Source organism: Corynebacterium nasorum, from assembly GCF_032821635.1.
Classification (GTDB): domain Bacteria; phylum Actinomycetota; class Actinomycetes; order Mycobacteriales; family Mycobacteriaceae; genus Corynebacterium; species Corynebacterium kefirresidentii.
In genome coordinates, this window is record NZ_JAVBIE010000012.1 from 1 (window position 1) to 56475 (window position 56475).

Consider the following 56475-nt stretch of genomic DNA (forward strand, 5'->3'; position numbering starts at 1 on the left):
CCAGGCTAACTGCCTCGCCTGCCACCACGCGCTCAACAGCAGCATCCTTAACATCCTTCGGAGTCCAACGCGTCACAACTACCTCCCGGTCGAAGTGGCGCATTCACCCCTTGACAGCACGCGTTACGCCCCCGCTCATAGGCGCCTATGTGGAAGGCCGCGATGGGGTGTGCCGCTGGCCGGGGTGCTACCGCCCTGCGGAAAGCTGCCAGAAAGACCACCGCATTGACCATGCTCGGGGAGGGAAAACTGCAGGGAGCAATTTGGCTTCACTATGCCAGCACCACCATAACGTCAAGACTGACGGCGGTGCTTTTTATATCATGGATCCGCACACTGGGGACATTGTGTGGCTGTTTGATGATGGGCGCTGGGAATATGACGAGCCCCAAGGACCGCTAGCACCCAAGAACAAGAACTGGGCGCTAACGGTGGGCCAAGCTATCGCCGCCCGACGGGCAGCGGCGAAGGAAAGGAATGAAAGCTAGACGGATCGGGCTCGGGAGATTACCTCGGGAAGATGAGCCAACACGTAATCGACATCTTCTTCCGAAGTAAGCCGGCCTAGCGTAAAGCGCAAGGAACCGATTCCTTCAGCCTCGCTTACTCCCATCGCTTCCAGAACGTGAGACATGCGGTTTACACCTGCGCTACAGGCGCTGCCGGTTGAGGCCTCAATCTGCAGGGAATCTAGCAGCATGATGAGGCTATCGCCATCTGCACCAGGGAAAGAGACGTGCAAGTGAGAAGGCAAACACGGTTCAGTGGAATTGATGACTGCATTGTCAATGGTGGCGAGAATTCCATCGCGGAGCTTATTGCGAAGCGCGGAAATCCGCTCACCTTGAGTAGAAATTTCCGCGACGGATTCCTCCAAAGCCGCAGCTAGACCGGAAGCACCAGCGACGTCGACAGTTCCAGGACGAATTCCGCGCTCCTGCCCACCGCCATAGGCAATGGGTTGGGGTGAGGGACTCCGCTTGGCTAGAAGTAGGCCAATGCCGCGGGGACCGCCGAACTTGTGGGCGCTAGCTGCAAGGCTGGTGATCCCTAGGTGGGAAAAGTCGATGGGAACCTTTCCTACCGCTTGCACGGCATCAACGTGTACCGGTGTACCCACTGCGCTGGCTCGGGCGGCAATATCTTCGATGGGTTGAATGGCGCCGGTTTCGTTATTGGCCCACATGCAGGTAGCGACGTCGGCAAGCGTGTCTAGAGCCGACAGGTCTGCTATGTGTCCGGAGCGATCGACAGGAAGAATCTCGACGGTAGCACCCGAATTGTGCAGCTTAGCCACGGTATCGCGCACGGCGGGATGCTCAATATCGGTGGAAACTATGCGGTTTGTTTTACCGGCCGCATAAAGTCCCTGAATGGCGATATTGTCTGCCTCTGTGCCAGAAGAAGTGAAAATCACCTCGATTGGCTCGCAGCCGAGGAGTGAAGCAACCTTCTCGCGGGCATCATCGAGCACAGACCGAGCCTTGCGGCCGGAACCATACTGCGCGCCGGAGTTCAGGGAGCCAGCCGCAGCTACCCACGCGTCAATCGCGCTCTGGCGCATCGGCTGGGTAGCAGCGTAGTCAAAATAATGCGGCATTACTGACGTGCCTTCAGTTCCTCGGTCAAGGCTGGGGCGATTTCATGGAGGTCGCCCACAACGCCAAGGTCAGCGATCTGGAAAAATGGCTCATCCTGGTCCTGGTTGACCACCACAATAGTGCCAGAGGTCTGCATGCCGGAGGTGTGTTGGATAGCGCCGGAGATGCCCAAACCGATGTAGAGCTCAGGCGAAACGGTAACGCCAGTCTGGCCGATCTGATAAGCAGCGTCATAGAAGCCTTCGTCTACCGCATCGCGGGTAGCGCCGACTGCGGCGCCGAGGGCGTCGGCAAGCGGCTCGACAACATCACCGAATTCATCACCCACGCCCCGGCCGCCAGCGACGACCACCTTGGCTTCGGTAATTTCCGGACGTGCAGATTTCTGGGCAGGGGTAAAGGAAGTTACCTTGACATCTTTGCCAGTAGCGGCCGGCAACGGCATCGGGGCTGGTTGCGCTTCCACCTGCTGTGGTGCGGCCTCTACCGCGCCTGGGCGCAGCGTATAGATCGGGCACTGGCCGGTAGCGGTAGAGGTAGTCTCATAGGAGCCACCAAAAATGGTCATCTGGGCGGAACCATCAGCGGCGATGCCGCTGACATTGACCAGTGCGCCGGAAGCGAGGCGGGCAGCTAGGCGGCCGGCAATCTCGTTATTGGCGGGAGTTGCGGCCAGCACGATAGGTGCGGGGTTCGCGGCGCCGAGAGCATGCAAGGCATCGACTTCTGGAATCAGGAGGCGCTGGTCATAGTCTTCGGCCGTTGCTTGGACCACCTGCGCGGCGCCAAGGGCGGCAAGGTCAGCATCGAACTTATCTGCCTGCTTGCCGACGACCACTGCAGACACCGTACCCAATTCGCGCGCGGCCGTAATCAGTTCTCCGGTAACGGGAAGGACTTTTTCCGCATCGTGCTCAACTAATACGTAAACGTGAGACATATCGACTCCTAAATCAAGTTCTTTGCGGCTAGGAAGTCAGCGATCTTCTTCGCTGCGTCTTGCGGGTTGGGCTCAGAAATAACCTCGCCAGCGGTGCGCGGTGAGCGCTTTTCGGCGGCCGAAACGGAGGTAGTGGGCGCAATTGCCTCAATTCCCAAATCAGCTAAGGAGAAAGTAGTGATTTCCGCCTTCTTAGCGGCCATCAATCCCTTGAAGTTAGGGAAGCGCGGCTTGTCGCTCTTATCGTTCACAGAAACAATTGCAGGCAGCGGCGCTTCTAGTTCCCAGGTGCCACGCGCATCATCTCGCGTGCCACGCAGCGTGCCGCCCGCCAGCTCTACCTTGTGCAGCCCGGTAAGGGCAGGCAGCTGGCGGTATTCGGCGAGCAATCCAGTAAGTAGGCCGGTCGAGGCATCGGAGGCCTCGGTGCCAGCGGTGATCAATTGGACGTCGTCAAGCTTGTTCAGCGCAGCGTTGAGAGTCCATGCGGTCGACAGCGCATCCGCTCCCGCCAGCGAATCATCGGAGACAAGCACCGCGTCATCGGCACCCATAGCCAGTGCCTTGCGCAATGCTTCGTCTGCCTGGGTCGGCCCCATGGTCAGCGCTACTACCTTATAACCCGCATCCGGGTTGTCGTCGCGCAGGCGCAGGGCTTGTTCCACGGAATACTCATTAACCTCATCAATGACGTTATCCACGGAGGTGCGATCCAGGGTGTGGTCATCTTCCAAAGACTTGGTAGACCACGTATCCGGCACGTGTTTGACCAGAGCCACGATAGTTGGCATTGGGCACTCACCTTTCCGATATATTTATGTTGCGTAATTATCCTCGGACGATGATACTCGGGGTTTGCACAGCAAGGCGATTCCTTGTGCGCCAATTCGCGTAATGATTACCGCAAAAGGCTTCTTCCCCTTGAGCTTCATCTTCTTCCGCAGCTGGTCAGGGTCCACTTCTACCCCGCGCACGAGGATTTCCAAGCTCCCCGCGTCATAGGATTTAAGTACGGATTTTAATCTCTTTAGGGGTACTTTTTCTATGAATGGAAATCCCGAGGCTCCCTCCGGAATCCTCTCCCCTGTCAGGTACGCGATGCGCTCATCGATTTGGTGCAGCCCTTCCCGTGCCGCGTAATGCCGCACCAAGCCGGAGCGCACAATGGCACCGTCCGGGTCAATGAGGTAGCTACCAATCTCTCCGGCCTCGGGCAGGTTTGTTTCTTTATCATCGAGGACGTCTAGCTTGTGTCCACGAATCATTACTGCCCTTCGGCCGGTTCCTAGGCCTGGGGTATAAAGGCAGGCTTCTTTTACTCCGCCGTCGACGCTTGCGACGGTAACAAGGCCGTTCCATTCGCTGAAATCAAGGCCGGGTGCACACTTAATGGCCAATTCCTTGCCACGGTGCTTGTCGACGACCTCTGGAAGCGGTGGCACGAGATCCTCCGGCCGGGTGATTCTTCTACCTCCGGCGCGACGGGCGGGATCTGCAAGGAGGACATCGGCAGTCGTTGTAGTGGTGAGCGCATCAGCGCGAAAGATCTTGGTCGAAGAAAGATTGTGCCTCGCCATTCTCACGCGCGACTCGTCCAAGTCTGAGCCAAAGTAGTCGAGCGGAGAATTTAGACCTTCCGTACCGATGGAGCAGGTGATGTCGTGGACGCTGCCCACCCCCTGCTCTGCAAGAAACTCCGCCCGGTATGCCGCAACCTCGACGGGGGTAGCTTGTTGGGCTGAGTCGGCGTCCATCAGCCAATCACTGGGAAGCTTGCCCGAACTACGTGCGGTCACCAGTTCCATGACTGCGCGTCCATAGTCGCCGAACTTCTCTTTCAAGACTTCGGTGTCTTTAAGCCGAGAAGCCTTGGTCAAGGCGAGATCGAGGTGAGCAATTTCCTCGTGGTGCTCAATCAAGAAGCTGACTTCTGCGGGGGTATAACTCATATGCGGTCTAAAGGGGTGGTGGAAAAGAATTCGCGGTAACGAGGGTCCTCGCGCGGATCCCCGATAACAGGGCGCAGGTCAGAAAAGGACGCATCATCGAGGACTTCTTGAACCGAGGAGTATCTGCTCAGCCTCTGCATCTGCGCCCAAGTAGGAATGACTAGGCGCACCAGCCCGGCGCGCCAGCCGTCCAGGATGAGCTGGGGAGAAAACCATCCGGCATCGTCCGCCTCGTCGGTATCCCCATCGGGTTCTTGGCCAGAGGGCAGCACCCCGACGAAAAAGAAGGTGTCGAACCAGTGGCTTTTTCCCTTTCCTACCCACCGTGCCCAGGGAAGGAGCATATCGGCGTCGACACGCATGCCGTTATTGCTGAGGAATTCGGTAAAGGAAATGGTGTGGCTCTCGAGTAGTTTTCGCTCCTTGTGATACCGCCGTGCATTGGAGACAATTCCGTCTTCGCGGATGGCAAAGAGGGTGCCGGCTTCCTCAAAGAGCTCCCGGGCAGCGGCGAATACTAGCGCGTGGGCTTTGTACTTTGTTACGCCCATCCGTCGGGCCATGGAGATGACGGATTTTCCGGCCCATAGTTCGCCCGAGTCCCAGGAACGCGGCGGAAAGTCGCGTGGGTCTACGCCGCCGCCGGGAAAGACCGAATGCCCCGGGTAATTGTGCATGGTGTGCACGCGCTCTTGTACCCACACTTCAAGACCGTCGGTGCCGTCCCGTAGAAGCAGGACGGTTGCCGCCAAGCGCCCACCGTTAAAGCCGGTGGTATCACTGGCGTCAACGGCATCGATACGGTCATGAAAAGGGTTGGTCATAGAGAAGCTCGGCGGGCGAAGTATCGCTGTCCAATGCGGTCCACCTGAATGGGCTGGTGGAAGGCGCGAGTCAGGTTTTCTGAGGTGAGGACTGAATTAATCAGACCTTTTGCCACTACCTTACCCTCATCCAGCAGCATGGCGTGGGTAAATCCGTATGGGATCTCCTCCACGTGGTGGGTGATCATGATGATGGCTGGGGCATCTGGATCCATGGCTAGATCGCCGAGGTATCCCACCAGGTCTTCGCGGCCTCCCAGGTCCATTCCGGCGGAAGGCTCGTCTAGGATGAGCAGCTCTGGGTTAGTCATGAGTGCGCGGGCGAGGACGACGCGCTTCTTTTCGCCCTCTGATAATGTTCCCCAGGTGCGCTCTTTCAGGTGGGTTGCACCTACCTGGGCCAAAATCTCATCAGCGCGGGAGAAGTCCATGTCCTGATATTCCTCCCGCCAGCGGCCCAGCACTGCATAGCCTGCGGAGACGACGAGATCGTCCACGCGCTCATTTTCGGGGATTCGCGATTGCACTGCAGCGGAGGAGATGCCGATGAGCGCGCGCAGATCGCGCATATCAGTTTTGCCGATCTGCTCCCCCATCAAAAAGGCGGTGCCCTTTGAAGGGAATTCTTCGGCCGCGGCCATGCGCACTAGCGAGGTCTTACCCGCGCCATTGGGGCCAATAATTACCCAGCGCTCATCGAGTTCCACCTGCCAGTCCACAGGACCAACGAGGGTCTTGCCGCCGCGGCGCAACTCGACGCCGCGAAAATCTACGAGCCAATCTTGATCTGTAGGAGTTACGTCGTTCACGCCCTCCATTGTGACTGATTTATTCTTTGCCCGGTGAAATTGACACAGCTGCATTAGTCTTATGGGCATGACTACTCGCCTTGGTATTGACGATGTCCGCCCGCTTATCTCCGCCGGTTCTGTAGCTTCTAAAGCCGTTGTGGGCGAGGTAATTCCCGTCACCGCACTGGTCTGGCGCGAAGGCCACGACGCGGTCTCAGCCACTTTGTCTGCCTGGGCGGCGCGGTCCACGGCTACGTCCTCTGTCACCATGCAGGTAGACCCCAAAGACCAAGATCGAGTGCACGGCGTCTTTACCCCAGGTACCCAAGGCACCTGGTACTTCCGCGTCGATGCCTGGTCCGATCCCATTGCTACGTGGAAGAACGCGGTTACTAAAAAGATGGCGGCTGGGCAATCCGCTGCCGAGTTGGCCAATGACCTCCAGCATGGTGCGGATCTATTTTCTCGGGCGGCCTTGCAAACCCCCTCGGATATTGTGGCGCCCCTCTTTGCTGCTGCACGGGACTTGGAGGATGAGTCTTTGGACGTCGATAAGCGCGTGCAGGTGGCGCTCTCGGACGAGGCCGCAGACATCCTGCACTCCCATCCCCTGCGTGATCTCCTAGTAGAAGGCGCCATTCACGAGGTCTACGTGGAGCGCCCGGCCGCGCTTTATAACTCGTGGTATGAGCTCTTCCCCCGTTCCACGGGTGACTGGGACAAAGAGGGAAATCCTGTGCACGGCACCTTCGACACTACTGCCCAAGCACTAGAGCGCGTGGCCGATATGGGCTTCGATACGGTGTATTTTCCCCCCATTCATCCCATTGGCAAGGTGCATCGGAAGGGAAAAAATAACTCGGTCGTTGCTGAGCCCGGTGATGTGGGAAGTCCGTGGGCCATCCAGGACCACTCCACCACCCACCCCGAATTGGGCACAATAGAAGACTTCAAGAAGCTGGTCTCTCGCGCCCAGGAACTTGGCCTGGAAGTAGCGCTTGATTTCGCGCTGCAGGCATCGCCCGATCACCCGTGGGCCACCAGCCACCCAGAATTTTTCACTGTCCTTCCAGATGGCACCATCGCCTACGCTGAGAACCCACCGAAGAAGTATCAGGATATCTATCCACTCAACTTCGATAACGCGCAGGATGCCATCTATCACGAAATCTATGAAACGCTCATGATTTGGGTCGAAGCCGGAGTGAGCACTTTCCGCGTAGATAACCCACACACCAAGCCCGCCAACTTCTGGGATTGGCTGATTACCCGCGTACACGCCACCCACCCAGACGTCATCTTCTTGGCAGAGGCCTTTACCCGCGCCCCTCGCCTTTTCGGGCTAGCAAAAGCAGGGTTTTCCCAGTCCTATACCTACTTCACTTGGCAGACCACGAAGCATGAGCTCACCCAATTTGGCCAGATGCACGTAGAGCAGGCGGATATTTGCCGGCCTAATCTTTTTGTCAATACCCCGGATATCCTGCATGAATCTTTACAAACCGGGGGGCGCGCCATGTTCGCCATACGCGCTGTCCTCGCTGCCACCATGTCTCCGCTATGGGGCGTGTACTCCGGTTTTGAGCTCTATGAGCACACCCCGGTAGCCCCAGGGTCCGAGGAATACCTCGACTCGGAGAAGTACGAACTGCGGCCACGCGACTTTGCTGCTGCGGTTGCGTCAGGAGACTCTTTAGAGTCCTATATCCGGCTGCTCAATCAGATTCGCCGCGATAACCCCGCATTACAACAACTGCGTACCCTCCGCTTCCATGACACCGACAATGACGCCATCATTGCCTATTCCAAGGCCGATCCAGCCACCGGCAATGTGGTTCTCGTCGTGGTCAACCTGGATCCGCGCAATGCGCAAGAAGCGACCGTTACGGTAGATATGCGCGCTATCGGCCGCCATCCCGGCGAGTCCTATTCCGTCCAAGACACGATTACCGGCTCTGCCTATCACTGGTCCGAGCGCAATTTTGTGCGCTTAGAGCCGCTTCGCGACGTCGCCCATGTCTTCGTCCTTCCCCCTGCCGACCATGCCCTTCAGGAGCAGCTCACCTGGCGCGAGGTCACCGACTATCGCCCGTAAACATTTGTCCACCGGAACGCACCCAATCTAGGTACCCTGATTATATGAACATCCCGGCCGCTGACCTCGCTCGTCTCAATGACTGCCGCCACCATGACCCACACGGATTCTACGGCTGGCATGAAGGTACCGTCCGTACCCGCCAGCCTGGCGCCACCGCGGTACAACTTCATACCCCCACACAATCCTTGTCTATGAATTTGGTGGGCGACGATATCTGGGAAGCGGAAGTAGGCGAGAACTGCGACTACCGCCTCGAAATCTCCTACCCCGGCGCCCCTACCCGCACCGTGGCAGACGGATATCATTTCCTGCCCACCATCGGCTCTCTAGATCTGCACCTTATCGGCGAAGGTCGCCACGAGCGCCTTTGGGATCTCCTCGGCGCCAACCTACGCTCTTATGACACAGAGATGGGCCCCGTAAGCGGTGTGTCCTTTGCCGTATGGGCCCCCAATGCCCAAGGTGTTGCCGTCGTGGGCGATTTCTGCGGCTGGAATCCTACCCAGTACCCCATGCGTTCGCTCGGTTCTACCGGCGTATGGGAGGTCTTTGTCCCAGGCATCGGTGCTGGCGAGCACTATAAGTTCGCCATCTTTAGCCAGGAAGGCCGCCAAGACAAGGCCGACCCATTGGCCAAGCGCACCACCTGTCCGCCGGAAACGGACTCGATCGTGGATTCCACCAGCTTCGGCTGGTCTGATTCCGCGTGGATGGACAAGCGCACCGGCAACCTCGATGTCCCGATGAGCATCTATGAGGTCCACGTTGGCTCGTGGAAGGTCGGGGCGAATTATAACCGACTTCGCGAGGAGCTCATCCCTTATCTCAAGGAGCATGGTTTTACCCACGTCGAGCTCTTGCCCGTGGCCGAGCACCCCTTCGGCGGCTCTTGGGGCTACCAAGTCTCTGGCTATTACTCGCCTTCAGCGCGGTGGGGCTCGCCGGATGAGTTCCGCGCATTAGTCAATGCACTGCACGAAAACGGCATCGGGGTCATCGTGGACTGGGTGCCAGCCCACTTCCCCAAAGATGACTGGGCCTTAGGCCGCTTCGATGGTCAAGCGCTTTATGAGCACCCCGATCCCCGCCGCGGCGAGCAAGCCGACTGGGGTACCTATGTTTTTGACTTTGGCCGCAATGAGGTGCGCAATTTCCTCGTAGCCAACGCCCTGTATTGGGCTGAAGAATTCCACATTGACGGCCTGCGCGTAGACGCCGTCGCTTCCATGCTTTACCTGGACTACTCCCGCGATGAATGGCTACCCAATCAGTTTGGCGGGCGCGAGAATTTAGAAGCCGTCCAATTCCTGCAGGAAACCAACGCCACCCTCAACCGCACCCATCCTGGCGTACTCACCATCGCCGAGGAATCCACCTCCTGGCCGGGCGTTACCGCTCCTACTTCCGAGAACGGGCTGGGCTTTTCCCTGAAGTGGAATATGGGATGGATGAATGACACCCTGGAGTACTTCAAGCACGAGCCCATCCACCGCTCCTATCACCATGGCGAGCTCACCTTCTCCATGGTGTATGCCTATTCTGAGCGCTACGTGTTGCCGTTTAGCCACGACGAAGTAGTCCACGGCAAGGGTTCACTGTGGCAGCGCATGCCTGGCGACGACTGGAATAAGGCCGCCGGATTGCGCGCTTTGTATGGCTACATGTTCTCCCACCCTGGCAAGAATCTGCTCTTCATGGGCCAGGAATTTGGACAAACCACCGAGTGGTCCGAGGAGCATTCCGTGGATTGGGGCAACCTCGATGGTTGGGGCAATGAGTGGCACCGGGGCATTAAGCGCCTCGTGCGCGATATCAACCTCATTTACCGCGACACCCCAGCTTTGTGGAGCCAGGATTTTAGCCAAGACGGCTTCCAATGGGTCAAGGCCGATGACTCGAACAATAACGTGCTGGGTTACGTCCGCTATGGCGCGGACGGGTCTGCCTTGCTCGCTGTGTGCAACCTGTCGGGTTCTTCCATTCCCAACTACGGCCTCTGGGTTCCACGTGATGGTGCTTGGAAAATGGTACTTAACACCGATGATGCCGTTTATGAGGGCGCTGGGAACCCGCTTCCTCAGCATATTCACGTGGCGGATAATTCCGCCACGCTTCACCTACCGGCCAACTCGGTGCAGTGGTACGTACTGGAGCAATAAAACGCCTATCGCTGCGTGCGTAGGAACTCCACCACGCGCGCTTCGATATCATCGCGAAGCGCATCCATGCGCTCTTCACCTTCCAGACCACGCAACGAGGGATCCTCGATGGCCCACCTCTGCGCTGGCCCGTCATATTCCGCATCACCTACCACGATGACGTGGTCGACAGCGGCAGCAAGGTGGGGATCCACTAGAGCAGGAGTACCAGTCATTTCTGCCCCCACCTTCGCGAGGGAAGCTTTGGCCTCTTGATTGATGCCCTGCTGGATATGTTCCGGGGAAGTTTGCACCCCAGCCGAGTAAATATCCCACTCAGGCGCATGCTTGGCGGCAAGCGCCGCAGCCATCTGCGACTTGCCGCGATTTGTATTGCACAGGAAAAGCACTGAAGTCATGCTTTCCCATCCTACCCAAGCTAGTACAGGGCACTCGCCAGCTTGGTGCGAGCTTCCATCACGCGCGGGTCATTGCCCTCAAAGAGCCCGAAGAGCTCCAGCAAGCGCTCGCGCACGCGAGCTTTCTCATCACCGGCCGTTGCCTTCATCGTCTCGATGAGGCGATCAAAGGCCTTTTCTGGGGCGCCGGCAACCACTTCGGCGTCGGCAGCACGCATCTGCTTATCGACGTCCCCCTTGTCCCCTTCCGCAGCCGCAATCGGATCCTCGGTCTGGTTGGCAGGATCAAGGCGCTTGAGCAGTACGGTTGTATCGCGGGCCTGCTTAATCTGCACGTTTTCGGGCTCAGCCTCCAAGATGGAGTTATAGACCTTAAGAGCACCATCAAAATCGCCAGCATTTAAGAAGCCCTCTGCTTCTTGGAGGCGCGGATCCTCTTCTTCCTCTTGGGTCTGGGGCTCTCCCGCATCGCTCTGTAGGCCCTTCAACTGTGGGCCAACATTCTGCACCAAGGCATCTACCCATTGTTTTAGCGCATCTAGTGGTTGTGCACCCTCGAAATTCGTCAGCGGCTGCCCAGCGCCCAGGGCCACCACAGTGGGGAGGTTCTTCACGCCAAAGGCCTGCGCAACCTGTGGGGTAGTATCTGCATCCACGTAGGCAACTAGGAAACTGCGGTTTCCTTGCGCGGCCAACCCCTGTAGGTCGGTCTTTAGCTGCTCCGACTGCGTGGAACGGGCGGTGCCAATGAGAACAATCACCGGAACTTCCGTAGAACGGCGCACCACGTCCTGGTCGAAGTTAGCTTCCGTCACAGTGAAGAAGGGTTGGATCCCGCCAGCAGTGGTCTGCGGAGATTCCTGTGCCTTCTGCCGTGCCTCGGCCCGCGCCTTTACTTGGCTGAGGTCGAGCGCGCCTCCTACATAAGCATTATTTGCTGAAGTCATCTAGTCCTCCTTTGCAAGGCGGCGGTTAACCGCATCTACCTTGTCAGTCAGTTGATTGGTTACGCCCTCGCGAATATCAGCCTTGACCACCAAAGATGTGCGCGGGGATACCGCACGCACCGCGTCAGTGGCCTTCTTAATAGTTCCAAAGACCTCGTCCCACTCGCCTTCAAGCAGGGTGAACATGGCATTGGTCTCGTTAGGAAGGCCGGATTCGCGGACTACGCGCACGGCCTCAGCGACGGCGTCAGCCATTTCTTGGGAATCATTATTAACTACTGCAGGGGCTACAGAGAATGCAACAATCATGCCCGCTAGTCTACCTACGCTCCCAGCAGTGGCGGTGCCAGTGCCGACGATCATCGCCCTGGCGGCCCACGTCGCGCGGCCACGCCACGATATGAGCCACCCCGGGAGGAATATTTTGATTACACCCTGGGCACACATAGTACTTTTGGGCACGCGCAGAACCGATATGCCGCATAACATAGGGTTCACCGTGCGTCCAGCTAGGCCCCTCGACCGTCTGCGAGCCGAGAAAAGTCGACCCATCTTTAGGCAAGGATCGAAGCTCGAGCGGTTTGCGTCTATTCCGCCGTGGCATTAGAACAATCGCAATTCGTTCGACTCAAGTCCGCGGAGTTCCTGATAGTCCAGTACGACGCACCGAATGCCTCGGTCCTCTGCTAGCGTGCGGGCCTGCGGTTTGATTTCCTGGGCCGCGAATACACCAGATACTGGGGCCAGAAGCTCATCACGGTTAAGCAACTCCAGATACCTCGTCAGCTGCTCCACGCCATCAATCCCACCACGGCGCTTCACCTCGATGGCAACATTTTTGTTGTTTTCATCTTTCGCCATAATGTCTACCGGGCCTATCGCCGTTGGGTATTCGCGGCGTACCAGCGTATAGCTATCGCCCAAGGTATCGATCTGGTCTGCCAAAAGCTCTTGCAAGTGAGCCTCCACGCCGTCTTTGACTAGGCCTGGGTCTTCACCCATGTCATAGGAGATTTCCTCATGGATCTCAGCAATTGTAATGCGCAACTGCTCGCCTTTAGGATTTTCCACCAGCCACAAAACCTCGCCGGTATCGTCACCGTCTAGGTCCTCAATGGCGGATTCTTTTAACGTGCACGGAGGGGTCATCCAATTAAGCGGCTTATACGCGCGGTCATCAGCATGCACGGATACAGAGCCGTCAGCCTTGACGATGAGTAGACGGTCTGCCATGGGAAGGTGGGCATCCAAACGGCCCACGTAATCTACGGAGCATCGGGCGATTACTAAACGCATGCCCTCTACCCTAGCGGGTAACCTTATCGCTTGGATTGACGGGTAGCGCGCTGGCGAAGTTGCCGGAAGTCGAAGCGCTGCTGACGTTTGGATGGTGCGGCCTCTACCCACGCCCCGAAGGCCATAATGCCGTGGGCATCAGATGCCAACTCATATTCCCGGCCCTTGACCCGAAAGCGCACAACCTCGGTGGCGGCAGACATAAAAGAAGCCTCGGCATCATCGAGCGAGCGGGTGCTTACTACTTCGATGTCGAGGCGGTTGATACGCAGATCGCAGCGCGGAGAAACGGAGCGGAGCTTGAAATACTCCACAAATTCGCCTTCATAACGCAGCGAACCATGGCGCCAAGAAAGGGAATTTCTAGCGGGTACTCGGCGTAGCAAGACGGCAGTGCCGCGGGCACGCACGGTAAAAAAGCGAAGCGCAGCCAGAAAAATAACCAGCAATAGGGCCACGCCAAGGGCCCACAGAAGCACTGTAACCACCGTTGAATTCATGGGCCTTCACGCCATCCTCGCTTTGTGGAGAAACTGATTCTTGAATTGTAGCGCTTGGCAGGACCTATACGCCAATAAGAAAAGGCAAAGAAAACGCAAAAAGGCGCCCCGGTTTAAACCGGGGCGCCTTTAGAGAGCAGGAAGGGCGGCTATTGCTGCCCTCTCCTATCAATCCAAGGTACTAAGCCTTGGCGCGGCGGACAGCACGCTGTGCGGCCTCGCCACGGGACTTGGCGAGCTCGTGCTCAGAAGCAAAGTCCTTCTGAGCCTTCTCCTCATCCACCTCATCGGACCAGATGGCCCAATCAGCGAGGACGGTGATCTTGTCCTGGGTAACGGAGAGGAAACCACCCTGCACGGCGGCGACGCGGCGCTCGCCGTCCACTGGGTGGATGGTCACCACGCCATTATCGATCAACTGACCGATCATTGGCTCGTGACCGGGAAGCACGCCGATCTCACCCTCGGTGGTCTCAGCCGTGACCATGGAGGCCTGTCCAGACCACAGCAGGCGCTCGACGGAAACCAATTCGGCGGTGATGTCAGCCATGTGCCTCTCCCTACTTCTCGTTCAACTTCTTGTATGCAGCCTCGACGTCGTCAAGGCCGCCCAAGCCGTTGAAAGCCTGCTCTGGGTAGTGGTCAAACTCGCCATCGCAGATGCGCTCGAAGGCGTCGATGGTCTCGGACAGCGGTACGTAGGAGCCCGGCAGGCCGGTGAACTTCTGCGCAACGAAGAAGTTCTGGCCCAAGAAGCGCTCGATACGACGGGCACGCTGAACGGTGACCTTGTCTTCCTCAGACAGCTCGTCCATACCAAGGATGGCGATGATGTCCTGGAGTTCCTTGTTCTTCTGCAGAATACCGATGACGCGCTGTGCAACCTCGTAGTGCTTCTCGCCGACGATACCTGGCTCGAGAATACGAGAGGTAGAAGTCAGCGGGTTCACTGCCGGGTAAATACCCTTGGAGGCAATAGCACGGTCCAGCTCGGTGGTGGCGTCCAAGTGAGCGAACGTCGTAGCCGGAGCCGGGTCGGTGTAGTCATCGGCAGGAACGTAAACGGCCTGCAGGGACGTAATGGAACGGCCCTTGGTCGAGGTAATGCGCTCCTGCAAAACACCCATCTCATCAGCCAAGGTCGGCTGGTAGCCCACGGCGGAAGGCATACGACCCAGCAGGGTCGAAACCTCAGAGCCGGCCTGGGTGAAACGGAAGATGTTGTCAATGAACAGCAGCACGTCCTGGTTCTGCACATCGCGGAAGTACTCCGCCATGGTCAGGCCGGACAGAGCCACACGCATACGGACTCCTGGCGGCTCATCCATCTGGCCGAAGACAAGGGCGGTATCTTGCAGCACGCCCATTTCTTCCATTTCCAGGAAGAGGTCGGTGCCCTCACGGGTACGCTCGCCGACGCCGGCGAAGACGGAGGTACCGGAGAACTCGCGGGCGATACGGGTAATCATCTCCTGAATCAGAACGGTCTTACCCACACCTGCACCGCCGAACAGGCCGATCTTGCCGCCCTTGACGTACGGGGTCAGCAGGTCGATGACCTTAATGCCGGTCTCCAGAATCTCGGTCTTACCCTCGAGCTGGTCGAACGCTGGCGGCTCGCGGTGGATTCCCCACTGCTCGCCATCGCGGCCGAGACCCGGCTCATCGAGGCAATCACCGAGGGCGTTGAAGACGTGGCCCTTGACGACGTCGCCGACCGGCACGGAAATTGGCTTTCCGGAGTCGATGACCTCGGCACCGCGGACGAGGCCGTCGGTCGGTGCCATAGACACGGTACGGACAAGGTTGTCACCGAGGTGCTGAGCGACCTCGAGGGTGACGGTCTTTGCAACAGCTTCGAGCTTGATGTCGACGTGCAGTGCGTTGTACAGGGCCGGCAGTGCCTCACGTGGGAACTCCACGTCCACAACCGGACCGATGACGCGCACGACACGACCGGCGACTGCCGAAGACTGTGCATTCTGCTCTTGCAGAGCTGTAGTCATAATCTAGTCACTTTCTGCGCTGTCAGATAGCGCGCCAGCGCCACCGACGATCTCTGAAATTTCCTGGGTAATCTGTGCCTGACGGGCCTGGTTAGCCACGCGGGAGAGGTCTTCGACCATCTCGGTTGCGTTGTCAGTAGCAGACTTCATAGCTGTACGGCGTGCAGCGGACTCGGAGGCAGAAGCCTCCAAGAACATAGCAAACAGGATACGCGAGACGTACTGCGGAAGCAGAGCTTCCATCAGCGTATCTGCGTCCGGCTCGAATTCGAATCCGGCGGCAACATCCTCCGCAGATTCGGCGTCGGACAGAGCGGAGTCACCGAGGTGGTACTCCTCATCCTGAATAACCGGCTCAACTGGCAACAGCTGCTGTGCGCGCGCAGTCTGGGTCAACATGGACTCAAACTCGGTGTAGACAACGTGTACCTGGTCAAAGCCACGTACACCTACGCCCTCACCCTGCGCATGCAGGCCGTCGCGGCCCTTGGTAGTGCCGTTGGAACCAGCAATAAAGCCATCAATCAGGTGACGGCGCACATCGTGGGTGGCCTCCCAGGTTGGGTCCTGAGAGAAACCGCCCCAGCTGCCAACTACCTCGTCCTCGCGGAACTTGTAGTGGCCGATGCCCTTGTTGCCGGTAACGTACCGAACTACCTCGTAGCCCTTGCTTTCCAGGAGAGCTTGCAGCTGTGCGGCCTTCTTGAAGACGTTGTTGTTGTAGCCGCCACACATACCGCGGTCAGAAGTGACCACGAGAATGGCTGCGACGTTTCCGTCTTCGCGCTCACGCAGCATGTCATGCTCCAACGTAGAGGCGGAAGCCAGCTTATTCATGATGCTGGTCATCTCAGTCGCATAAGGCTGAGATGCTTCTACCCTGGCCTGCGCCTTGGTAATGCGCGAGGTAGCAATAAGCTCCTGGGCCTTGGTGATCTTCTTAGTCGAATTAACGGACCGGATGCGGTCACGTAGTTCGCGAAGATTAGCCATCGTTTCTCCTCCCTTCTTTAATCTAGACGGTTAGTTATGAGTTCTGAACTCTACTTAGCCGTCTTGCGGGAGACGTTGAACTCGGTGTTCTTTACGTCGCTTTCATCCAAAGGCTCTACCGGTGCCTCAGAGCCCAAGTTATGGCCTTCGGAGGTGCGGAAGGTCGGCTGGAAATCCTTAGCTGCCGCAACCAATGCGTCCTTGGACTCATCGGTTAGCGGCTTGCCGCCGGAAATCTGCTCAAAGACCTCTGGGGTGTTGGCGTTGAGGTATTCGTGTACCTCGTCCTCGAAGCGGCGGACGTCTTCAACGGGAACGACGTCGAAGATGCCAGCCTCGGCGAGGTAGATGGATACCATCTGGTACTCCACCGGCTGCGGGGAGGACTCGGACTGCTTCAGCAGCTCAACCAGACGGGAACCGCGCTCCAGCTGAGCCTTGGAGGCAGCATCCAGGTCAGATGCGAATGCCGCGAAGGCCTGCAGATCACGGTAGGAGGCTAGGTCCAGACGCAGGTTACCGGCAACCTTCTTCATGCCCTTGGTCTGTGCAGCGCCACCGACACGGGAGACGGAAACACCGACGTTAATAGCCGGACGAACACCCTGGTTGAACAGGTCGGACTCCAGGAAGACCTGGCCGTCAGTAATAGAAATGACGTTGGTCGGAATGAAGGCGCCGACGTCGTTTGCCTTGGTCTCGATGATCGGCAGTGCGGTCATGGAGCCAGCACCCATGTCGTCGGAAAGCTTGGCAGCACGCTCCAGCAGGCGGGAGTGCAGGTAGAACACATCGCCCGGGTATGCCTCGCGTCCCGGGGGACGGCGCAGCAGCAAGGAAATGGCACGGTAGGCCTCAGCCTGCTTGGTCAGATCATCGTAGATAACCAGGACGTGGTTGCCCTGGTACATCCAGTGCTGGCCCAGCGCTGCACCGGAGAACGGTGCCAACCACTTGAAGCCGGCGGAATCGGAAGCCGGTGCGGCCACGATGGTGGTGTAATCGAGTGCGCCGTGCTCCTCAAGGGTGCGGCGCACACCAGCGATGGTCGAGCCCTTCTGGCCAATTGCGACGTAGATGCAGCGTACCTGCTTATCCTTGTCGCCGGACTCCCAGTTAGCCTTCTGGTTCAAAATGGTATCGATGCACACCGCGGTCTTACCGGTCTTACGGTCACCGATGACCAGCTGACGCTGGCCACGGCCGATCGGGGTCATTGCGTCGATAGCCTTGATGCCGGTCTGCATTGGCTCTTCAACCGGCTGGCGCTGCAGCACGGACGGTGCCTGCAGCTCGAGGACGCGCTCCTCTTCAGCGTTGATTGGGCCCATACCGTCAATCGGCTGACCCAAAGGGTTAATTACGCGGCCGAGGAATTCCTCGCCCACTGGGATGGAGAGAACCTCGCCGGTCCTCTTAACCTCGTCGCCCTCCTTGAGGGACTCGAAGTTGCCCAGGACCACGACACCGATGGAGTTAGTGTCAAGGTTCTGTGCGACGCCAATCACGCCGCCTGGGAACTCGAGCAGCTCATTCGCCATAACGGACGGCAGGCCAGAAACCTGCGCAATACCGTCAGCTGCCGAAATGACCACGCCGACCTCCTCACGGGAGGCCTCCGCGGAGTAGCTCGAGGTGTAGTTCGCAATCGCACTACGGATCTCGTCGGAGGAGATCGTCAGCTCCGCCATGTTCTTCCTGCTCTCGGTAGTATCTTCCAGCACTTACTTAAATCGTTTCTGTCGTTTCGGCTACGCCATCTGGGCACGCAGGCGAGCAATCTTGCCTGCCGTAGAACCGTCAATGACTTCATCGCCGACGCGGATGCGCATGCCACCGAGGAGGCTGGTGTCAACCTCAGAGTGAATGGACATCGCACGACCATAAATTTTGCCCAGCTTCTCAGCGAGTACTGCTTGCTGGCCTTCGTTTAGTTCACCCGCTGCGGTAACACGCGCAATGGTGCGGTCCTGCAGGTCTGCTGCAGAATCAGCCAAAGCGGCCACATCATCGATCGGGTTCTGCTCTGGGCGGGAGATGGCCTGAAGCACCAGTGCCTCAGTAAACATCGTGACCTTGCCATAGAGCACGTTTGCCAGCAATCCGCGCTTGCGGGCGGAATCAGCAGTTCGGTCGGAAAGCAGCTGGGTGAGCTCGCCCTCGCGGTCAAGGATCTGGGAAAGGCGGAAGAGTTCGTCTTCTACCTGGCCCAGCTGGCCCTGCGCCTCAGCGCCACGCAGCAGTGCGCGGCGGCCCAAGGAAACCAATCCCTTGACAAAGTCCTTCGGAGTGGACCACTGTACGGCCGCAGCTTCCTGAATGATGCGCAGCGCACCACCAGAAATCTTGGAGCCAAAAAGGTTCTCTGCTAGGGACTTACGTGCCTCGCTCGGGGCGGCGATATCGGTGAATGCAACGCGCAGTTCGCGGTCATCATCCAAGACATCGACAACCTCAAAGATGTCCAAGCCCGCCTGTGCGGCGGTGGCGACGTTATTCTCGCCAGCAAGGATTTCATCCAAGCGAGATTGCGAGGTTGCGAGTGCTTCGCGGCTAGCTGCCTTCATAGTTGCCTACTTTCCGGCCGGTGCCACAGAGTCGAGCTCGGACAAGAAGCCATCAATGGTGGAGGACTTCTTAGAGGCGTCGGAAAGCTCGCCGCCCAGAATCTTCTCCGCCAGGTTGATGGAGTTCTGGCCCATTTCGGAACGCAGCTCAGTAACAACCTGCGAACGGGAAGCCTCCAGCTGCTTCTCGCCATTGGCGACGATGCGGCGGGACTCTTCTTCCGCGTTGGTCTTGGCCTCGGCCTCGATCTGCTTGCCGCGCTCGCGCGCCTGCTCGCGGATCTCGGCTGCCTCTGCACGGGCATCAGCCAGCTGAGCATTGTACTTTTCCAGAGCAGCCTTGGCCTCGGCCTGCTGAGCCTTGGCACGCTTCAAGCCGCCCTCGATCCGGTCTTCACGCTCTGCCAACATCTTGCTGTACATAGGAATTACAAACTTCCAGAACAGCAACAGAATTACGATGAAGCACAGCAAAGACCAGAAAATGTCATAGTTCTTGGGCAGAAGAACAGAGAAACTACCCGAACCTGGGTTATCTCCGCCCTCTGCTGCAAGCAAGTAAACGACGTTATTCATTGGTCTCCCGTCTTAAAAGATTCGGTGTGAAAACTCGAGCTCTTAGAACAGGAAGCCGGCAACGAGACCGATAAGTGCCAAGGCCTCAGTAAAGGCGATACCCAGGAACATGGTGGTACGCAGCTGACCAGCCATTTCTGGCTGACGGGCCATAGCTTCAACGGTCTTGCCGGCAACGATACCGATACCGATGCCTGGACCGATAGCCGCCAGGCCATAACCAATGGTGCCCAGTCCTTCAAACTTCGAAGCGGCATCCGCTGCCAGAATGATTTCGTTCATGGTGAAAGTCGTTCCCTTTCGTAGAATTTCAGTCTGTCTCAAGACTGAATGTCGATGGTTTAAATTAGGTGGTTTACTCGGTCGCGCTCGTCGACCTCGTCCTTAGTGCGAATCAGCGTGCAAGGACAGCTCAATGTACACCGCCGTCAAAAGAGCGAAGATGTACGCCTGTAGGAAGATAACCAGAATCTCGAACAGGCTCATAGCCAAGCCCAGAATAATGGTTAGTCCAGACAGTGCGGTCCAACCATTCAGCTGCCAGAAGAAGAAGTTCGTAGCAGAGAAGAGAAGAACCAGAATGATGTGTCCAGCAAGGAAGTTCGCCATGAGACGAATAGCAAGGGTAACCGGCCGCAAGATGAACGTAGAGAAAAACTCAATCGGTACCACCAAAAGATGCAATAGCGGTGGCAAGTTCGGAATCACTACCGAGGAGCGAATGAACTTACCAAGGCCATACCTCTTGGCACCCGCGTAAATCATCACAATGTACGAAACCGCGGCCAAGACAATTGGCATACCAATACGTCCGTTCGGCGAGACATTAAGCCCCGGAATAACGGTCGCAACGTTCATGAATAGAACCGCGAAGAAGATGCTAGCGATAATTGGCAGAAATCGCTTTCCCTCCTTCTTACCCAAAATGTCCTCAGCGATATGAATACGGACAAAGTCGACCGCATTCTCGCCCACATTCTGAATGCCAGAAGGAACCAACTTAGGGTTCTTAAAGGCGGCCCAGAAAAGGATCACCACAATTAGCGTCATCAAGATTCGAATCAGCATCAGGCGATCAAGCGCGAACCATCCGCCGGCGAAGTCACCGAAAAAAAGATGGTCGGCATCAATTTGCCCCGGGAAGAATTCTTCACCTAGATCGGGCGTGTGGAAGTGCCCTTTCATAGCCAATGTTGTAACGCTCAGCGTTCTCTCCCGTGTTCGGGCCACACAGCTTGTAAAAGCTTTTGTGGTGCGATGGACGTCTCAAACTTTCTGTCCTGTTCACGGACTCCGTCGCACATCAGCATGAACAAGACAGGGATTTACCAATACCGGAAGAGAGCACGTGCCTACTTCCACGGTAACCCGAAGTGAATCGTATCAGCTGGATCCTGAGTTTTTGCACGTGGGGGCCCCATAGAAGCTACTCTTCAATTCCAAAGTAAGTAATTAAGCTATAAACCTGCGATTTGCTGGCCAAACTCATAAGCGTGGAATTCATCACACCACATCTCACCCGCCCCTCGTCGGGGGTATAAATCTCTCATAACCGCAAGTAACAGATGAAATAGAGCTGCTCGGTATCCCCCATGATGCTGAGCTGCCCCAAGCTTTTGGCAGCATTCTTTGGACGCCGATTAAGCCACGTACGTCACTTTAGAAGTAACTATCCCCCAGACTTCAGTTCCGAGGGTTACAACAAGAGCTGCAACTACGCTAAGAAACAAGGCCCACGTGTCATAGAAATCCATTTCCCTAATTACTGCCAAAACCCCCAAGAGCAAAACTAGCTTAAGCAGCCACCCACCGAGCACCACTGCAATTGTTGTCGAGGGGGTTGACTTGGCTGTAAATAGGACTGAAAGAGCCGTGCACAATACGAATCCTCCGCCTAGAGCTGCACCAATTAAGACGCCCCAAATTCCGGGAAGGCCTTTCAATCCCCCCCAAATGGCAAGTGATACCAACATAATGACAAGCAACGCTTTGACACCTAGCTGCACGGCGCGTTTGAGGGGCAGACGCGGATCATCAAAATCAGAGTTTACTTTAGGATCATTCACGGAGACCGAGCCTACCTCACGAGGGCTCGGTTTCCGCCACCACGACGGTCTCTCGAGCAGCAGGGCCAATCTTTCCTTGCCGCAAGGGCACGAGAGTAGCTGCAAACGCGAGAAGCAGGGCCACAATAGTCACGCCAATGGCCTCCGGCGCGGGAACGATGGAAAAGGACACCGCACCAAATGCCACTGCGGAAACCCACAAGTAGAGCACTAGCACGGTACGCCTATGAGTATGCCCAAGCTTGAGGAGGCGGTGATGAATGTGCGCCTTGTCCGCAGAAAACGGTGAACGGCCGTGCGATAGGCGGCGAATAACAGCCCAGACAAGGTCGAGGACTGGAATAAATACCGCTGCGGCGACCACGATAATGGGTGACATCAACGCGACAATATCCACCGTGCCATACAGAGACATGTTGATCTTGCCGGACGCAGAAGTTGAGGCCGCAGCGAGCAAAAGGCCGATAAGCATGGAGCCGGAGTCGCCCATAAAAATACGGGATGGTTCGAAGTTATGGGGTAAGAAGCCGGCGCACATTCCCACCAGTGCGGCACTAATAATGGCTGGCGGATAGGCCGATACAGCGCCGCCCTGGTCATGGAGGACGGTCAAGGAAAAAACTAAAATTGCCCCTCCTGCAATCATTCCAAGGCCTGCTGCCAGGCCATCAAGCCCGTCTACAAAGTTGATGGCATTGATAAGCAAGACGGTAAAGAATGCGGTGAGCAGGGTGCTTTGCAATTGGTCCAGCACAACGGTGGTGCCGCCGCCAAACGGAATGAAAAGTAGTGTCCAGGTAAGGCCCAACCCACTCATGAGCGTGGCAGCGAAAAGCTGGCCAAAAAGCTTCACGACGGCGCTGAGTTCTACTAGGTCATCGACCACGCCAACGAGCACCAGCGCCAAGGCCGCCCATAGCACCGCATTCATTTCCGGAGTGACGGGCATAAAGCCGCGAGTCAAGGCTGGAAGCTGGGCTGCGAGGAATATTGCCGCCGCGAAGCCAGTAAACATGGCCACACCACCCATGCGGGGAGTGGGCTGAGTGTGGGCGTCGCGCAGGCGAATTTCCGCCACCCGGCCGGTGCGCACTAAAAAGGAGCGCACCACACCGGTGGTCAGATACGTAAATGCTGCTGCGACGAGGATGACAAGGGCCAACTCGCGCAGCGGGACACCACTGCCGCTCACGCGAATACCTCCTTAAGCCTGGGGGCGGGTGCGCAGGGTTTGGGCATCGAGGCCGATGACCTTGCCGATTTCCTCGGCCGAGAGCGCGCCTTCACGGAGTAGATACGGGCGCTCACCGGAGAGATCGATGATGGTGGAAGGCTTACCGACGGCCGTCTCTCCCCCATCCAAGTAAACCGTTACGGCTTTACCCAGCTGTTGTTTAGCCATAAGCGCGGTGGTTGGTGGCTGGTGGCCAGAAATATTGGCGGAAGACACAGCCATCGGACCAACCTCGCGCAAAAGCTCAATTGCAATGGGGTGCAGCGGCATGCGCAGCATTACCGTGCCGCGGGTATCACCGAGGTTCCACGGCAAGGATGGCGCCTGAGGAACAACGATAGACAGGCCACCCGGCCAAAAGGCCTCGACCAAATCACGCGCAGTATCGGTATAGGAAGCCACGAGACCGCGAACGGTATCCCAGGAACCAACCAAAACCGGTACCGGCATATCCGGACCGCGCTGCTTGGTAGCCAAGAGATTGGCTACGGCATCATTATCAAAGGCATCGCAGCCAAGGCCATACAGCGTATCGGTGGGCATGACCACGAGGCGACCGGATTGTGCAGCCTTGACCGCAATGTTCAGGCCCTCTTCGCGCTCGGCCTCATCGGCACAGTTAAAAATCTTTCCTTGCATAGTCTTTCCCCTTCTTGCCCTAAGTGGTGTCTTAGTCTACCGCGCGCACCGCAGTGACAAAGCGGGGCGTTCCCGTCATGTCCTGCAGCGCCGAAATTCTTTCAAAGCCGCCGTGGCGGGCCATTGCGGCTTGTACGGCTTCGCTCGTGGAGTCATCGTGCTCGATGGCCACCTTGCCGTCCGGGCGCAAAAGGCGGGCGAACGTCGGGATGAGGCCGGTGATGACGCCCATCCCATCCTCACCGGCAAAGACCGCGTCGTGTGGATCATGGTAGACCTCCGGATCGAGGTTCGGCGTCTCCGGTACATACGGCGGGTTGGTCACGATAAGGTCCACGGTCCCGTTCCACTCCGCCAAGGTAGTGGCATCCGTAGCATCGGCCTGAATGACCTCTACCCCGCTGCCGCGGGTATTGGCAGTGGTGTAGGCCAAGGCGGCGTCGGCAAGCTCAACTGCCCGCACCTGCGCCTCAGGTAAGTAGTGGTGCAGATATAGTGCCAACGCCCCTGTGCCAGTGCACAAGTCCACCAGCCGCGGGCCGTCCGCATTGCGCACCGCCCAGTCCGCCAACACCTCGGTTTCCGGCCGCGGGATAAATACGCCAGGGCCCACCTTGAGCTCCAGCGGACCGAACCAGGCGCTGCCTAGCACGTACTGTAGGGGCTCGCGGGACTCGCGGCGACGTAGCAGCGCATCATAGGCCATATCGAAACCGGGCATAGGAGCTTGGTCCAGCGGGATATCCATGTGGCCGCAATGAATAAGGTGCGTGGCAATGATGCGCGCATCCCACTCGGGGCTTGGTACCCCGGCAGCACGAAGGCGCTGCACCCCACGGCGCAGCGCCTGTCCATACGTGTTATCCACGCCCGTTTAGCCCTCAGCCTCGAGGCGCTCGGCACGCTCCTGGTCCTGCAGGGCCTTAATAAGGTCATGCATATCGCCGTTCAAAACAGAGTCCAGGTTATTAGCCTTGTAGCCAATGCGGTGATCCGTGATGCGGTTCTCCGGCCAGTTATAGGTGCGGATGCGCTCCGAACGGTCCATGGTGCGCACCTGGGAGGCGCGCTGCTCGCCGGCCTCAGCCTCGCGAGCTTCACGCTCCATCTGGTCCAAGCGGGCCTGCAAGACCTGCAGTGCACGCGCCTTGTTCTGAATCTGGGAACGTTCCTTCTGACAGGTAACGATAAGCCCAGTTGGCAGGTGGGTAATGCGCACCGCGGAGTCGGTGGTATTCACGCCCTGGCCGCCCTTACCCGAAGAACGGTAAACGTCAACGCGAATATCCTTGTCATCAATATTGACGGACTCCACCTCTTCTGGCTCTGGGTAGACCAGCACGCCGGCGGCAGAAGTCTGAATACGGCCCTGGGACTCGGTGACCGGGACACGTTGCACGCGGTGCACACCGCCCTCGAACTTGAAGACGGACCAGGCACCATCGCGCGAAGGAGACTTGGAGCGGAAGGAAATGGTCATATCCTTCACACCTCCCAGATCCGACTCGTTGAGGCCCAGGACCTCCCAGTTAAAGCCGGTCTTATCCGCGTAGCGCTCGTACATCCGGGCCAAGTCACCGGCGAAGAGGGCCGCCTCCTCGCCTCCCGCGCCGGCCTTGATTTCCATAATGATGTCCTCGGAGTCCTGCTCATCGCGCGGCGCGAGCAGATCAGCGAGCTTTTCTTCCAAGCTCTCCACGGACTTTTCGAGGCGGTCCGCTTCTTCTTGGAAGTCATGGTCCTCGTAGGCCATCTCCTTGGCGTCCGCGAGATCCTCGCGGGCCTGGGTTAATTCATCATTAACCATGATGATGGGGCGCAGTTCCGCATAGCGCTTGGAGAGCTTGCGGAATTGCTTCTGGTCGCCGGCCACCTCCGGATCGCCCATCTGCATCTCAATGCCCTGGTATTCGGACACAATGTCATCAACGAGGGAAACCTGATTAGACATAATCTTCTTCATCCTTATCCGCAGCCATCGGGGCCGAGGAGGCCACCTGCATCAAGAACTCGCCATTGGAGCGGGTCTTCTTTAGCTGCTTAATGAGCAGGTCAATGGCCTGGTGGGAATCCAGGGCAGAAAGGATGCGACGCAGCTTGGTCATGATGCGCACCTCCTCTGGTACGAGCAGCAATTCATCCTTACGGGTGCCGGACGGGTTAACGTCCACGGCCGGGAATACACGGCGCTCGGAAATGCCACGGTCCAATTTCAGCTCGGCATTGCCGGTGCCCTTGAATTCCTCGAAGATGACGGTATCGCCGGTAGAACCGGTCTCCACCATGGCGGTGGCGATGATTGTCAGCGAGCCGCCCTCTTCGATATTGCGGGCGGCGCCGAGGAAGCGCTTTGGCGGGTAGAGCGCGTTGGAGTCCACACCGCCAGAGAGGATGCGGCCGGATGCCGGGGAGGAATTATTGTAGGCGCGGCCCAGGCGGGTAATGGAGTCGAGCAAAACAACGACGTCCTTGCCCTGCTCCACAAGGCGCTTGGCACGCTCGATAGCCAGCTCGGCTACGGAGGTGTGCTCTGATGGCGGGCGATCAAAGGTGGAAGCAATAACCTCACCGTTGACGGAACGCTGCATATCCGTAACTTCCTCAGGGCGCTCATCTACGAGGACAACCATGAGGTAGCACTCCGGGTTATTGGTAGAAATCGCATTGGCGATATTCTGCAAAATCGTCGTCTTACCGGCCTTTGGCGGGGAGACGATAAGCGCGCGCTGGCCCTTACCAATGGGCATGATGAGGTCAATCACGCGGGTGGTGAGGATCTTCGGGTCCGTTTCCAAACGCAGGCGCTTATTCGGATACAGCGGGGTCAGCTTATTAAAGTGTGGACGCTGCTTTGCGTTTTCCGGATCGATGCCATTGACGGTATCGACCTGAACCAGCTGGTTGTACTTGCGGCGGTTACGACCGTTGCCATGCGTATGCGTCGGGCCGGAGACCTTAACCTGGCCGGTAATGGCGTCGCCGGAGCGCAGGCCCAGGCGGCGGACAATGCCGTTGTTGACAAAGACGTCGGAAGCCGCGGCGCGGTAACCGGTGGTGCGCAGGAAGGCGACGTTATTGTCTACCACGTCCAAAATGCCACCGACGGCCTGCAGCTCATCGCCCTCGCGGACCTGCAAATCGTTGCCGCCGTTATTGTCATTATTGTTTCCGCGGCCACGGCGGTTGCGGCGATTGCGGCGCCCACGACGGTTGCCGCGCTCGTGATTATTGTTGTCATCGTGGCGATTGCCGCGCTGCTTATTATCGCCGCGGTCATTCTTATCGCCCTGATTATCGGAGCCATCCTGGGAGTTATTCTCGCGGTTGTCTTTATTGCCGCCCTGCTCCTCGTTGTGGCTGCGTTCCTCGCGCTCTTGACGTTCCTGCCGCTCCTGGCGTTCTTGCCGGCGGGCGCGGTTGCGGCGAGCGCGGCGTGCCTGAGAACGCGACTCATAGCGCTGCTCGTCGCCAGAGTTCTGCTGGCGGTTATCCTGCTTCTCGCCGGATTCTTCCTGCTTTTCCGCCTTCTGCGGCGCATCGTCCTGCGCCTGCGCGCGTGGCTTTTCTGGTTTATCAGATTTCTCTGCCTTTTCCGCCTTTTCTACCCGAGCGGCCTTTTCCACCTTGGCCTTGGCCTTTGGCGGAACTTGACCAGTCTTGATGGCGGTGATGAGATCCCCCTTGCGCAGGGCAGAGACACCACGTAGGCCGCGCTCTGCGGCCATTTTGCGCAATTCCGGCAGCTTCAGGGATGCAAGATCCTGTGCTGCGGTGTTGTCCGTTTCGCTCACGGATATCCTTTCGTTGCTTGACCAGGTCCGATGATGCGGGAGCCGCCGTAGCCTAGGCTCACGGCGTTGCACTGGAAGCCAATGTGTATTTTTCTAGGACTTCTCGCCCTCGTGCCAAGGCGCATGCGCGTCCTGCCGGGCAATAAGTATGAGGCCTCTTCCATGTTCTCAAGGAGAATTCGCACAGCGGGTGCACGAACCGGAAGAAATCAAGAAACGACTGCGGGCAAAACTTCTCTGGGCCCGAATCCATAGGAAAGGGGAGCTAAAAATTCCGGTTTCCTACCAGTCGCGAACAAGTATAACGCATAGACCGCAACGCCCGCACCATGACACCGCTACAGTAGAGGCATGCTTTCCACGATGATGGATATCCCCCTCTCCCTGACCCGCATTTTGGAATACGGCGCCTCGGTGCACGGCAGCACCACGGTGACAACCTGGCACGGTGAGGGCACCGGCTCTGAATTTGATCCGGCCGAAGAAGTTACCTTCCGCGATATCGCCGCTCGCGCAGCCGCCTTCGCCCACGCTATTCATGATGATTTGGGTATTACCGGCGATGAGCGGGTGGGCAGTTTTATGTGGAACTGCGCCGAACACCTCGAGGTCATGTTTGGCACTGCTTGCAAGGGCGCGATTTTTGCGCCGCTGAATAAGCAGCTGATGAATGACCAGATTCGCCATATTATTAATCACGCGGAAATATCTGCCATCGTGTGCGATCCCCGGCTGGCGCAGCAACTAGGCAAGGTGCTTGTGGGTACCGACTCCGTGAAAAGCGTCATCATTACCGGCGCACAGCCTGCGCAGCAGTTTGCCCATCTCTTCCCCCGTGGGATTGAAGTGTATTCCTATGAAGCTTTAATTGATGGCCGCTCCACCGTCTATGACTGGCCGGAACTAGATGAGCGCACGGCCGCGGCACTGTGCTATTCCACAGGCACCACGGGTGCCCCCAAGGGCGTACTGTATTCGCACCGTTCGCTGTATCTGGAGGCCATGCAGCTGCGCTCCTCGGACTCGCTGTGCATCACCCACGGCGAGACTTTCCTGTGCTGCATCCCCATCTGTCACGTGCTGAGCTGGGGCGTTCCCTTTACCTGCTTCATGACGGGCACCCCGCTCGTGCTTCCCGACGCCGACGTATCCGCCCCCACCCTTGCCAAGGCCATTGCCGCTACTTCTCCGCGCGTGGCCCACGGCGTTCCCACCATCTGGATCCAACTCTTTGTGCACTACATGCACCACCCGCCGGAGCGCATGACCCTCACGGAGATCTATGCCGGCGGCTCCCCTGTTCCCCCAACTCTTATCAAGATGTGGGAGGAACGCTACGGTGTCGACGTTGTTCACGTGTGGGGCATGGTAGAAACCTCCACCGTCGGCAGCGTCGCCCGCCCTCCTCAGGGCGCTTCGGGCGATACCCGGTGGGCCTACCGCATTTCTCAAGGTCGCATCCCCGCCTCGCTGGAATACCGCGTGGTCAATGACGGCCAAGTTGTGGCCCGAACCGACCGCAACGCGGGCGAGCTGCAGGTACGCGGCAACCTGGTCACCGGTTCTTACTACCACTCGCCTACCGCTGAGCCGGGCGAAATCGCCTCCGAATTTCGCGGCAAGCAGGTCGAGGCTGCAGAGGGCAAGTTCACCGCGGATGGCTGGCTGCGCACTGGCGATGTCGGCTCGGTCACCAAGGACGGCTTCCTTACCGTAGAGGACCGCGCCCGAGACGTCATCCGCTCCGGCGGCGAGTGGATCTATTCCGTCCAGCTCGAAAACCTCATCATGTCTGACCCACTCGTCGTCGAAGCCGCCGTTATCGGCTATCCCGATAAGCAATGGGTCGAGCGCCCACTGGCCGTTACCGTCTTGGCAGAAGGTGCTTCTCCCACCATCGAAACCGCAGAGCGCCTGCGCGCCAGCATGCGCAAGGAGCTGCCGAGTTGGATGCTGCCGGAGTACTGGACCTTTGTAAAGTCCATCGATAAAACTTCCGTGGGCAAATTCGATAAGAAGGATTTGCGCACCCACCTGGCAGAAGGCGAGTACAACATCATCCGGCTCAAGGGTCCAGGCGAATCGCAGCGCCTCGCTGCCACCGAAGCCACCGATTTAAGCCGGGAAAACTAGGAATAATATCCTTCTCTAAGCCGTTGCAGCTTGGTGTACCTCATCCCCTCTCTTAGACTGGCACCGATGACCTCTTCCACGCAGCGACCCGTAGTTTCCCTGCCCCTGCCCACCGTGGTCCGGGCGCAGTCGCCAGCGGATCTGCCCGCCCCGGCTGCTGATGGCACGCGCGCACTGCTGGATCGCTATGGCCGCCAAGCCCGCGACCTGCGCGTCTCCCTCACGGATCGCTGCAACTTGCGCTGCACCTATTGCATGCCGGCCGAAGGCTTAGAGTGGATGCCCACAGAGAAGACCTTGAGCGATGAGGAAACCATCCGACTGATTCGAATTGGCGTCGGCAAGCTGGGCATCCGCCAAGTGCGTTTTACCGGCGGCGAACCCTTGCTGCGTAAGTCGCTGGAAAAGATTATTGCCGCCACTAAAGAGCTGCGCACCGACCAGGGGAGATCCCCGTCCACCGCGCTAACCACCAACGGGCTTGGCCTAGAAAAGCGCGCCGGCGCCCTCGCCGCAGCCGGACTCGATCGCATCAATATCTCGCTCGATACCATCGACCGCGAGCGCTACGCCGCGCTCACCCGCCGCGACCGCCTTGATCACGTGCTCCAGGCCATCGCCGCTGCGGATGCCGCAGGCCTCCACCCCATCAAAATCAACGCCGTGGTCATGCCCGGGGTCAACGAAGAAGACATCGTCCCGCTAGCGGACTATGCCGTCCGCCACGGTGCTCAGCTGCGCTTCATCGAACAGATGCCGCTTGGGCCCCGCGAGCAATGGCGCCGCGAGGACATGGTAACGGCCGAAGATATCCTTGGCCGCCTGCGCACCCACTTCTCCATGGAGCCCGCCCACGAACCGCGGGGATCTGCCCCCGCCGCCCTGTGGGAGGCCACTGCTCCGGATGGAACGCGCGGCACACTGGGCATCATTGCCTCGGTCACCCACCCCTTCTGCGGCGACTGCGATCGTACGCGGCTGACTACCGACGGCGCCGTGCGCAACTGCCTCTTTGGCAATTCCGAAACCCCGCTGCGGGAACTATTGCGCTCTGGGGCCAGCGATGAGGAGATCATGGAGGCCTGGGCTGAGGAAATGTGGAGCAAAAAGCCTGGCCATGGCATCGATGACGAAGGCTTTCTGCAACCGGACCGTCCGATGTCTGCCATCGGCGGCTAACCTTATTTTTATGTCCACGCCCCGCAGCATCTCCGCGCACCTCGATGCCGTCCTCACCCTGGCATCCCCCCTGCCGGCCGAGTCAGCCGCCGTCGATGCCTCCCTCATCGGCCGCGTCCTCGCCGCCGATGCCACCGCGCGCTTTCCCGTGCCGCCCCACGCCAACTCGGCGATGGATGGCTTCCTCGTCCACGCCGCGGATCTTCCCTCCCCCGGCCCATGGACCCTCCCCGTCGCCGGCGATGTACCAGCCGGTGCCGCCCCTACCGAGGTCCCCGCGGGACACGCGGTGCGCATCATGACCGGCGCACCGGTAGCTGATACCGCAGGAATGCTTGTCGTGCCCGTGGAAAATACCACCACCCCGGCCGGCCCCGTAGCGCTTCCAGACGAGGTGACCATCACCGATGCTCCCACCAAGTCACATATCCGCGCCGCCGGGGAGGATATCCAGTCCGGCGCGCCAGTGGCCACAGCAGGCACGCTTGTCTACGCCGCCGTAATCGCCGCTCTCACCTCCGCTGGCGTTTATTCCGTCTCGGTCCACCGCCGCCCGCGCATAGCGATCATTTCTTCTGGCGAAGAACTCGTCTCTTCCCCAACAGAACTCGCTCCCGGCCAGCTGCCGGATTCCAACGGCCCCATGCTCGCCGCGCTCGCGGGCGCACACACGCGCCTCCATGTTGGCGATTCCCCCGCAGACTTGGCCTCTGCACTGGATGAGCTTGCCTCCTCCCACGACCTCATCATCACCTCCGGTGGCGTGTCAGCCGGCGCCTTCGATGTGGTCCACACTGTGCTGGGGCGCACGGATTCCGCGTGGTTCGGGCACGTCGACCAGCGCCCGGGCGCCCCACAGGGCTACTCCAATTGGAAAGGCACCCCGGTACTATGCTTGCCTGGCAACCCCGTGGCTGCCTTCGTGGATTTCCAGCTTTATGCTCGTCCCCTCATCGCCGCACTTTCCGGGCACCCTGCGCCACGGGAGCGGGTCAACCTGCGCGCCCGTGTAGACTCGCCTCTTCCTGCCTCCCGCGGCCGGCCGACCATTGTCCCCGTGACCGTAGACTTTCAGCCGGAGCCCGCCATTACTTCGCACCTGCCCCACGGCAGCCATCGCGTTGTATCGCTCGCCGGTACCAATGGCTTTTGTCTCATCTACTCCGAACCGCCCGCCGTGGGCGAGGACATCACCGTTTATCTGTATTAAGGAGCAGCCATGAAATTTACCCACCTTGACTCTGACGGCGCCGCCTACATGGTCGATGTCACCGAGAAGCAACCGACCGTGCGCTCCGCGACGGCCGAGGGCGAAGTCGCTTGCTCTCCCGAGGTCATGACCGCTTTGCGCGACGGCACGGTGCCCAAGGGCGATGTCCTAGCTGTAGCCCGCATCGCCGGCATTTCCGCTGCCAAGAAGGTCCCCGAGCTGCTTCCACTAGCGCATACCATCGGCGTGCACGGCTGCGCTGTGGAGCTCACGCTTGACGACGACCACGTATTCATCTCCGCCACCGTCCGCACCGCCGACCGCACTGGCGTGGAGATGGAAGCGCTTACGGCCGTGAATGTTTCCGCGCTCGCCATCATCGACATGGTCAAGGGCGTGGACCGCTCCGCCTATATCCGCCGTTGCGGCATCGTGGCGAAATCCGGCGGCCGCTCCGGAGACTGGTCCCGCACCCTGCCGGAGGCCTAATGCTCGGCGCGATAATCCTCGCCGGTGGCCACGGTCGACGCATGGGTGGCACAGATAAAGCCTCTCTTTCCGCCCACGGAACACGTTTTATAGACCGCCTGCTCGCCCAGCTCCCCTACGGCACCCCGGCCGTGGCCGTCTCACCGCATTATCTCGGCCTACCCCAGGTGTGCGAGTCCCCGCTCTACGGTGGTCCCGTCGCTGGCATCGCGGCCGGCGCACAAGCGTTATCCCACTGCACCGAACTTGCCCTCTTCGCCGTGGATGCCCCCGATTCGCCGCTACTGCTTCCCCGTCTGCGCTCGACCCTCGCCTCCTCCACAGCCGATGCCGTACTCACCCGCGCCGCCGACGGCTACCTCCAGCCGCTGTGTTCCCTCTGGCACGCCCCCGCGCTCCACACTCAGCTCGAATCCCTTCCTACGGCTAGGAACGTCTCCGTCCGCCGCCTCATCCGCGGTGTGAATTTTGTCGAGGTCCCTGGCACCGGCGCCGAACGCGACTACGACACACACGCGGAATTGCGCGAGCTCCCCCTGCTCCGCTTCCCGGACCCTGCCCTCCCCCTTCGCGCTCACCGCAGCTCGCTGAACTAGGCCACGGCACCGCACTGGTGAGCGGCAAGGGTAAGGGTCTTCTTTTCACCACCCTTCGCGCTCACTAGCAGCCGCGGGTAGCACGAAATCACCGTCCCGGTGAGCGCGAAGGGGAAGCTGCAGAACTACCCCGCTCTTCGCGATCACCGTGAAGCCGCGGATTTATGAAACTTGTTTCATGGTGAGCGCGAAGGGTGTATCGAGCGAGGCTGGCCTACTCCGTGACGATGAACTTGCCGTGCTGCCCCTTCTCGGCGTTAGTCATGATGTGATTGACAAAGGAATAAGTACCGGGCTCGTTGAAGGTCATCTCGACGAATCCGCCTTGCGCCGGGAGGAGGTCCAGGGCTTGCGAGCCGGTCGAGTCCTCATTCTTGATGAGGTAAGCGCCTTCTTTGTAGGCGGTATCGAATTGTTCGCCCACAACGTGGAAGCTCAGCGGCTGGTCGGGGCCTAGATTAGTCAGCCACAGGCGAACGGTATCGCCCACCTTGGCCTTGATGGGTTCTGCGTCGTACTGGCCGGGATAATAGTTAAAGGCCATGAGGTCGAAGCGGCCGTCGGCTACGCGCTGGGCATCGGCACCAGTGTTTTCCTCACCGAGGAACACGTCGGTCGCCATGAAGTTGTATTCCGCGTCCACGGGCTTCAGGTTCGGCGGATCGATGATGACGTTGCCGGCCATGCCATTAGCGATGTGGAGGGACATGGGCATCGTAGAGCAGTGATACATCCAAATGCCGGAGCGATGCGCGGTGAATTTATAGGTCAATTCCTCACCCGGTTGGATGGATTTCATGGTCTCATCAGGGTTGACCTCGCCGGCGTGGAAGTCGATGGAGTGGGCCATGGAGCCCTCGTTTTTGATGGTGATTTCGAATTTATCGCCCACTTTTCCGCGCAGGGTCGGGCCTGGGGCTTGGCCGTTGAAGAGCCAACGCATTTGCTTGATGCCGGGGGCGACCTCTACGACTTCTTCGGTCATCGTCCAGGTCTCTTTGTGGGTCTTCGTTTCGGCGGCAGGTTGCACAGAGGCGTCGAAGGCAGAAAAGCCATCGCGCTGGGTGCCGAGTTCGGCGGCGGTGGGCACGTCTACGTGGGGGTTGCTTGCAGAAGCCACCGTGTGATCATGCCCTGCGGCGGCGCCATCTCCGACGTTGACCTTAAAAGTCATGCCCTGCATCTTGTGGCCGGCGATGGTGCAATAGCCTTCCTCGGAGGAGTCGATGACTCCGGCATCAAGTTGGACGGTCTCGCCGGGATCGACGCGGCCGGTCTCGGCATCACCTATCTTCAGGTCATGGACTTGGTCACCCGAGTTGGTGAAGTTGACCACCAGATGGGTTCCAGGGTCGATATCGATAGACGAGGGCGTAAAGGCCATGCCATCCACACCAACGTCAATGGTCTGCGTTTCACCAGAGGCTACAGGCGTAGCGGACTGAGAGCTCTTGCCAGTGGAATTGACCACCGCGAGTGCGATAACTGCCGCTAACGCGATACCGATGAGTAGCCACGAAGCCCAAGATGAGTCCTTGGAGGCGGGCTTGTCCGCGGGTTGCGAGGAAGAAACGCTCAGCATTTAGTTCTCCAGTCTTTTCTGTAAGTAGAGGGCGCGGCCGACGGCGAAGATATTGGCGGCAATCCCTATCCCCATCATGATAAGCCCGGCCGCAGTAGCGTCGAGCAAGCTAAGTAGTCCGCCTACGTTGATAAGCAGCAGGCGGGCGTAACCGGTGCGCTCGGCGGTATCGGGGCGCGCCCCGGTGAGTATGGGCAGCAGGTGGTGTAGGACACCGGTCACCAGCTGCAAGAGGCCAGCACCGAGGAAGGCGGGAAGCACAACCAAGGTGATGGTGCGCGGGTAGGCTCCGACGGCTGCGGAGATGGCATCACCGGCGCACAACGCCAGCATCCACAGCAGGCCGGCGATGACGGCAACGGTGGCGGTGGTCAGCCGTGGTGAGCGCCCCATGACGGTAGCGAGTACCGGCTGGATGATGAGCAGGGCTGCCAAGACCACGAGCAGCTGGGCCACGCCTGCAGCTCGGGTGAGGCCTACCGCGTATAGTGCCATCGCACATCCCAGCCCCACGCAATGCACGATGAGCGCACGGGTACATCTTGCACGGGCGGTGGAGGAAATCGCAGTGGCAGACAACGTGGGAAGCAGCGTGACCACCGTGCCGATGACGGTCAGCCAGGCAAATCCCCAGACCATACCGCGCGAGTGCGCGCCGATGAGGAGGGAGTACTCGCCTACCCTGTTGCCGCTGAGGATGACGAGTACTACGGAGACAATCATGAACACGCTAGCGGCGATATAAAAGGGCACGGTCACGGCAAAAGAACCAGACAATGAGCCGCGTAGGCGCCGCGCGACGAACCACAGATGCCAGGCGAGGGCGGCGATGATGAGGGTTGAGGCGACGTCGGCAAGCGGGCCCCAGTCATACCCCGCCCTATCGATGAGCAACAAGATAAGCCCGATCTGGACTAGTGCCACGCGACTGCCGACGCCCCGATAGTCCCCACCCGCAGTCCTAGTCAAGGCCTCAGTGAAGTGGGTGGAAAAGACGAGGATGGCCGTGGTCAGCGCGCCAATTGTGAAGGGGTGGATGATATCCCACCACACCACGGGTGCGCCCAAGGAGCTAGCGATGAGCAGGCCGAGGCCGACAAGGATCCATCCTGCGATAAGGGTTGCGGTCAAAATATGCCAGCGGCCGCGCGCGGCCAGTGAAATGTCATGAATGCGCACGTCGCGCCTCCTTGCTGGTCAAGGTAATGCCGCAGGCAAGAAAGCCTATTACCGCAATAATGGTAACCACCCCGCCGCTTTGGAGCGCTGTGGTGTGCTGGGCACAATCTGCAAGGACTCGCAGCGCAAGGCCACCATGCAAGAGCCCCACAGGTACGTAGAGCACTTTGTGGTATGGCAGGCGGCGGCGAATAACAGAGGTGAAGATGATGGGCGCGTGCGCGAAAATCATGGACACGACAAAGACCAGGAAAATGGTGTGCACCGAGGCATCATAGACAAAGCCGGTGGCCTCGCCATAGATCAGCCACAAGTACCCGCCGAACGCGAGCCAGGCGTAGCCGGCCAGCATGCATGCCGCCGAATAGCGCGGCAATCCTTGTGAGCGCACCAAGTTCTTGGCCACATCCGCCCGCGCGGTCGCCGCGGCGATAGCAATCAGCGCCAGCCCCATAGCGCGATAGCCCACCGCCGGGGAAAGCATATAGATAACGCTGACTGCCGCCAGCCCCAGCACTAAGAGGGTGAGATGATTTTCGGCGCGAGTGCCGGCCATGGTTACGCGCGCTAATTCCATGCGCTCGCCGATGATGGTGGCCACGGCATAAAGTGCGCACAGCGGCATCGCTGTAGCAAACCCCGGCCCCATGGCCCAGAGGGCAGCGGCGGCTACTCCCCCAATGACGCCGACTGCCTGCACCAGAATCGCGAGGCTAGCCTGACGGCGGTAGATAGTGGCATAGATGCAGCCAAGGACAAGGAAGCCGGCGGCAAAGAACATGGCTGCGACCCCACGCGGTAGGCCGGCGAGAATGCTGAGCACGCCAGCGACGTGGCATACAGGCCCCACCCAGGCCCACGTGGTGCGCACGGCGACGGCGCGTTCGAGGCCTATGGCTCCGCCTACGAAACCAAAGACCATTAGCGGCCCGTGGTCGGCAGCAAAGGATGCTCCCGGGGTGGCGTTCAAACCCAGGAGGGAGGCGCCCGCACCCAGCCCAACCAGCAGGGATACCCCTGCACAGGCGAGAAAAATAGGGCGATGCGCCACGCTATTATTTTGCACGAGTTTTATCGTACTAATATTGGGGTCAGAGCGAAACTCGCACCCCAGTAGAAAGGACTACTTGCCATGCAGCTGCCCATTTCCGACGCCAATAAGCCGCATTCCATCCCCACCCTCAACGCCTCCGAAATTCCGCACGCCGTTCGCCACGGTGCCATCCATGGCGCGCTGGGCACCCTTAATGTAGGCAAATCAATGATCCTTATCGCCCCACACAACCCCGTCCCACTGCTCAAAGAGGTCGAGTCCCGCGAGGAGAACTTCGAGCTTGACTACCTCCAGGAGGAAGAAAACGACTTCCACATCAAGTTCACTCGCGTGAGCTAAACCTTTGCACGGCGGAGGGCTATTCTAGGTAGGTCATACTCACCGCCAAAGAAGCCGAAAAGGAGCTCTCCGCAGATGCACAAACGCGTTACCGCACTCCTCGTTGCCTTGGGAATCGCTCTTTCAGGCTGCGCTCCACACACGTCAGTAACGTCGTCACAGGATACAGCGGATCCCACACTCAATGTGCTGGCGGCTTCGTCGACCCGAGTTATCAATGAAGAACTTACCCAGCGCGCGGGCCAGCTCGATCCAGCAGTGAATCTAAGCTTTGAAAATGGCGGCTCTTCCGATCTGGTGAGCAAGCTGCGCGAGGGTGCCCCGGCCGATCTTCTCCTCACGGCTTCCAAAAAGACCATGGATAAGGCGGTCCAGGATGGAACCGTGACCGCCCCCGAGGTGCTCGCCACGAATGTCATGGTCATGGTGGTACCTAAAGGAAACCCGGCGGGAATCCATTCTGTGCAGGATCTCTCCCACGCCCATCACTTCGTACTCTGCGATCCGCAAGTACCCTGCGGCGATATTTCCTCCCAGATCATCGATGACCAGCATTTGGACGTCCACCCCTCCTCCCAGGAGCGCCAGGTAGCGGATGTTTTAGGAAAGGTGGCCTCGGGTGAAGCCGATGCTGGATGGGTCTACTCCACCGATGCCGCCGCGGCCGGCAATGATGTTGAGGTGATTGATATTCCTGGGGCGGAGAAATTCTCTAATCAGATCCTGGGCGCCGTTGCCACGGACGCCTCTCATCCCGACCAGGCCCGCGCGGTGCTCAATTTGTTGGCCAGCGACTTTGATTCCACCTGGCGCGACCTTGGCTTCAGCCCAGCGAAGTAGTCTATGTCCGCCCCTCAGCCTGTCCGCCCCAAGGCCCCGCTGCTTGTCGGCCTCATTGGTCTCATTGCGGTAGCTACCATCATTGTTCCCGTGGCAGCTCTCGGGCTGCGGGTACCGTGGGCGCGCATCGGCGATTACCTTGGCCGCGAAGAGATTCGAGACATGCTGCTCATCTCCGTGGCGGCGGCTTTCCAATCCATGCTGCTCGCGCTCGTAATGGGCTTGGGCCTGGCATTATGGGTCCAGCAGCTCGGTCGCGGTAGCACCATTATCCGTCTTTTGGTCTACCTTCCTCTGGCTATGCCACCGGTGGTCGGCGGTTTGGCCCTTACCGCAGCCTTAGGGCGCAAGGGCTACCTCTCCCCGCTTCTCAACGCCCTGGGGATCCACCTCGCCTTCGCCTTCCCCGGAGTCGTGGTGGCGCAAACCTTCGTGGCACTGCCCTTTGTGGTGGTAGCGGTCGATTCGGCACTGCGCCAACTAGACCAGGAAATCCTCGCTTCGGCGCGGGGCGTGGGCTTGGGGCGTTGGGAGATACTCGGCAAGATCACCCTTCCTTCTATCGCGCCGGCTATAGCTACCGGCGCGGCGCTGGCCTTCGCGCGCTCATTGGGCGAATTTGGCACGACACTGACCTTTGCCGGCTCTCAGCCAGGGGTTACCCGCACGATGCCGCTGGGCATCTACTTAGAGCGCGAGGTCGACGCGGACGGCGCCTACGTGCTCTCCGCCCTGCTTATCGGGCTGGCCTTGGTCTGCCTGGCGCTTGCGGACTTGCCGGCCCTGCGCAGGCGGCGCTACCAGCCGCAGGCAAGGCAGCTGCATTCACTGGACGTGGACAAGCTCCGCGAGCTCACCCAGCCCACGAATGCGCAGGCGGTATCCGTGACGGTCGATGGCGTGCGCACGGCTTTGTCTCCGCGAGCCATTACGGCCGTGGTGGGCCCGAACGGCTCCGGCAAGACCACTTTTATGGGACGCATTGCTGGGCGCCTGAGCGGCGGTGAGGTTTCTCCAGACGGAACCGGCATCGTCTTACTCACCCAGCGGCCGGGCTTGCCGCCGCGCTCGACGGCCCAGCAAGCGGTCGCCATGGTTACCCGCGATAGGACCCGTGCGCAGGAGCTTCTCGCGGCAGCAGGATTGCACGAGCTTGCCGACGTCCCAGTAACAGCCCTCTCCGGCGGCCAGGCCGCCCACGTGGCCCTGGTGCGCGCGCTAGCCGCACGACCAGCCGTTCTCATATTGGACGAGCCACTAGCCGCAGTCGACGTGAAATCGGCTGAGAGGTGGCGCCACTTTCTGCACGCTGCCCGCGAGGATAGGACCACCCTGCTCGTTACCCATAACGCGCTCGACATTGCGAACCTGGCGCAAGACATGCTGGTCATGGAAGCCGGACAGGTGCGAGCGCACGGCGCTACCGCGCGGCTCCTTGATGCCCCGCCGACTGGCTTCGTTGCGGCACTCGCGGGGCTTAACCGCATTGAAGGAACGGTGACCGCCACAGATGCCTCCACTGTGGAGGTCGCCTGCGGGGAGATTACTATTTTGGCAACGACGGAATACGCGCCTGTTCAGCCCGGGCAGGAGGTGGCGGTGACATTCGATCCGCATGCGGTCACCATCGGTGCCGTGCCGGAAGCCTGCAACCAGTGGGCTGTGCGAGTCCTAGCGGTCGAGGCCACCAGCCTCGCAGCCGCTCAGCTGCGCGTGGATCTGGGCGGTTACGAGGCCACCGTACCGGTAGACCGCGAGTCTGCTTTAGGTTTTGCGGTGGGTAGCACCGTATCCTTGGCAATATCTACAGCAAACGTTTTTGTCCACCCCAAATAAAATCTCTGTTATGCAGACCCCAAGGCGGATTTCCTACCATGCCTGACTCACTACCCCGGCCCACCACCGAACTCTTCCCCGAGGCCCTCAATCTCTCGCCAAAGCAACGCGAGGTACTCGCAGCCTTACAACGCCACCCCAATGGCGCCAAAGCTGGCACCGTGGCCGAGGAGCTTGGCATGCACGTCAACACCGCCCGTGGCCACATCGATGAGCTGGTCAACGCCGGAGCTATAAACGTGCTATCCGCGCCGAGTAAGGGCCGGGGACGCCCTTCCCTGATTTTCCAAGTCCGCGTCCCAGACAATAAGACCGTGGCAGAGGAATACATCACCCTGGTAGAAGTGCTGACCACCATGCTGGCGGGCAAGGAAGACCTTGATGTTGCCGCGTCTGCCAAGGCCATCGAGATCGGGCGCCGCTGGGCACGCGCCGCAGGCGCAGAGGGCTCCGATCGCGCACTCGATACGCTCTTTTCCACGCTGCGCGATATGGGCTTTGACCCCGCCATGCAGCCGGACTCTACCGACATGGAGCTCCGTGCCTGCCCGTTTGTGTCTTCAGGACTCCAGCCTTCACCATTCCTCTGCGCGGTACACGCTGGCTTCCTGCAAGAAACTACCGATGAAGGCACCACCATTAACCTGGTGCCGCGCCAGCCTCACAACGTATGCAGGCTGGAAATTAAGCCTGCGTAAGCTCCACGCTGACTGGGCCGGCGATGGCGAGGTCGATGACGCGGAGGTTTTGCTCGCGGGCGTCGGCAAGAATGCTCTCATCGATGTCCTCGGTGTGCAGCACCATTACGGTCGGACCGGCGCCGGAGAGGTAGGCTGCGTATCCTCGGTTACGCAGACGGTTGACCCACTCCGCGGTCACAGGAAGCACATCCGCTCGGTACGGCTGGTGCAGGCGATCTCGGGTGCCTTCCCATAAAAGGTCCGGATAGTTTTGCAATGCAGCCACTTGCACCGCGGTGCGCGAGACGTTAAACGCCGCATCCGAATGAGTCACGTGCGACGGCAATACGCGACGCACCGCCTGGGTAGACGCGTGGAAATCCGGCACGAGCGCGGTGGCACGAATATCTTTATGCACCTTGATGGAAGCAGCGCGATAGTCCGGCAAGGAGTGACCATCGACGGGGACATTGGTCCACGACACCACGGCATCACCCAGCACGGAGGCGGCCGCATTATCGGGGTGCCCTTCAAAAGCGGAAGAAAGCTGCACCACCTGGTCTTGGGTGAGGGGGCTTCCCGCCAGTGCATTGCCAGCGGCCACGCCCGCCACAGCGGCAGAGGCGGAAGAGCCTAAGCCCCGCGACTGCGGAATATTATTATGCGAAACCACCCGCAGGCCCGGCACGGTAGCATCGGCTGTCGAAAGCGCGGAGCGAATCGCCTTAACCACTAGGTGGGAGCCATCGCGCGGCAGGTCCTCTGCGCCCTCACCAAAAATCTCTACCTCCAGCCCAGAGGTGGTGACCTCTACCTCGACGGTGTCATAAAGGCTTAGCGCCATGCCCAAGGTGTCGTAACCGGGGCCAAGATTCGCCGTAGAAGCGGGAACGGTCACGATTGCTTTGGTGCCGACTTCAACTTCGATACTCATAGCTATTCAGTCTATTGCGTCGGGCTAGCTGCCGAGGCGGATTACGGAATGGACGGCCTTGACCTCATCTAGCTCATCCAAGTCAGCCACGATCTTGTCCAGGGTGGCTTCCTTGGCAGCATGGGTGACCACGATGAGGCGAGCAGTATCTTCGCCGTCCTCTTGGCGTACCGTGCGCAGGGATACGCCATTATTTGCAAAGGCCGCAGAGATGGCCGCGAGCACACCGGTGCGGTCTTGGACCTCCATATCGATGTGATAGCGGGTTTCCACCTCACCAAAGTCGGCGATAGGTAGATTGGCGTAGGTATTTTCACCCGGTGCGCGGCCGCCGTGGACGATATTGCGGGCTGCACCGACGACGTCGCCAAGCACGGCAGAAGCAGTAGGATTACCACCTGCGCCATTGCCGTAGAACATCAGGGAACCTGCGGCCTCGGCTTCGACGAAGATGGCATTATAGGACTCGCTGACAGAGGCCAACGGGTGCTCCTTGGGCACCAAAGTGGGGTGTACGCGGGCGTTGACGGCTTCGGATCCGTCCTCCCGCTGAAGGCGTTCGCAGATGGCCAACAGCTTGATGGAATAGCCGGCATCATTGGCCGCCGCGATATCCGCGGCCGTGACCTTGGTAATGCCCTCGCAGTGCACGTCTTCAAACTTCACGCGGGTGTGAAATCCCAAAGATGCCATAATAGCGGCCTTGGAAGCGGCGTCGTGGCCCTCAACATCCGCGGTGGGATCAGCCTCGGCATAGCCCAGGCGGGTGGCCTCGGCCAGTGCCTCATCATAAGAGGCACCCGTGGACTCCATGGCATCCAAGATGAAGTTTGTGGTGCCGTTGACGATGCCGGAGATGCGCTCTACCTGATCACCGGCCAGAGAGCGGCGCAGCATACCTACCACTGGGATGGCGGCGGCCACGGCAGCCTCAAAGTAAAGGTCCACTCCGGCGCGGTCGGCGGCTTCTGCCAGCTCATCCGCATGCGCGGCTACCAACGCCTTATTAGCAGTAACCACGGACTTGCCGGAATTGAGAGCGGCGAGGACCAGCTCGCGCGGAAAATCAATGCCGCCGATAACCTCGACTACAAGGTCGATATCGTCGCGGGCGACAAGTGCCTTGGCATCATCGGTCAATAGCTCCTGGGGTACCCCTGGGCGCAGCTTATTCTTATTCTGGATGGCGATGCCGCGAATCTCGGCTGGGCCGCCAATGCGGTGAGCAAAGGCATCAGCATTCTCTCCCAGCAAGCGGAAGACCTCAGCACCAACGGTGCCAAAGCCCAGCAGCGCGATACCAACGGTCTCACCCTCGCCCTTGCCGGAATGCTTTTGTGCCTGAAGCTCGCTAGTCGATGCAGCCATAGTCCGTCTCCATATTGAAGTTGGGGTTAACGTGTCGTTCCCGCTCAGTGCGGATACAGGACACTATACAGAACAAGCTGTCTACTTTCGCCCTAAATAGACCCATAGATAGAAAAAGCCCCGCCACAAGGCCTGAATTAAAATAGGTTTTGTGGCGGGGCTCGCGTGCCAGCTAGTCCACTTCGAGGGAGAGAAGATCCTCGATGGTCTCGCGCCGCAGCATTGGCTTGGTATGTCCCACGCGCGTGGCGACGACCGCTGGGCGCACCGCACCGTTATAGCGTGAGGACATCATGTACTGGTAGCCGCCGGTAGCCGCAAAGGCGATCAAGTCTCCCGGCTGGATATCATTGGGTAGCTCGCCATCCTCAAGTAGGATATCTCCGGATTCGCAGTGGAAACCCACCACGCGCGAGGGCACCTCTTCCCCATCGCTAAAGCGGTTGACCACGCGTACGTCATACGCCGAGCCGTAAAGGGCCGGACGTATATTGTCCGACATTCCGCCATCGACAGAGATATAGCGGCGCAGGGGCAGATCGGACTTGCCGGTTTCTACATCCTTGACGGTACCCACTCGGTAGACGGTCACCGCAGAGCCGGCGACCAAGGAACGGCCAGGCTCGACTAGGAGGAAGGGCGCCTCGATGCCCAACTCCTCTGCGGTGTGCTTGACCGCACCGAGCATATCGCTGGCCACGCGCTCGATATCCAGTGCCTCCTCATAGGGCATATAGGGAATGCCGAAGCCACCGCCCAAATCGAGCTCTGCCAGAGTCACGTTCAGTTCGGTGTAGATCTGACGGTACAGGCCCATGACGCGCTCGGCAGCAAGCTTAAAGCCCTCCGCATTAAAGACCTGGGAGCCCACATGGCAGTGCAGGCCGCTCAAGTGCAGGTTCTCTGCCTCCAAACATCGCTTGGCCGCGGCGAAGGCGGCACCGGTGGCTAGCGAAATGCCGAACTTTTGATCCTCATGCGCTGTCGCGATGAATTCATGCGTATGCGCATCCACGCCCGGCTTGACGCGGATCATGACCGGCTGCACCTTGCCCGCTTCCCCAGCGATGCGATTGAGTTCTTCGAGTTCGTGCTCATTATCGATGACGACGTGACCCACGCCGGCATCTACACACAGCCGCAGGTACTCTTCGTCCTTATTATTGCCATGCGTGGTAATGCGCTCGGCCGGGAATTCTGCCGCCAGTGCAATCTTGAGCTCGTTGAGGGAGGCCGCATCCAAGCACAGGCCTTCCTCATTGACCCAATTGACAATCTTCTTGGAAATGAATGCCTTGGAGGCATAGTGCACATGCTCCGGGCCGCCAAAGGCACGCGCCATGTCCTGGCAGCGGGACCGGAAGTCATCTTCATCGAAAACGTAGAGCGGGGTGTGGAATTCCTCCGCCAAGTCCGGCAACGGAACGCCGGCGATGGTAACTACGCCGTCTTCCTCGCGCTGCGCATTGCGCGGCCAGACATGGGCGGGCAACTCATTAAAATCCGCCATTTACATCTTCTCCGGGGTGCTTACGCCCACCATGGTCAAGGCATTAGCCAGGACCACGCGGGCTGCCTGCGCCAATGCCAGGCGGGCGCCATGGATAGGAGCCTTTTCCTCGCCGGCCTTGGGCAGGACCTGGCAAGAGTCATAGAAACGGTGGAATACCGCAGCGAGGTCCTCGGCGTAGCGGGCAATGCGGTGCGGTTCGCGCAACTGCGCTGCCTCTTCCACTACGGCCGGGAATTCACCCAGCGTACGGATGAGATCTCCCTCGCGTTCATGGGTGAGCAGGGAAAGGTCCGCACCTTCGGCATCAACGCCCAGCTCGGCTGCCTTGCGGCCGATAGAGCACAGGCGGGCGTGGCCGTACTGCACGTAATAGACCGGGTTATCGGAGGACTGGGATTCCCACAGACCGAGGTCGATATCGATGCTCTGGTCCACAGAGGAACGCACCAGGGAGTAACGGGAGGCGTCCACGCCGATGGCGGCCACGAGGTCCTCCATGGTGATAACTGTGCCCGCACGCTTGGACATGCGCACCGGCTTGCCATCGCGCAAAAGGTTGACTAGCTGGCCAATTAGTACCTCGACAGCATCGGCATCGTAGCCCAAGGCGGCAGCTGCCGCCTTCAAGCGCGGCACATAGCCGTGGTGGTCCGCACCCAGCATGTAGATATTCAGATCATGGCCGCGGTCGAACTTATCAGCCACGTATGCGATATCGCCTGCGATATAGGCCGCATTGCCATCGGACTTAACCACCACGCGGTCCTTCGAATCGCCGTAGTCGGTGGATTTGAGCCACCACGCATTCTCGGCCTCATACATATTGCCTTCAGCCTTGAGCTTGTCCAGCGCAGCGTCGACCGCACCGGACTCAAAGAGGGAGTTCTCGTGGAAGTAGACATCAAAGTCCACGCCAAACTCATGCAGAGATTGCTTAATCTGCGCAAACATCATCTCTACACCGTCTGCACGGAAGGCTTCCTGCACTTCTTCATCGCTGCCCTCCAGGGCGGATGGATTCTTCTCCACCACGGCCGCAGCGATGTCTTGGATATAGGCTCCGCCATAGCCATCCTCCGGAGTTGGCTCGCCCTTCGCGGCCGCCACGAGGGAGCGGGAGAAACGGTCAATCTGGCCGCCATGGTCATTGAAGTAATACTCGCGGGTAACCTCCGCGCCGGATGCCTCCAGCACGCGACCCAAGGAATCTCCCACTGCGGCCCAACGAGTACCACCAAGGTGGATCGGACCGGTGGGGTTAGCGGAGACGAATTCTAGATTCACCTTCTTGCCTGCAAAGGAATCATTAGAGCCATACTCCTTGCCGGCGCAGAGAATCTGCGCGACGATCTCCCCCTGGGCATCGGCAGCAAGGCGAATATTAAGGAAACCAGGCCCGGCAATGTCGGCCTCCGCAATGGCGTCATTTTCCGCCAGGGACTCTGCCAACCAGCCTCCTAGCTCGCGCGGGTTAGTTCCGGCCTTTTTGGCCACCTGCAGTGCCACGTTGGTGGCATAATCGCCGTGTTCAGGATTGCGAGGGCGTTCGACGGTTACCGTTTCGGGCAAGACGGAGGAGTCAAGGTCATGGCTTTCCATGACCTTGGTGGCAGTTTCTTTAATCAGTGTGGCCAAATCAGCTGGTGTCATGTCGCACGATTCTAGTGGACTGAAAAGTCAAGTGTGAAAAGGGCCGTGCCCTAAAAGTCCCCTTTACTGCACAAACGGCTGATAGAGACTTTCTGCAACACTAATATTGCAAAATAATCGCTGGTCAACGAGGAGATGCATTACGCACGTACTGCTTAAAGGGAGTAAGGTTGTGGCTACCCCATGTCAAAAATCAACGAGGAGCACCGTATGCGCATTGCGCTATTTTCCACTTGCATTGGTGACGCCCTTTTCCCGGACGTACAAAAGGCAACGGCACTGGTTCTCTCCCGCTTGGGCCACGAAGTGGTCTTCCCGGAAGAACAGACCTGCTGCGGCCAGATGCACATCAATACCGGCTACCAGAAGGAAACCCTCGGCATGATCCGCTCTTATGCGGATGCCTTCGCAGATCCCTCTATTGACTACGTAGTTGCGGCCTCCGGTTCCTGCGTGGGCGCCGTTCGTGAACAGCACGAGCGCATCGCCGACCGTTTCGGCAACTCCGCCGACGTCGACGGCGCCCGCAAGACCACCCAAAAGACCCTGGATTTACCCGAATTCTTGGTCGACGTTGCCGGCGTGACCAATGTGGGCGCATTCTTCCCGCACCGCGTGACCTACCACCCCTCCTGCCACGGCTTGCGCTTCCTGAAACTGGGCGACCGCCCGCTGCAGCTGCTCCAAGAAGTAGAGGGCATCGACCTGGTCACCCTTCCTAATAAGGAAGAATGCTGTGGCTTCGGCGGTACCTTCGCAATCAAGAATGCGGAAGTATCCCGCGCGATGGTCACGGATAAGACCCGCCACGTTAAGGAAACCGAAGCAGAATTCGTCACCGGCGGTGACTCCTCCTGCCTGATGAACATCGGTGGTGCCCTGAGCCGCCAGCGTTCCGGTGTCCGCGCCGTTCACATGGCTGAGATCTTGGCTTCCACCAAGGAGCACCCATGGACTCCTACCTCCGCCGCCTACTCCAAGGAGACGATGCTCTAATGACCTCTTTCCTCGATACCACCCCACCGCGTGCGCCGGAAGGCTACGGTAACCTGCGCGGCAGCAAGGCCTTTGTTCCCCTCGCACACGTTGGCCTAAACAACGCCACCCAGCGCCACAACCTGCAGCATGCCACTACCTCCATTCGTGAGAAGCGCTCTGGCGCTGTAGAAGAGCTGGATGATTGGCAGGAGCTGCGCGCCGCTGGTTCCGCAATTAAGGAAGATGTCGCCGCCCGCATGCCAGAACTGCTCGAGCAGTTCGAAGAGGCAGTTAAGGCGCGCGGTGGCACTGTCCACTGGGCACGCGATGCCAAGGAAGCTAACCAGATCATCGAGGGTCTGATTCGCGCCACCGGCGAGACCGATGTGGTCAAGGTTAAGTCCATGGCCACCCAGGAAATCGGCATGAACGAGCACCTGGAGGCAGCGGGCATCAACGCTCGCGAGACTGACCTGGCAGAGCTCATCGTGCAGCTGGGTGAGGATAAGCCATCCCACATTCTGGTTCCGGCTATCCACCGCAACCGCGCGGAGATTCGCGATATCTTCGTCAACAAGATGCCGAACACCGATGACTCCCTGCAGGCAGAGCCGGCCGAGCTGGCAGAGGCATCCCGCCAGTTCCTGCGCGAGCAGTTCATGAAGGCCAAGGTTGCCATCTCTGGCGCCAACTTCGGCGTAGCAGAAACCGGCACCATCAACATCGTGGAGTCCGAGGGCAATGGCCGCATGTGCCTGACCCTGCCGGAGACCCTCATTACCGTCATGGGCATTGAAAAGCTGGTTCCTACCTTCCAGGACCTGGAAGTCTTCCTACAGCTGCTGCCGCGTTCTTCCACCGCGGAGCGTATGAACCCATACACCTCCATGTGGTCCGGCGTTACTGAGGGCGATGGCCCGCAGAACTTCCACTTGGTGCTGCTGGATAACGGCCGTACCGCGGCCCTGTCCTCCCCGATTGGCCACCAGGCCCTCAAGTGTATCCGTTGCTCGGCCTGCCTGAATGTTTGCCCAGTCTACGAACGCGCCGGCGGCCACGCCTACGGCTCGGTCTACCCTGGCCCAATTGGCATTTCCCTGACGCCACAGCTCACCGGCATGAAGGACCACAACGATCCTTCCGCCAGCCTGCCTTATGCTTGCTCGCTGTGTGGCCGCTGCGACGAGGTTTGCCCGGTTAAGATTCCGCTTTCTGACGTCATTTTGGAAAACCGTCACCAGAAGGTCACCCACGCCACCCCACCAATCGAGCCGAAGCTCTTCAAGACCATCCAGCTGCTGTGGAGCAACCCGAAGCTGTGGAACAAGGCAACCCACATGGTCGCCTTGGGCCGCATTTTGGGTGGCACCAACAAGACCATCGAATCCCTGCCACTGTTTATGTCCGGTTGGTCCGAAGGCCGCGATACCGCGGTTCCGCCGAAGAAGTCCTTCCGCCAGTGGTTTGAATCCGAAGAAGGCAAGGAACTTCTTGCCGAGGCCCGTGAGGAGTCCAAAAAGTGAACGCAAAGCAGGAAATCCTAAGCCGCATCCGCTCCGCCCAAAAGCAGGCTGGTCTTCCCGACCACGTTGATGCCCCGCGCGACTACCAGCGCGAAGGCACCCTGAACGCGGACGAACTGCGCGATATGCTCATTGACCGACTCGAGGACTACAAGGCCGAGGTACACGTCACCGAGGAAGGCGAGCTCAAGCAGGCCATCGCCAAGATCCTCAAGGACCGCAAGTGCAACGACATCCGCTATGCCGAGGGCATGGATGCCAGCCTATTCGAAGGCTTCGACGCGAAGCCGGACGATAAGAGTGTCGATCCGCGCACCCTCAATGAGACCGACGCAGTGGTCACTTATTCCCACGTCACCTCCGCCCAGACCGGCACCATCGTGCTCGAGTCTGATGAACGTTGCGGTCGTCGCGCGCTCACCCTGGTTCCGGATCGCCACCTGTGCATCGTCCACCAAGATGAGATCGTCTACGGCATCCCCGAGGTCATTTCCCGCATGGATCCAGAGAAGCCTGCAACCTGGATTTCCGGCCCTTCCGCCACCTCTGATATCGAGCTCACTCGTGTCGAGGGCGTACACGGCCCGCGCGATCTCATCGTCCTCATCGTCAAGTAGGTGCATAGCCCTCGCCCCGGCCGGTGAGGGCACCCACCTACTGTGAATATGATGCCAAAAGCATCAAAAAAGCATAGGCTAGGTCTACCAATAATTCTTATTCTGGAGACCTAACCTATGCTTTCTTTTTCTTCGAAGCTGGCGGCCACGCTTGGTGCTGCCGCACTGACCATGGGCATCACTGCACCGATTGCCACGGCCGCGCCTGCACCTGCACCACAGGCAGCCAAGCCCACCATTTCCTGGGAAGACTGCCCTGAACAGGTAGACATCGACAACGCCGAATGCGGACGCATCGAGGTTCCTACGTACTACGACAACCCAGAGGCCGGCACCATTAGCGTCGGCTTCGTGCGCGTTCCCGCCGCCAACCCAGGCGCCCGCCGTGGCGCGTTGTTTACCAACCCTGGTGGCCCAAGTGGCGATGCCTATGGATGGGCCGGCAATACCGCCGTTCCATGGCCACAGGCCGTACGCGATGAGTGGGACACCATTGGTGTGCAACCGCGTGGCCTGCCTGGCTCCACTCCAGTCAAGTGCGATGCTTCGGCTGCTAGTGACCCACTCCGAGATAGCCTGCAGATAGGAAAACTCACTCGCGATGCTTGCGAGAAGAACACCCCGGGCTATACCAATTCTTTAACCACCGCCAATACCTTGGAAGATTGGGAGATGGTTCGCCGCGCCTTGGGCGAGGACAAGATTGACATCGCTGGTACTTCTTATGGCACCTACCTCGGTTCCGCTTATGCCACCAAATATCCGGAGCACACCGGCAAGGTCTTGTTGGATTCCGGAATGAGCCCCAAGCTGGCGTGGAATGGCATCTTTGCTTCGCAACAACGCGGCTATGAAAAGGCACTGCACGATCTCTTCGGGTTCATTGCCAAAAATGATGCCAAGTACCACCTCGGCACCACCCCGCTGCAGGTCTATGAAAAGTGGTCTCAAAAGGTAGCTCGTGAGGCAGGTGTACGCCCTACCGTATTGCCACCGAACGCCAAGATTGGTGACCTACCTCCAGGACTCGAGTTTGCCGGTCAGCCTGGTGCGAACATCATGACTGCCACCGGCCCATTGCGCGTGCAGGCGGAGTTCCTCAGCCAGAAGATTCACAACCCCAACGCCGTGCAGGCAGCCTCCCCGTTACTGAACATGACGCGCCTCCTTGTTGTACCGACCCCTTCACGATGGGATGCCTTTGCCAAGCACCTCAACGGTAGCGAACCTATCGATGCGGAGCAGGCCGATCCGGACGCCGTGCAGAAACAACAGGAGTCCTTCGCGCAAGCAATAAATATGCAAAACCTCATCGTTTGCAATGAAAACACCGTGCCCGGAAATCCGCTGCTGTACCCGAGCTACCTGTGGTCCAACTTCGTCAGCTTTGATCCCTTCACCCAAGTCAACTCTCTCTACGGCTCCGGCGCAGGCTGTGGTGGACGTGCGCCGGTCACGGGCCAGGCGCCTCTCGACGGCTCCAAGCTCGCCACCAAGCCCCTCCAGATTCAAGCAACCGGCGACCCACAAACGCCGTACCAATACCACACGAGCCTCTCCAAGCCGATGCAGTCCCGTGTGGTCACCGTCCATGGCCCCGGCCATGCGCACTTTGCCTCTGGGAATAAGGTTGTCGATGACATCGGCGTGCACTACTTGCGCACCGGTGAAGTCACTACCACCGACGCCCCCGGGTTGATTTAGTCCCCCACTACCCCATGCGCTAAAATCACATCGTTGGGAATTTTCCCAGCGATGTCTCCGTAGCTCAGCGGATTAGAGCATCGGTTTCCGGTACCGAAGGTCGCAGGTTCGATCCCTGTCGGGGACACGGTTACCGCTGGCCACCAGTACTTTCCGGTGGCCAGCGGTTTATTTATCTTCCGGCCCGCTAGCTATTTCCACTCCGGATTGGCGGTATCCACCCCTTGTGCCTTAGCCACATGCTCAATCGCGTCCGCCAACCACTGGGCCAGCCCTTCCTGCTGCGCCTCATAGTGCGCACGGAAGCGCTCATCGGCAACGTAGCCGCGGGAGATTAAGAAGTGCTTTGCCGGCGTTACAGGAAAGAAGGCGCTGAGTGCTGCGCGGTGCTTTTCGACGAGCCCCTGGGCCTCCTCCGAGTCCGGTGCCACTCCACTGGCTACAGCCTGGGCCAGCTCCTTTTCCACCTCAGCAACTGCCGCCTGAGCTTCGCTCCAGTTCTGCTTCGACCAGTCGGCAGTGCGTTGCTGATACATTGCCCAGTCCTCGCTCGATCCATAGGCCTCTTCCGCCTCTTGCTGATATGCGGCGAAATTTCCATCACCTACAATTTGTCCAATTTCTTCCACAGTGAGCTTTCGTTTATTCATTGCATCCTCCATCAAGGTGTCAATCGCTGCCAGCATTTCAGTGAGGTTGTCGCGCTGGGCAAGCAAGCTTTCCCTCTGCCTCTGCAAATGTTCTATATCGGAGGCAGCGCCATCTAGCAGCTGTTTAATATCGGTCAATTTCATACCAGTAGCGCGGTAGATCAGAATCTTCTGCACCCGGGCACAGTCCTCCTCGGTATATAGCCGGTAGTTGGACCAGCTGCGCCACGTGGGTGACAGCAAACCTTGCGCCTCCCAGTGATGCAGCGTGCGCACCGTAATACGGAAGAGCGCAGCTACCTCGCCAACGGTATAAAGAACTTCATCGATGTCGTCCATGATTTTATTGTCGCGCCTTACGCTACGTCAGGGTCAACCCAGAGAAAATCTGCAGAATCTCTTGCCAGAGTGTTGGGTTTATGCAACACTTGGGTGCATGACAGCAAACGACAACCCTGTTTCTACAAAGGTCCGTGCCGAGCGGTTCCGCCGACCAGGCCCCACCCGTGGATTAATCGCGTCTATGTATCTGTGCGTAGCCATTTCCGCGATTTCCCTCATCTGCGCACTAGCGTTTTCCTCCTACTGGTCTCTCTTGGCCATGTCTGTAGCAATGGTCCTCTCGTGCGTCCCGTGGACCATTCTGCGCATAACCATCGATTCCAAGGACAGCAAGCCGCTGTCTTTTCTCGATGAATATGAAGCCCAGGTCCTGGATGAGTGGCGCCGCAGGGCCTTCAAGCTGTCTACTTTCCTGCTATTTGTCGGCGGTTTCGCCACGCTCCTCGTGGGAAATTGGTTCCTCGGAGGAGGGATTACCGGCACTATTGGTACCAAATACTTACTTGGGGCCGGCTATTTTCTGCTTTTTAGCTTCTTCATCTCTACCACCCTGCCCGCCGTCGGCTACGCACTAACCTTCAACCAGAACACGGAGCACTAATATGCCCACCTTGACCATTGACCACCTCAATAAATCCTTCGGGGAGACGCAAGCCCTGCGGGATATGACCTTTAGCGTTGGCGAGGGCGAAATCTTCGGGTTTGTCGGCTCCAACGGCGCCGGAAAGTCCACCACCATGCGTATCGCGCTTGGCGTGCTGTCTAAAGACTCCGGCGAAGTCTACTTTGATAACGCCCCAATTAATGACGATAATCGCCGCCGCATTGGCTATATGCCAGAAGAGCGCGGACTCTACGGCAAAGAGCCCCTGCTGAGCCAGCTGGTCTTCCTCGGCACGCTGCATGGCATGGATAAGTCGGCTGCTAAGCGGGCCGGCACTGAACTCCTAGAACAGCTGGGGCTCGGTGAGCGCATGGACGATAAGCTCGATGATCTCTCCCTAGGCAACCAGCAGCGAGTGCAGCTGGCCGCCTCCCTCATCCACGATCCGGACATGCTGATTTTGGATGAGCCTTTCTCTGGACTCGACCCGGTAGCGGTCAACGTGATGTCTGACATGCTGCGTGAACGCGCCGCCCGCGGCGTACCGGTTATATTTTCTTCGCACCAGTTGGACTTGGTGCAGCGCTTATGTGACCGCGTGGGCATTGTGACGAAGGGGCACATGGTGGCCGAAGGGGGCGTCGATAAGCTGCGCAGCCAGGGCCCGCCGCGCTTTGAGGTCGCTACCCCAGCACGCGGCTGGTACCCGGAGGGCACGGAGCTGGTGGCCGAAACTCCCGACGCCGTGGTAGTCCAAGCAGATCCCAGCGTTGATGACCAGACGATCCTGCAGGCTGCCCTAGCCGCTGGCCCAGTCCACTCCTTCGGCCGCAAGATCCCAGACCTGACCGAGCTTTTCCAGGACGTCGTCACCAGCAACCAGAATGAGGAGGCCTAAGCCATGCAGTATTCCGCAATGAAGACCATCGGAGTTGTAGCCAAGCGCGAAATGGCAGTCGCACTGAAGTCGAAGATGGTAGTGGGCACAATGCTGCTGCTCATTCTCGGCGCCATTATCGCCCCGATTGCTATCAGCTTCTTCAGCGGCGATGATGAACCTGATTCCGTAGCCGTCGTGGGGATGGAAGCAACTGCCTTCAAAGATTCCGGCATCGATGCCACCGCGGCGAAAGACCGCGCGGAAGCCCAGCAATTGGTAGAAAATGACGAGGCCGATGCCGCGCTCGTTCCGGCAGAAAACGACGGCTGGGATCTTTTGAGCAAGGGTGATACGCCTGCCACGGTAACGACCACCGTCAACCAAATCGTTTCTTCTCAAGCACAAGCAACGGCGCTGGATAAGCTCAATATTGACCCGCAAGAGCTAGAAAAGGCTACCCCTTCTACCGCTGTAAATCAGGTGAACCTAGAAGAAGAGGATGGCACTGAACAAAAGATGGCCGGCGTGGCCACGGTCCTCATTGGCGCAATGGCGGTGGTCTTTTCCATCATGACTTTCGCTGGCCTGATTGGCGGCCGCGTCACGGAGGAAAAGTCCTCCCGCGTGGTGGAAATTATCTTGTCCTCCGTGCGCCCAGTAGACTTCCTGGCCGGCAAGATTTTGGGCAATACCATCATCGGTTTCTTGGCTACCCTCCTCATTCTGGGCGGTGGCGCAATCTCGCTTACTGCATCCGGCCTGGCTAGTGATTTCGAGCTAGATTATGGCTTGGTAGCCGTCCTCCTTGTGGGCGAGATTCTAGGCCTGCTTTTCTTTGGCAGCCTTTACGCTGCAGCCGGCTCCATGGTGCAGCGCACCGAGGATCTCCAGTCCACGCAGGCACCTATTTTATTCCTTGTCTTTGCCACCATGTATGTACCAATGTTCGGCTGGATGCATCTGGATGCCACGTGGATGCAGGTCATGACCTGGTTGCCGCCGGTTTCCATGCTGGTCGCTCCGATGCAGGTGGCCGGAGGAAACCTCAGCTGGCTAGGCTTGCTGGCTAGCTACGTGCTCATGGCTGTGGTGACCGCACTGATTATCGTGCTAGTCGGTCGCATCTACCGCCGCGCCATTTTGAATAATGGACGCAAGATGACCTGGCGCCAGGCGGTGGGCAAATAAAAATAATCCGGCTCCCCTGCCGTGTGCAAGGGGGAGCCGGATTCTTCTATGAGCCGAAGCTACTGAGTAATGAACTCGTTGGTGATCGGCTGGGTGATGTCCAAGGTGCCGTGCTCGATGTAGTACATACCGAAGAACATGGCTGCCAGCATCACTACGGCTAGCAGCATGGAAGGAATCCACTGAAGGAATACGGGAACCCAGCCCTTGCCCTTATCGCGAGCTGCTGCTTCGCGCTGTTCCTGAGCCTCACGCTCGTTCATAATGATAAAACCTTTCGATCCACCGAGGATTAACTACGGATATCTTAACAGTTAAGTGCTTATAAGGCCGCATTCCTCGCACTTTTGATTGACGCCGAAATTTCGCCCTTAGATTCCGGGGTCCTCGTTATTGAGCAGTGCCTCTACGAAAGACTCGCGGTCCGCGAGCATGCGCTCGATGTCCTCTTCCGCGCCGACAATCCATAGCTCGGTGTCTTGGTCATAGGTCAACACGGAGTCTGGGTAGGCCTCTAGGGCCTCTTCCATAGCGGAGACTTGTTCCTCGCTGGCGGCATCATCCAGGTGCGCTTCGGGGTCACCGATGCGTGGACTAAGCTCCTCCAACGCGGTGATTCCGTAGGTCTTATATTGTTTCTTTGGGTGCTCAAAGAGCTCTTGTCCCATCATGGAGCTTAATCCCTTCCGTGTAGTAGCGAATCTGGCACGTATCCCTCATAGCCTGGGAGGTTTTTGGCCTGCAAAACGCCGTTAAAAAAGCGCCGCAGCGCAGGCACGTCCTCGGGCTGCAGGTGGTCAAAAACCATGCGGCGGACTGATTCCACATGTTCGGGGGCGGCGCGCCGCAAGTGTTCTATGCCCACGTGAGTAACGCACACATTGATCCCACGGGCATCTACCGCGTCTGGTTCTTTATAAAGCAGGCCGCGCTTTTCCATGCGGGTTACTTGGTGGGAGGCGCGGGAGCGATCCCACTCTAGCTGCGTGCACAACTCGTGCAGGCGCAGGTGCTGCTCCGGTGCCTCAGACAAGGCAACGAGGACAGCAAACTCGGAGGCAGATACCTCGCCGCCGGCCTTGAGCGTTTCATCCATTCCCCTATTAATCTTGCGCACAGCGCCAAGGAGCAGGCGCCATAGTTCCTGCTCCTCGTCGTCTAACCAGCGAGTTTGAGAAGGCATGGCACTAGATTACCCCTTTGAGGGAAGCAATGGCGCGCTCGCTGCGCCCCGGCACGCGAGAATAGCGCTCCGGCATGCAGGTAAAGACCAATACCTGGTTATCCCGTCCCACGTGGGAAAAGAGCGTAGCCATGAGTTGCAGGCGGTGCGCGTCGGTAGAACCCAGCGCATCGTCCACGATGACCGGCACCGACTCCGCCCCTACCAATTGCGCAATGGCAAAGCGGGTGAGGATGGCCAACTGCTCGCGAGCACCGCCGGACAAGCTGGCCAGGTTCACCGTCTCTTTATCCTGGGTACGGGCGGTCACGCGGAGATCTTCATCGAGTTCGAAGGTGATATCGCCACCATAAACGGTGCGAGCCAGCTGTGAGAGTGCGTCCACGAAGGGCGCGGCGTAACGCTGGCGGGCGGCATCGCGGTGCTTGAGTAAAAGTTCGCGCAGATAGCGAGCTGCTTGCGCGCGCTTGTCTACGCTCTCGTACACCGCGCGAGCCATCTCTACCGCTGCGGTGGCCTGCTGGGCGCGCTCGGCGGCACCAGAGTGGAAGTTGATTTCGCTCGACAGCCTGCCAAGGTCCACCTCACAACGCTGGATGCGTCCAGTGAGGTATTCCAGGTGGGACTTCGCGCCTTCTACCAGCGAATTGGCGGTATCAAGATCAACCGCTTCCATCTGCTCCAGCTGCCCGCGCAGCTCCGCCACGACGGTCTCCAAACGGGTGACCTCGGCATGGAGCGCCTCGTCGGCGGCATGCTCTCGCGCGGAGGAGAGCTCCCTGGTCACGCGCTGTGCATTCTCGCGGGCGGCGGTCAGCTCGGCGTTTAAGCGCACTACCTCGTGGGCAA

General features: G+C 59.0%; 56 protein-coding genes, 1 tRNA gene and 3 pseudogenes (1 of these 60 only partly in view). 22 read left to right on the forward strand and 38 right to left on the reverse strand.

Going from position 1 to position 56475, the window contains the following annotated elements; genetic code table 11:
- Nucleotides 1–122: 122 nt before the first annotated feature.
- A pseudogene (locus RAE07_RS09630) lies at nt 123–488 on the forward strand (HNH endonuclease signature motif containing protein); the annotation flags it as partial.
- Here RAE07_RS09630 and RAE07_RS09635 read toward each other — a convergent pair.
- Genes RAE07_RS09635 through RAE07_RS09660 form a run of 6 tightly spaced genes read right to left on the reverse strand, consistent with a single transcriptional unit; the run spans nt 485 to nt 6132 of the window.
- Nucleotides 485–1600, reverse strand: a complete 1116-nt coding sequence (locus tag RAE07_RS09635) for a cysteine desulfurase family protein (RefSeq protein WP_316327338.1) — start codon at nt 1598–1600, stop codon at nt 485–487. The pseudogene RAE07_RS09630 and the gene RAE07_RS09635 sit on opposite strands and share 4 nt — an antisense overlap.
- The gene (locus RAE07_RS09640; protein WP_086588755.1) at nt 1600–2541 is read right to left on the reverse strand and encodes an electron transfer flavoprotein subunit alpha/FixB family protein; all 942 of its coding nucleotides are present in this window, start codon (nt 2539–2541) and stop codon (nt 1600–1602) included. The genes RAE07_RS09635 and RAE07_RS09640 overlap by 1 nt, the downstream gene beginning before the upstream one ends.
- 8 nt (nt 2542–2549) lie before the next feature.
- Nucleotides 2550–3332: an electron transfer flavoprotein subunit beta/FixA family protein gene (locus tag RAE07_RS09645; protein ID WP_316327339.1), complete on the reverse strand. Its 783-nt coding sequence runs from the start codon at nt 3330–3332 to the stop codon at nt 2550–2552.
- 24 nt (nt 3333–3356) lie between these two features.
- On the reverse strand, nt 3357–4490 hold the full coding sequence (locus tag RAE07_RS09650) for a THUMP-like domain-containing protein (RefSeq protein WP_316327341.1): 1134 nt from the start codon (nt 4488–4490) through the stop codon (nt 3357–3359).
- The gene (locus tag RAE07_RS09655; protein WP_049361369.1) at nt 4487–5314 is read right to left on the reverse strand and encodes an NUDIX hydrolase; all 828 of its coding nucleotides are present in this window, start codon (nt 5312–5314) and stop codon (nt 4487–4489) included. The genes RAE07_RS09650 and RAE07_RS09655 overlap by 4 nt, the downstream gene beginning before the upstream one ends.
- Nucleotides 5311–6132, reverse strand: a complete 822-nt coding sequence (locus tag RAE07_RS09660) for an ABC transporter ATP-binding protein (RefSeq protein WP_023021739.1) — start codon at nt 6130–6132, stop codon at nt 5311–5313. The genes RAE07_RS09655 and RAE07_RS09660 overlap by 4 nt, the downstream gene beginning before the upstream one ends.
- 58 nt (nt 6133–6190) lie before the next feature.
- Between RAE07_RS09660 and RAE07_RS09665 the strand changes: the two genes are divergently transcribed.
- Entirely contained in the window at nt 6191–8200 is a 2010-nt protein-coding gene (locus tag RAE07_RS09665) for a maltotransferase domain-containing protein (protein WP_034656479.1), read from the forward strand.
- Nucleotides 8201–8244: 44 nt separating this feature from the next.
- Nucleotides 8245–10362 (forward strand): 1,4-alpha-glucan branching protein GlgB, encoded by a 2118-nt coding sequence (gene glgB, locus RAE07_RS09670; protein WP_317001768.1) that lies wholly within the window; start codon nt 8245–8247, stop codon nt 10360–10362.
- Between the two features lie 5 nt (nt 10363–10367).
- Here the strand turns inward: glgB and RAE07_RS09675 are convergent, their stop codons facing one another.
- The 20 genes from RAE07_RS09675 to rho all read right to left on the reverse strand — a co-directional run bounded on the left by RAE07_RS09675 (nt 10368) and on the right by rho (nt 27375).
- Nucleotides 10368–10760, reverse strand: coding sequence for an arsenate reductase/protein-tyrosine-phosphatase family protein (locus RAE07_RS09675; protein WP_259824359.1), 393 nt, complete (start codon nt 10758–10760; stop codon nt 10368–10370).
- Nucleotides 10761–10780: 20 nt separating this feature from the next.
- Nucleotides 10781–11707 carry a tetratricopeptide repeat protein gene (locus RAE07_RS09680; protein ID WP_239208306.1) on the reverse strand — a complete coding sequence of 309 codons (927 nt, stop codon included), beginning with the start codon at nt 11705–11707 and terminating at the stop codon, nt 10781–10783.
- Nucleotides 11708–12016, reverse strand: coding sequence for a thiamine-binding protein (locus RAE07_RS09685; protein ID WP_034656448.1), 309 nt, complete (start codon nt 12014–12016; stop codon nt 11708–11710). It lies immediately after the preceding gene.
- Nucleotides 12017–12026: 10 nt separating this feature from the next.
- Nucleotides 12027–12311 carry an Rv1322 family protein gene (locus RAE07_RS09690; protein WP_080971253.1) on the reverse strand — a complete coding sequence of 95 codons (285 nt, stop codon included), beginning with the start codon at nt 12309–12311 and terminating at the stop codon, nt 12027–12029.
- A complete protein-coding gene (gene nucS / locus RAE07_RS09695; RefSeq protein WP_023021745.1) occupies nt 12311–13003 on the reverse strand; it encodes an endonuclease NucS in 693 nt (230 codons plus the stop codon). Before nucS ends, RAE07_RS09690 begins: the two co-directional genes overlap by 1 nt.
- Before the next feature lie 23 nt (nt 13004–13026).
- Complete coding sequence (locus RAE07_RS09700) at nt 13027–13503, reverse strand: DUF2550 domain-containing protein (RefSeq protein ID WP_023021746.1); 477 nt, start codon at nt 13501–13503, stop codon at nt 13027–13029.
- A gap of 181 nt (nt 13504–13684) precedes the next feature.
- Nucleotides 13685–14053 carry a F0F1 ATP synthase subunit epsilon gene (locus RAE07_RS09705; protein ID WP_086588747.1) on the reverse strand — a complete coding sequence of 123 codons (369 nt, stop codon included), beginning with the start codon at nt 14051–14053 and terminating at the stop codon, nt 13685–13687.
- A 10-nt stretch (nt 14054–14063) separates the two neighbouring features.
- Nucleotides 14064–15509 (reverse strand): F0F1 ATP synthase subunit beta, encoded by a 1446-nt coding sequence (gene atpD, locus RAE07_RS09710; protein ID WP_049361377.1) that lies wholly within the window; start codon nt 15507–15509, stop codon nt 14064–14066.
- Nucleotides 15510–15512: 3 nt separating this feature from the next.
- Nucleotides 15513–16502 (reverse strand): F0F1 ATP synthase subunit gamma, encoded by a 990-nt coding sequence (locus RAE07_RS09715; RefSeq protein WP_023021749.1) that lies wholly within the window; start codon nt 16500–16502, stop codon nt 15513–15515.
- Between the two features lie 50 nt (nt 16503–16552).
- Nucleotides 16553–18193, reverse strand: coding sequence for a F0F1 ATP synthase subunit alpha (gene atpA, locus RAE07_RS09720; RefSeq protein ID WP_317001769.1), 1641 nt, complete (start codon nt 18191–18193; stop codon nt 16553–16555).
- 60 nt (nt 18194–18253) lie between these two features.
- Nucleotides 18254–19069: a F0F1 ATP synthase subunit delta gene (locus tag RAE07_RS09725; protein WP_239205708.1), complete on the reverse strand. Its 816-nt coding sequence runs from the start codon at nt 19067–19069 to the stop codon at nt 18254–18256.
- A 6-nt stretch (nt 19070–19075) separates the two neighbouring features.
- Nucleotides 19076–19645 (reverse strand): F0F1 ATP synthase subunit B, encoded by a 570-nt coding sequence (locus RAE07_RS09730; protein ID WP_023021752.1) that lies wholly within the window; start codon nt 19643–19645, stop codon nt 19076–19078.
- Nucleotides 19646–19687: 42 nt separating this feature from the next.
- Nucleotides 19688–19927 (reverse strand): ATP synthase F0 subunit C, encoded by a 240-nt coding sequence (locus RAE07_RS09735; RefSeq protein WP_023021753.1) that lies wholly within the window; start codon nt 19925–19927, stop codon nt 19688–19690.
- Nucleotides 19928–20029: 102 nt separating this feature from the next.
- Complete coding sequence (atpB, locus tag RAE07_RS09740; RefSeq protein ID WP_023021754.1) at nt 20030–20830, reverse strand: F0F1 ATP synthase subunit A; 801 nt, start codon at nt 20828–20830, stop codon at nt 20030–20032.
- A 455-nt stretch (nt 20831–21285) separates the two neighbouring features.
- Nucleotides 21286–21711 (reverse strand): Cg1360 family ATP-synthase-associated protein, encoded by a 426-nt coding sequence (locus RAE07_RS09745; RefSeq protein ID WP_023021755.1) that lies wholly within the window; start codon nt 21709–21711, stop codon nt 21286–21288.
- Nucleotides 21712–21727: 16 nt separating this feature from the next.
- Nucleotides 21728–22903, reverse strand: a complete 1176-nt coding sequence (locus RAE07_RS09750) for a glycosyltransferase family 4 protein (RefSeq protein WP_023021756.1) — start codon at nt 22901–22903, stop codon at nt 21728–21730.
- Nucleotides 22904–22915: 12 nt separating this feature from the next.
- Nucleotides 22916–23584 (reverse strand): L-threonylcarbamoyladenylate synthase, encoded by a 669-nt coding sequence (locus tag RAE07_RS09755; protein WP_023027842.1) that lies wholly within the window; start codon nt 23582–23584, stop codon nt 22916–22918.
- 31 nt (nt 23585–23615) lie between these two features.
- Nucleotides 23616–24452 carry a peptide chain release factor N(5)-glutamine methyltransferase gene (prmC, locus tag RAE07_RS09760; RefSeq protein ID WP_023021758.1) on the reverse strand — a complete coding sequence of 279 codons (837 nt, stop codon included), beginning with the start codon at nt 24450–24452 and terminating at the stop codon, nt 23616–23618.
- A gap of 6 nt (nt 24453–24458) precedes the next feature.
- Nucleotides 24459–25535, reverse strand: coding sequence for a peptide chain release factor 1 (prfA, locus tag RAE07_RS09765; protein ID WP_023021759.1), 1077 nt, complete (start codon nt 25533–25535; stop codon nt 24459–24461).
- Nucleotides 25528–27375 carry a transcription termination factor Rho gene (gene rho / locus RAE07_RS09770; protein WP_317001770.1) on the reverse strand — a complete coding sequence of 616 codons (1848 nt, stop codon included), beginning with the start codon at nt 27373–27375 and terminating at the stop codon, nt 25528–25530. The genes prfA and rho overlap by 8 nt, the downstream gene beginning before the upstream one ends.
- 351 nt (nt 27376–27726) lie before the next feature.
- Between rho and RAE07_RS09775 the strand changes: the two genes are divergently transcribed.
- The 5 genes from RAE07_RS09775 to mobA all read left to right on the forward strand — a co-directional run bounded on the left by RAE07_RS09775 (nt 27727) and on the right by mobA (nt 32982).
- On the forward strand, nt 27727–29508 hold the full coding sequence (locus tag RAE07_RS09775; RefSeq protein WP_023021761.1) for a long-chain fatty-acid--CoA ligase: 1782 nt from the start codon (nt 27727–27729) through the stop codon (nt 29506–29508).
- Between the two features lie 66 nt (nt 29509–29574).
- On the forward strand, nt 29575–30687 hold the full coding sequence (gene moaA / locus RAE07_RS09780; protein WP_034656447.1) for a GTP 3',8-cyclase MoaA: 1113 nt from the start codon (nt 29575–29577) through the stop codon (nt 30685–30687).
- A 10-nt stretch (nt 30688–30697) separates the two neighbouring features.
- The gene (locus tag RAE07_RS09785; RefSeq protein ID WP_317001771.1) at nt 30698–31897 is read left to right on the forward strand and encodes a molybdopterin molybdotransferase MoeA; all 1200 of its coding nucleotides are present in this window, start codon (nt 30698–30700) and stop codon (nt 31895–31897) included.
- Between the two features lie 9 nt (nt 31898–31906).
- A complete protein-coding gene (gene moaC / locus RAE07_RS09790; RefSeq protein WP_023021764.1) occupies nt 31907–32386 on the forward strand; it encodes a cyclic pyranopterin monophosphate synthase MoaC in 480 nt (159 codons plus the stop codon).
- Nucleotides 32386–32982 (forward strand): molybdenum cofactor guanylyltransferase, encoded by a 597-nt coding sequence (gene mobA, locus RAE07_RS09795; protein ID WP_023021765.1) that lies wholly within the window; start codon nt 32386–32388, stop codon nt 32980–32982. The genes moaC and mobA overlap by 1 nt, the downstream gene beginning before the upstream one ends.
- 214 nt (nt 32983–33196) lie before the next feature.
- On the opposite strand, the gene RAE07_RS09800 is transcribed toward mobA, so the two are convergent.
- From RAE07_RS09800 to RAE07_RS09810, 3 genes are read right to left on the reverse strand one after another with little or no spacing between them, the layout of a single operon-like run.
- Nucleotides 33197–34564 carry a multicopper oxidase domain-containing protein gene (locus tag RAE07_RS09800; RefSeq protein ID WP_239206805.1) on the reverse strand — a complete coding sequence of 456 codons (1368 nt, stop codon included), beginning with the start codon at nt 34562–34564 and terminating at the stop codon, nt 33197–33199.
- Nucleotides 34565–35743 (reverse strand): beta-carotene 15,15'-monooxygenase, encoded by a 1179-nt coding sequence (locus tag RAE07_RS09805; protein ID WP_317001772.1) that lies wholly within the window; start codon nt 35741–35743, stop codon nt 34565–34567.
- Nucleotides 35730–36809: a DUF8744 domain-containing protein gene (locus tag RAE07_RS09810; protein ID WP_316327353.1), complete on the reverse strand. Its 1080-nt coding sequence runs from the start codon at nt 36807–36809 to the stop codon at nt 35730–35732. The genes RAE07_RS09805 and RAE07_RS09810 overlap by 14 nt, the downstream gene beginning before the upstream one ends.
- Nucleotides 36810–36875: 66 nt before the next feature.
- Between RAE07_RS09810 and RAE07_RS09815 the strand changes: the two genes are divergently transcribed.
- The 6 genes and pseudogenes from RAE07_RS09815 (at nt 36876) to RAE07_RS09830 (ending at nt 40510) form a co-directional block, all read left to right on the forward strand.
- Entirely contained in the window at nt 36876–37136 is a 261-nt protein-coding gene (locus tag RAE07_RS09815) for a DUF2249 domain-containing protein (protein ID WP_316327354.1), read from the forward strand.
- A 75-nt stretch (nt 37137–37211) separates the two neighbouring features.
- Complete coding sequence (gene modA / locus RAE07_RS09820) at nt 37212–37976, forward strand: molybdate ABC transporter substrate-binding protein (RefSeq protein ID WP_316327355.1); 765 nt, start codon at nt 37212–37214, stop codon at nt 37974–37976.
- Between the two features lie 216 nt (nt 37977–38192).
- Nucleotides 38193–38726: pseudogene (locus tag RAE07_RS11985) on the forward strand (molybdate ABC transporter permease subunit); the annotation flags it as partial.
- 150 nt (nt 38727–38876) lie between these two features.
- Nucleotides 38877–39227, forward strand: a pseudogene (locus RAE07_RS11990) (ATP-binding cassette domain-containing protein); the annotation flags it as partial.
- A gap of 138 nt (nt 39228–39365) precedes the next feature.
- Nucleotides 39366–39812 (forward strand): TOBE domain-containing protein, encoded by a 447-nt coding sequence (locus tag RAE07_RS11995; protein WP_369707479.1) that lies wholly within the window; start codon nt 39366–39368, stop codon nt 39810–39812.
- A gap of 38 nt (nt 39813–39850) precedes the next feature.
- Nucleotides 39851–40510 carry a helix-turn-helix transcriptional regulator gene (locus tag RAE07_RS09830; RefSeq protein ID WP_316327357.1) on the forward strand — a complete coding sequence of 220 codons (660 nt, stop codon included), beginning with the start codon at nt 39851–39853 and terminating at the stop codon, nt 40508–40510.
- On the opposite strand, the gene thrB is transcribed toward RAE07_RS09830, so the two are convergent.
- The 4 genes from thrB to argS form a co-directional block, all read right to left on the reverse strand.
- The gene (thrB, locus tag RAE07_RS09835; RefSeq protein ID WP_023021773.1) at nt 40497–41426 is read right to left on the reverse strand and encodes a homoserine kinase; all 930 of its coding nucleotides are present in this window, start codon (nt 41424–41426) and stop codon (nt 40497–40499) included. The genes RAE07_RS09830 and thrB overlap by 14 nt on opposite strands.
- Before the next feature lie 24 nt (nt 41427–41450).
- Nucleotides 41451–42794, reverse strand: a complete 1344-nt coding sequence (locus RAE07_RS09840) for a homoserine dehydrogenase (protein ID WP_023021774.1) — start codon at nt 42792–42794, stop codon at nt 41451–41453.
- A 172-nt stretch (nt 42795–42966) separates the two neighbouring features.
- Complete coding sequence (gene lysA / locus RAE07_RS09845) at nt 42967–44304, reverse strand: diaminopimelate decarboxylase (protein WP_023021776.1); 1338 nt, start codon at nt 44302–44304, stop codon at nt 42967–42969.
- Nucleotides 44305–45957, reverse strand: a complete 1653-nt coding sequence (argS, locus tag RAE07_RS09850) for an arginine--tRNA ligase (RefSeq protein ID WP_317001774.1) — start codon at nt 45955–45957, stop codon at nt 44305–44307.
- Nucleotides 45958–46167: 210 nt separating this feature from the next.
- On the opposite strand from argS, the gene RAE07_RS09855 reads away from it, so the two are divergent.
- From RAE07_RS09855 to RAE07_RS09875, 5 genes are all read left to right on the forward strand, one after another.
- Nucleotides 46168–46953, forward strand: coding sequence for a (Fe-S)-binding protein (locus RAE07_RS09855; protein ID WP_049361528.1), 786 nt, complete (start codon nt 46168–46170; stop codon nt 46951–46953).
- A complete protein-coding gene (locus RAE07_RS09860; RefSeq protein ID WP_049361405.1) occupies nt 46953–48458 on the forward strand; it encodes a lactate utilization protein B in 1506 nt (501 codons plus the stop codon). Before RAE07_RS09855 ends, RAE07_RS09860 begins: the two co-directional genes overlap by 1 nt.
- Nucleotides 48455–49075 carry a LutC/YkgG family protein gene (locus RAE07_RS09865; protein ID WP_023021780.1) on the forward strand — a complete coding sequence of 207 codons (621 nt, stop codon included), beginning with the start codon at nt 48455–48457 and terminating at the stop codon, nt 49073–49075. The genes RAE07_RS09860 and RAE07_RS09865 overlap by 4 nt, the downstream gene beginning before the upstream one ends.
- 117 nt (nt 49076–49192) lie before the next feature.
- On the forward strand, nt 49193–50779 hold the full coding sequence (locus RAE07_RS09870) for an alpha/beta fold hydrolase (RefSeq protein ID WP_023021781.1): 1587 nt from the start codon (nt 49193–49195) through the stop codon (nt 50777–50779).
- Nucleotides 50780–50832: 53 nt separating this feature from the next.
- Nucleotides 50833–50906: transfer RNA gene (locus tag RAE07_RS09875), tRNA-Arg, on the forward strand.
- A gap of 64 nt (nt 50907–50970) precedes the next feature.
- Here the strand turns inward: RAE07_RS09875 and RAE07_RS09880 are convergent.
- The gene (locus RAE07_RS09880; protein WP_316327361.1) at nt 50971–51768 is read right to left on the reverse strand and encodes a MerR family transcriptional regulator; all 798 of its coding nucleotides are present in this window, start codon (nt 51766–51768) and stop codon (nt 50971–50973) included.
- A 97-nt stretch (nt 51769–51865) separates the two neighbouring features.
- On the opposite strand from RAE07_RS09880, the gene RAE07_RS09885 reads away from it, so the two are divergent.
- From RAE07_RS09885 to RAE07_RS09895, 3 genes are read left to right on the forward strand one after another with little or no spacing between them, the layout of a single operon-like run.
- On the forward strand, nt 51866–52372 hold the full coding sequence (locus RAE07_RS09885; protein WP_232212588.1) for a hypothetical protein: 507 nt from the start codon (nt 51866–51868) through the stop codon (nt 52370–52372).
- 1 nt (nt 52373) lies between these two features.
- A complete protein-coding gene (locus RAE07_RS09890; RefSeq protein WP_200287719.1) occupies nt 52374–53273 on the forward strand; it encodes an ABC transporter ATP-binding protein in 900 nt (299 codons plus the stop codon).
- A 3-nt stretch (nt 53274–53276) separates the two neighbouring features.
- On the forward strand, nt 53277–54443 hold the full coding sequence (locus RAE07_RS09895; protein ID WP_023021786.1) for an ABC transporter permease: 1167 nt from the start codon (nt 53277–53279) through the stop codon (nt 54441–54443).
- 59 nt (nt 54444–54502) lie between these two features.
- On the opposite strand, the gene RAE07_RS09900 is transcribed toward RAE07_RS09895, so the two are convergent.
- The 4 genes from RAE07_RS09900 to RAE07_RS09915 all read right to left on the reverse strand — a co-directional run.
- Entirely contained in the window at nt 54503–54706 is a 204-nt protein-coding gene (locus RAE07_RS09900) for a hypothetical protein (RefSeq protein ID WP_023021787.1), read from the reverse strand.
- A 108-nt stretch (nt 54707–54814) separates the two neighbouring features.
- Entirely contained in the window at nt 54815–55114 is a 300-nt protein-coding gene (locus tag RAE07_RS09905) for a hypothetical protein (protein ID WP_023021788.1), read from the reverse strand.
- A 5-nt stretch (nt 55115–55119) separates the two neighbouring features.
- On the reverse strand, nt 55120–55626 hold the full coding sequence (locus tag RAE07_RS09910; protein WP_023021789.1) for a MarR family winged helix-turn-helix transcriptional regulator: 507 nt from the start codon (nt 55624–55626) through the stop codon (nt 55120–55122).
- Between the two features lie 4 nt (nt 55627–55630).
- On the reverse strand, nt 55631–56475 hold the 3' end of the coding sequence (locus RAE07_RS09915; RefSeq protein ID WP_200287722.1) for an AAA family ATPase. The gene runs 1741 nt beyond the window's last position; only the last 845 of its 2586 coding nucleotides appear in the window; its start codon lies off the right edge, out of view — the gene reads right to left on this strand; its stop codon occupies nt 55631–55633.

Excerpts from the sequence above, each read along its gene's own strand:
- RAE07_RS09635 (WP_316327338.1), bottom strand. The coding sequence starts at position 1,600 with ATGCCGCATTATTTTGACTACGCTGCTACCCAGCCGATGCGCCAGAGC.
- RAE07_RS09640 (WP_086588755.1), bottom strand. The coding sequence starts at position 2,541 with ATGTCTCACGTTTACGTATTAGTTGAGCACGATGCGGAAAAAGTCCTT.
- RAE07_RS09645 (WP_316327339.1), bottom strand. The coding sequence starts at position 3,332 with ATGCCAACTATCGTGGCTCTGGTCAAACACGTGCCGGATACGTGGTCT.
- RAE07_RS09650 (WP_316327341.1), bottom strand. The coding sequence starts at position 4,490 with ATGAGTTATACCCCCGCAGAAGTCAGCTTCTTGATTGAGCACCACGAG.
- RAE07_RS09655 (WP_049361369.1), bottom strand. The coding sequence starts at position 5,314 with ATGACCAACCCTTTTCATGACCGTATCGATGCCGTTGACGCCAGTGAT.
- RAE07_RS09660 (WP_023021739.1), bottom strand. The coding sequence starts at position 6,132 with ATGGAGGGCGTGAACGACGTAACTCCTACAGATCAAGATTGGCTCGTA.
- RAE07_RS09665 (WP_034656479.1), top strand. The coding sequence starts at position 6,191 with ATGACTACTCGCCTTGGTATTGACGATGTCCGCCCGCTTATCTCCGCC.
- glgB (WP_317001768.1), top strand. The coding sequence starts at position 8,245 with ATGAACATCCCGGCCGCTGACCTCGCTCGTCTCAATGACTGCCGCCAC.
- RAE07_RS09675 (WP_259824359.1), bottom strand. The coding sequence starts at position 10,760 with ATGACTTCAGTGCTTTTCCTGTGCAATACAAATCGCGGCAAGTCGCAG.
- RAE07_RS09680 (WP_239208306.1), bottom strand. The coding sequence starts at position 11,707 with ATGACTTCAGCAAATAATGCTTATGTAGGAGGCGCGCTCGACCTCAGC.
- RAE07_RS09685 (WP_034656448.1), bottom strand. The coding sequence starts at position 12,016 with ATGATTGTTGCATTCTCTGTAGCCCCTGCAGTAGTTAATAATGATTCC.
- RAE07_RS09690 (WP_080971253.1), bottom strand. The coding sequence starts at position 12,311 with ATGCCACGGCGGAATAGACGCAAACCGCTCGAGCTTCGATCCTTGCCT.
- nucS (WP_023021745.1), bottom strand. The coding sequence starts at position 13,003 with ATGCGTTTAGTAATCGCCCGATGCTCCGTAGATTACGTGGGCCGTTTG.
- RAE07_RS09700 (WP_023021746.1), bottom strand. The coding sequence starts at position 13,503 with ATGAATTCAACGGTGGTTACAGTGCTTCTGTGGGCCCTTGGCGTGGCC.
- RAE07_RS09705 (WP_086588747.1), bottom strand. The coding sequence starts at position 14,053 with ATGGCTGACATCACCGCCGAATTGGTTTCCGTCGAGCGCCTGCTGTGG.
- atpD (WP_049361377.1), bottom strand. The coding sequence starts at position 15,509 with ATGACTACAGCTCTGCAAGAGCAGAATGCACAGTCTTCGGCAGTCGCC.
- RAE07_RS09715 (WP_023021749.1), bottom strand. The coding sequence starts at position 16,502 with ATGGCTAATCTTCGCGAACTACGTGACCGCATCCGGTCCGTTAATTCG.
- atpA (WP_317001769.1), bottom strand. The coding sequence starts at position 18,193 with ATGGCGGAGCTGACGATCTCCTCCGACGAGATCCGTAGTGCGATTGCG.
- RAE07_RS09725 (WP_239205708.1), bottom strand. The coding sequence starts at position 19,069 with ATGAAGGCAGCTAGCCGCGAAGCACTCGCAACCTCGCAATCTCGCTTG.
- RAE07_RS09730 (WP_023021752.1), bottom strand. The coding sequence starts at position 19,645 with ATGAATAACGTCGTTTACTTGCTTGCAGCAGAGGGCGGAGATAACCCA.
- RAE07_RS09735 (WP_023021753.1), bottom strand. The coding sequence starts at position 19,927 with ATGAACGAAATCATTCTGGCAGCGGATGCCGCTTCGAAGTTTGAAGGA.
- atpB (WP_023021754.1), bottom strand. The coding sequence starts at position 20,830 with ATGAAAGGGCACTTCCACACGCCCGATCTAGGTGAAGAATTCTTCCCG.
- RAE07_RS09755 (WP_023027842.1), bottom strand. The coding sequence starts at position 23,584 with ATGCAAGGAAAGATTTTTAACTGTGCCGATGAGGCCGAGCGCGAAGAG.
- prfA (WP_023021759.1), bottom strand. The coding sequence starts at position 25,535 with ATGTCTAATCAGGTTTCCCTCGTTGATGACATTGTGTCCGAATACCAG.
- RAE07_RS09775 (WP_023021761.1), top strand. The coding sequence starts at position 27,727 with ATGCTTTCCACGATGATGGATATCCCCCTCTCCCTGACCCGCATTTTG.
- moaA (WP_034656447.1), top strand. The coding sequence starts at position 29,575 with ATGACCTCTTCCACGCAGCGACCCGTAGTTTCCCTGCCCCTGCCCACC.
- RAE07_RS09785 (WP_317001771.1), top strand. The coding sequence starts at position 30,698 with ATGTCCACGCCCCGCAGCATCTCCGCGCACCTCGATGCCGTCCTCACC.
- moaC (WP_023021764.1), top strand. The coding sequence starts at position 31,907 with ATGAAATTTACCCACCTTGACTCTGACGGCGCCGCCTACATGGTCGAT.
- mobA (WP_023021765.1), top strand. The coding sequence starts at position 32,386 with ATGCTCGGCGCGATAATCCTCGCCGGTGGCCACGGTCGACGCATGGGT.
- RAE07_RS09800 (WP_239206805.1), bottom strand. The coding sequence starts at position 34,564 with ATGCTGAGCGTTTCTTCCTCGCAACCCGCGGACAAGCCCGCCTCCAAG.
- RAE07_RS09815 (WP_316327354.1), top strand. The coding sequence starts at position 36,876 with ATGCAGCTGCCCATTTCCGACGCCAATAAGCCGCATTCCATCCCCACC.
- modA (WP_316327355.1), top strand. The coding sequence starts at position 37,212 with ATGCACAAACGCGTTACCGCACTCCTCGTTGCCTTGGGAATCGCTCTT.
- RAE07_RS11995 (WP_369707479.1), top strand. The coding sequence starts at position 39,366 with ATGGAAGCCGGACAGGTGCGAGCGCACGGCGCTACCGCGCGGCTCCTT.
- RAE07_RS09830 (WP_316327357.1), top strand. The coding sequence starts at position 39,851 with ATGCCTGACTCACTACCCCGGCCCACCACCGAACTCTTCCCCGAGGCC.
- thrB (WP_023021773.1), bottom strand. The coding sequence starts at position 41,426 with ATGAGTATCGAAGTTGAAGTCGGCACCAAAGCAATCGTGACCGTTCCC.
- RAE07_RS09840 (WP_023021774.1), bottom strand. The coding sequence starts at position 42,794 with ATGGCTGCATCGACTAGCGAGCTTCAGGCACAAAAGCATTCCGGCAAG.
- lysA (WP_023021776.1), bottom strand. The coding sequence starts at position 44,304 with ATGGCGGATTTTAATGAGTTGCCCGCCCATGTCTGGCCGCGCAATGCG.
- argS (WP_317001774.1), bottom strand. The coding sequence starts at position 45,957 with ATGACACCAGCTGATTTGGCCACACTGATTAAAGAAACTGCCACCAAG.
- RAE07_RS09855 (WP_049361528.1), top strand. The coding sequence starts at position 46,168 with ATGCGCATTGCGCTATTTTCCACTTGCATTGGTGACGCCCTTTTCCCG.
- RAE07_RS09860 (WP_049361405.1), top strand. The coding sequence starts at position 46,953 with ATGACCTCTTTCCTCGATACCACCCCACCGCGTGCGCCGGAAGGCTAC.
- RAE07_RS09870 (WP_023021781.1), top strand. The coding sequence starts at position 49,193 with ATGCTTTCTTTTTCTTCGAAGCTGGCGGCCACGCTTGGTGCTGCCGCA.
- RAE07_RS09880 (WP_316327361.1), bottom strand. The coding sequence starts at position 51,768 with ATGGACGACATCGATGAAGTTCTTTATACCGTTGGCGAGGTAGCTGCG.
- RAE07_RS09885 (WP_232212588.1), top strand. The coding sequence starts at position 51,866 with ATGACAGCAAACGACAACCCTGTTTCTACAAAGGTCCGTGCCGAGCGG.
- RAE07_RS09890 (WP_200287719.1), top strand. The coding sequence starts at position 52,374 with ATGCCCACCTTGACCATTGACCACCTCAATAAATCCTTCGGGGAGACG.
- RAE07_RS09895 (WP_023021786.1), top strand. The coding sequence starts at position 53,277 with ATGCAGTATTCCGCAATGAAGACCATCGGAGTTGTAGCCAAGCGCGAA.
- RAE07_RS09900 (WP_023021787.1), bottom strand. The coding sequence starts at position 54,706 with ATGAACGAGCGTGAGGCTCAGGAACAGCGCGAAGCAGCAGCTCGCGAT.
- RAE07_RS09905 (WP_023021788.1), bottom strand. The coding sequence starts at position 55,114 with ATGATGGGACAAGAGCTCTTTGAGCACCCAAAGAAACAATATAAGACC.
- RAE07_RS09910 (WP_023021789.1), bottom strand. The coding sequence starts at position 55,626 with ATGCCTTCTCAAACTCGCTGGTTAGACGACGAGGAGCAGGAACTATGG.